Origin of the sequence: Thiohalophilus thiocyanatoxydans (assembly GCF_004366735.1) — a bacterium.
Taxonomy (GTDB): Bacteria; Pseudomonadota; Gammaproteobacteria; order UBA6429; family Thiohalophilaceae; genus Thiohalophilus; species Thiohalophilus thiocyanatoxydans.
In genome coordinates this window covers 115,344-173,014 of sequence record NZ_SOQX01000001.1, presented here as the reverse complement: position 1 = coordinate 173,014, position 57,671 = coordinate 115,344, and the positions used below count along the sequence as shown (strand labels likewise).

Genomic DNA, 57,671 nt, shown 5'->3' with positions numbered 1-57,671 from the left:
ACGGTGCAGGATGCGCGCCATTCCCTGCCCTACTATGAACTGGCGCCGGCGGTACGCTCGAGCTTGCTGGCCAATTCCAGCGATGTGGAAGGCGCGCTGGCCGCGGCGCCCGATACCTTTACCGCCCGTCATCCGCGCACCTGGGTGGTGGGCGGGGATCTGGCCTTTTCGGCGGGCCGTTCAACCTGGCGGCTGGAGGCGGCCTGGCTCAGTGATCAGCCCGCCACCACAGAGGATCTGCGTTACACCACCGTTGAAGCGCTGGACTGGGTCGCCGGGGTGGAATTCTTTCCCGGTGATCGAAACCTGCGCATGACGGCCCAGTTGAGAGGCCTGCATCTGCTCAACGCGAAGGACGAGCTGCTGGATCGGGAGACCATTTACACCCTGTTCGGTGATATTGAAAACAGCTTTGAGCGCGAGCGCTGGCGGGTCCGGTTGCGTTATTCGATCGGGCTGGACGAGCATGATGTGTACCTCAATCCCGAGCTGGCGTTTCAGGGCCGGGAACCGCATGAGCTCTATCTGGGCTTTCATTATTTCGATGGTGCGCCGAACACGCCGGGAGGCTTCCATCGGCACCATGATCTGTTCACGTTAGGCTGGCGGGCCCGTTTCTGATGCGCAGATCCCTCCCCGCTCCCGTGGCGCTGGTGTTACTCCTGGCACTGGCGATCTTGCCCGGCGGGCTGTTGCTGAACATCGAGTTGAATAACGCTCCCGAGGTTTACTTCCCCGACTCCTCACCCGCCGTGGTGTTTGAAGACGAGCTGCGCGAGGAGTTTCCGCTGGACCAGGTGCTGGTCGTCCTGTTTGAAGGTGAAGAGCTGCTCGGCGATGAATTGCTGGGCGATCTGGAGGCGGTGGTGCGCCAGTTGCAGGCCCACCCGCGAGTCGATCGGATTCTGGCCTTGCCGACGCTGGATCATATTCGCGGCACGGCCGATGGCTTCGTGGTGGAACCGCTGCTGGACATGAGCGTGGCGGCACCGCTGGATGAGGCAGCGCGACGCGCCCGGGTTCTCGAGGATCGTTTCGCACCCGGGCTGCTGGTCTCCGAAGATGCGCAGGCGGTGGCCCTGGTGGTGCGCCCGCAAGCGCTCGAAGACAGCCTGCAGCGTCTGGAACTGCAGCAGGCCACCCTGAATGCGATTGCCGGCACCGCGCTGGAGTCGCGTGTGACCGCCGTGGGCGGACAGGTGGCTCTGGATGTAGCACAGCTGCGTGCCATGATTCGCGACAGTCTCATGTTCGTTCCCCTGACCACCGGACTGGGGCTGTTGCTGATTGGCTGGATGTTCCGTCGCTGGATGGCCGTGCTCACGGCCGGTGCGGTGATTGGGGCCGTGGTGAGTATGTGCGTTAGCGCACTGATAGTGGCGGGGCGACCCTACACACTGATTACTGCAATTTTGCCGCCACTTATGGCGGCGCTGTCGGTCGCATTGCTGATTCACTGGTTCAATGCGCTGACCGCGGCCGCCCGGCGGGGGTTGCGCGGCACGGCCCGGGTGAACCGGGCCCTGGACGAGATCGCGCGGCCGGCGGTGTTTACCGCGCTGACCACGGCCGCCGGACTGGCGTCACTGGGTTTGAGCCCGATTCAGCCCATTCAGGCTTTCGGGCTGGCCGCTGCCGGTGGCGCCTTATTGCTGGCGGTCATCGTGCTGGGCTTGCTGCCACCGTTGTTTGCCCGCTGGGATCACGGCAGCTGGGCGGTGCGCGGTGGCGGTATTCACCGGCTGGATCAGATCGTGTCGGCGTTGCGCCACCTGGGCATGCGCAAACCGGTCTGGGTGCTGGTGGGCACGGCAGTGTTGCTGTTGCTGGCAGTGCCGCAAATCGCGCGGGTTCAGGTCGAGACGGATCTGTTCCGCTTTTTTAAACAGGACCATCCGATCAGCGTTTCGAACGAACGGATTCGCGACAAACTGAGTGGGGTGACAACCCTGGAAGTCGTATTCGATGGGCCGGGCAGGGATAGTCTCAAGGACCCGCGAAGATTGGCACGGATTCGCGATTTTCAGCGCTGGCTGGACAGCCTGCCCGAGGTGGATCGCAGCATCTCCGTGGCGGAGCTGATCGAGGAGATGCACTGGGCATTTCATGATGAACAAACGGCCTATCGCACGCTACCTGAGGAGGCGGCACTGATCGCACAGTATCTGTTTATTTACGATGGCATCGAGCTGCATGAACTGGTGAACCGGGAATTCGATCGCACCCGCTTGATGCTGAATCTTCAGGTGAGCGGCGCGCGTGAGATCAATCGGGTCATCGGGCAGATTGAACAGGAGGTCGTGGAACGGGACCTCGGTGATTTGAGCGTGACCGTGGGCGGCTTTGGACGGATGTTCGGCGATCAGGAGAGATTATTAATCCAGGGCCAGATCCGCGGGCTGGCAGGAGCGGTTGTGTTGATCTTTTTACTAATGGCGGCGTTGTGGCGTTCCGCCTCCGCCTCGGCGGTGTGCATGATCCCGAATCTTGCCCCGATCGCCGTGATTTTCAGCCTGATGGGATTGCTGGGGATCTGGCTTGATATGGCAACAGCCATGATCGCCAGCGTGGCGGTAGGGATTGCCGTGGACGATACGATTCATGTGTACGAGGGCTATCGTCGTCGCCGACAGCAAGGCTTGTCTGCATGCTGGGCGCTGGCACGCACCTACCGCCAGGCAGGCCGCGCGGTCACTGCTACCACGCTGGTGTTGTGCGGGCAGTTCCTGCTGTTGGCCAGTTCCCAGTTCGTGCCGACGGTGGAATTCGGGTTGCTGACGGCGGTGGGGTTACTGACCGCCTTGCTGTTCGATTTGTTGTTCCTGCCGGCCTTGCTGATCGTGCTGGCTCGCTGGCGCGAAGGTAAGTCAGATGTTGCTTGACGTGGAGCCAGGCCTGCTTGGAACGTGACATAGATTGCATTCATCGGTGTTTTACCGCGCAGGCTTTTTTTATAGCAGCCTGCGCCAGATGCCGGCTCTGTAGTTGCCCGATTTAATGCTTTGGCAGGCGAGTTGTTAAGTATGTAATTTTGCGCGAATGATGGATTATACAGAACTTGTTCGTATGAACTTGAGACATGGAGGAGCAGCAGTGAGAACGAAACATATGACGCGCCGCCGGGTTGGAACCATAATGCTGATTCTGAGCGCATCGCTGGCACTGACAGGTTGTACTACAACAACAAGCAGTTACCCCGAGCTATCTTCCAAAACGCCTGATCATGACTACATTATCGGACCGGGTGATAACGTCAACATATTCGTCTGGCGGCAACCGGAGTTGAGTTCAACAGTCCCGGTACGTCCTGACGGCAAAATCACTACCCCCCTCATCGAAGATCTGCCAGCCAGTGGCAAGACACCAACCCGGCTGGCACGGGACATGGAAAAGGTCCTCAGGAAATATATTCGCGATCCGGTCGTTACCGTTATTGTCACCGGTTTTGTCGGCCCCTACAGCCAGCAGGTTCGGGTGATTGGCGAGGCGGTCAACCCCCAGGCCATTCCCTACCGGGAGCATATGAGCGTACTGGACGTGATGATCGCCGTCGGCGGCCTCACCGAATTTGCCGCCGGAAACCGTGCCAGCATCGTGCGCAGGGTTAACGGCAAGTCACAACAATTTGGCGTGCGTCTGGGTGATCTGGTGAAAGAAGGTGATATCGAGGCCAACGTGCCGGTAAGGCCCGGGGATACACTGATTATTCCCGAAAGCTGGTTCTAGGAAGTGCGGCTTGACACAACATGGGCCACGAGGCTCTACATTTGAACCGGGAATGAAGCGAGAGATTGTTGTATGCATGATCTATTAGGTCAGTTCTACGCCTATGCGCGGGAAACATGGCGATATCGCTGGCTGGCCCTGGCTGTTGCCTGGGTCATTTGCGTGGCGGGCTGGTTGTTCGTATTTGATATGCCCGACGAATATCGTGCGTCGGCACGAGTCCATGTGGATACCCAGTCGATGCTGCGTCCGCTGCTGCGAGGGCTCGCGGTCGATACCAACCTGACTCAGCGGGTCAATCTCATGACCCGGACCTTGCTGACGCGCCCTAATATGGAAAAAGTTGCGCGCATGACCGATATGCATCTGGAAGCGCAGACCGACGCCCAGATGCACGCATTGGTGGAACGCTTGCGCAACAAGATCAGCATTCAAGGCAATCAGCGGGAAAATCTTTACACTCTCTCCTATAACGATCGTGATCCGCAAAGGGCACACGCAGTTGTGCAGGCTATCCTGACGATCTTCACGGAAAGTGCACTCGGTGATACACGACTGGACAGTGATATGGCGCAAAGTTTCATTGAAAAGCAAATCAAGGAATATGAAAAGCGTCTGACCGAGGCAGAACAGCGCCTGGCGAATTTTCGGCGCAAAAATGTTGGCATGTTGCCCAGTGATCGTGGGGACTATTATCAACGACTTCAGCAGGCCCAGAATAAACTCGAGGAGGCACAGTTACGTCTTCGTGAAGCCAAAAGCCGGCGTGAAGAAGTGCGTAGACAACTGGCTGGCGAGGAACCGTCTTTTGGTATTACTAATTACCAGGAATCTGTGTCCGGCAATTCGAATCTGGATACGCGAATTCAGGATTTTGAGAAACGCCTGGATGAAATGCTGCTTACCTACACAGGACGGCATCCGGATGTGATTGCGTTGAAGCGTACGATTGCGAATCTGGAACAGCAAAAACAGGAGCAGGTTCAGTTAAATGGTGATCGGCCGTCTTCGGGGAATGGTCAGCTGGAGACCAATCCCGTGTACCAGCAGATGCGGATTTCCCTGTCCAACGCTGAAGTGGAAATATCTACGCTGAAGGAACGGGTACAGCGCTATGAGCAAGAGGTTAACGAATTGCGACAGTTGGTGGATACGATTCCCGAAATTGAGGCTGAACTGAAGCGCCTGAACCGTGATTACAACGTAAACCGGACGAATTACGAAAAACTTTTAGAGAGGCGGGAGACGGCAGAAATGTCTCAGGACTTCGAGGAAGGAGGCCAGCAGATGCAATTCCGTGTCATCGAGCCCTCGCGTGTACCGGATTCCCCGGCAGAGCCCAACCGTCCGTTACTGTTAACTGGTGTATTGTTCGTAGGGCTTGGGGTTGGGCTCGCGTTGGGATTTATTGTTTCTCAGTTACGTCCGGTATTTCATGATCGTCGTACGTTGAACTCCGTTACGCAATTTCCGGTATTGGGGACGGTCAGCCTGATGATGGATGAGCATGCCCGGTCGAGACGTCGTACTGAAATGCTGTTTCTCGGTTCAATCACCGCTCTGCTGCTGATTGCTTACGCGGTAGTCGTTGTTGTGGGAGGAAAATGATGCTGATTAAGTGGTGGCAGGAATGAGTAAAGATGATAAGCAGGGTTTGAGTCTTATCGAGAAAGCGGCGGCGCGACTCAACAAGACGCCGGAGGGTAAAGTCGAGGAGATACCGGAGCCTGTGCCAGTACTGGCACAAAAGCCGGCGCCCGAAAAGCAGCGAAATGAAAATGCGGCCCCGGTAAACATCGATATCTCATTACTCAAGGCCAAGGGCTTTGTGACGCCGGATGGTGAGCGCAGCAATCTGGCCGAGGAGTTCCGCTTTATCAAGCGCCCCTTGCTTGCCAACGCTTTTGGTCGAAACTCCGATCTCGTGGATCATGGCAACATGATCATGGTTACAAGCTCCACCGCGGGCGAGGGTAAGACGCTGACCACCATCAATCTGGCGATGAGCATCGCCATGGAAATGGATAAGACGGTGTTGCTGGTGGATGCCGATGTGGGACGCGCACAGATACACAAGATACTCGGTACACCCCTGGGTCCGGGACTGATCGATTTGCTGACCGATGAGAATCTGAATGTGAGCGACGTGATTCTGCGTACCAGTCTTCCCAAGCTGCGGATTATCCCCATGGGACGTTTTCACCCTCATGCTAACGAATTACTGGCCGGTCAGGGTATGTTGCGTCTTATACAGGAACTGGCTACCCGCTACAGTGACCGGGTAGTGATCTTTGATTCCCCTCCCCTGCTCATGACCAATGAGGCGGTGGTGTTGGCCGGGCTCATGGGGCAAATCGTCTTTGTGGTGGAATCGGATAAAACCTCGCAGGGTAGTGTCAAGGAAGCGCTATCTCTGCTCGATACTTCCAAGCCGATTGGGCTGGTGCTAAACAAGGCAAGCCAGCACAGAGAAGTGGGTTATTATGGATATGACTCCTATGCATATAGCGAGAACGATGGAGCATGAAAAGTGGTGTGAGACAGGGATGTCTTGTGGCCGGCGTGATCGTCAGCGGTATGAGTACGTTGCATATGGCAATAGCCGAAGAAGAGATTCCATGGGATTTCACCCCGCATATCGGTGTTACCCAAATCTATACGGATAATGTCGGGCTGAGTCGTGCCGGTGAGGAAGAGAATGAATACATCACACAGACGGACGTGGGTTTTATGCTACAGCGGGAAGGAAGTCGGGCTGCGGCAGAGCTGGCGTATAACCTGCAAAACCTGAGCTATTGGCGTGAAACACGCCGCAACAGTACTTACCATCAGTTTTCCGGCAACGGCAATGTTGAATTGCTGGAGGACCGTTTTTTTATCGATGCGTCGAGCAGCTATAGCCAGCGCTTTCAATCACGCAGGGACAACGTGACACAGGATAATATCAACGATCTGGGAGAACGCCGGGATGTATTGACATTTCATGTCAGTCCAAATTATATCCAGCGCATGGGGGATGTTGCCACCGGCCAGCTGCGTTATACCCATGATCGAGTGGATTATCAGGATGCCAGTACGAGCAGCTTCGACAGTGAAACAAATCAGGTTCTGGCGCGAATCGAAAACGGGAGGATGTTCTCACGTGTTGGCTGGGAATTGAGTTATCGACGCAGCGAAACAGAATACGATGATGGTTCAAGTGTGACTTTTCAGACGGCTGAAGCTTTACTGCGCTGGTTCGTGACCCGACGTCTGAATTTGTTTGTCGCTGGCGGCGAAGAGGATAATGAGTTTGTTCAGGACGCACGGCGTGCCCGACCTGATGATACCTTCTGGCGCGCGGGTGCCGGCTGGCAAAGTACGCGCACGGATATGGATGTATTTTACGGCGAGCGATTTTTTGGTGAAACCTATGGCGCCAGTCTTAACCACCGGTTCCGGAACAGTCAATTGTCCATGGAATATACCGAGGGACTGACTACTGTCAGCCACTTTGAGATAGAACGACGGGTATTTCCGGTGCTTGACAGTGCAGGAAACCCGTTGATTGTTAATGGACAGCCGCTATTTCTTGAACTGGAATACCCGGATCTGCAGAGCGGCGTGTATCTCAGTCGGCGGTTTAGCCTCGGACTCTCCGGAGAGAGACATAAATTAACCTGGAGTGTACGGGGCTTTGATGAGCGGCGTGAGTTCGAGGTGAACGATCAGCGCGAACGGGTTCGTGGTCTGGGTACCAACTTTGCCTTGCGTATCGCAGCTCATACACAGTTTTTGCTCAATGGCAGTGCGCAAAACTCGACCTATCAGGAAGATGATCGGGAAGATGATTATTATGTGCTCGGCACTGGAATCCGGCGTGACCTTGGGCCGCGTACCAGTGCCACACTCAATTATCGTTACGCAGAACGTAATTCCAACCAACCGGAAAACGAATTTCAAGAAAATCGTGTTTCGCTCAGCTTTCGGAAAAGTTTCTGACTGAATTTTATGTATGAAAACTATTTTAAGCTCGATCGTAAACCCTTCCAGTTAAGTCCGGATCCGGGGTTCTTTTTTGGCAGCAGTATACACAAACGGGCACTGGCGTACCTGCGCTACGGCTTAACGCAAGCAGAAGGGTTTATTGCCATTACCGGAGATGTTGGAACGGGTAAGACCACCCTGGCACGTATGTTGTTTCGTGAGCTGCCGCCCAAGGAAGTCATTGCCGCACAAATTGCGACGACTCAACTGGAGGCTGATGATCTGTTGCGCATGGTAGTCCAGGCATTCGGTCTGACGGTAAAAAGTGAGTCTAAATCAGCATTACTGGAACAGCTGGAGATCTTTCTTCACAAACAGGCGCGTGAAGGAAAACGGGCCTTGCTGGTTGTGGATGAGGCCCAGAATCTGTCACACAAGGCGTTGGAAGAGTTACGCATGCTGTCGAATTTCCAGACGGGCGACAAGCCGCTCCTCCAGAGTTTTCTCCTCGGTCAGAATCAGTTCAAACGGACTTTGCAGCATCCTGATCTTGAACAGTTGCGTCAGCGCTTTATCGCGGCCTGCCATTTGACACCACTGGACGAAGCGGAAACCCGGGAGTATATCGAATATCGTCTTGTTACCGCCGGTTGGAAAAATGACCCGTCAATTACTGACGAAGCGTTCACAGATATTTTCCGCCACACAAAGGGTATCCCGAGACGTATCAACAGCCTGGCCGACCGATTGTTGTTATTTGCCTATCTTGAAGAGCGTCATGTTATTGATCCGGACGCTGTTAGTATTGTTGCAAGCGAGCTTGATGAGGAGCTGAATATCACAGACGATAAAAAGGTAATCGATGATGAGAAGATGGCTATAACAGAAGAGCAGCTTGGGTTATCCAATCATTTCGGAACAAGATCACAATATAATACACCGGCCAGGTTTCAGTGGGATTATCTTGAATTGCGTATTACCGCTATAGAAAGCAGATTGCAGATACTGAATTCGTATATACATCGAAGATTTTCCGAAATAAAACGCAAGCCATAACCGCCAGGCGCTGTACTATGCTTCAATCTAGTCATGATAACGTAACCTGTAATGCCATGACGGTAGATGTGGAAGATTACTTCCAGGTTTCCGCCTTCGAGCGTCATATTGACCGTGCCGATTGGGAGTCCCTGGCGTGTCGGATTGAGGGTAATATGCAGCGTATCCTGGCGCTGTTTGACAGGCACAAGATCAAGGCGACGTTTTTTGTGCTGGGCTGGATGGCGGAGCGCTATCCTGCAATGATACGCAGTTTGCATGACAATGGTCATGAGGTCGCAAGTCACGGCTATGAGCATGTGCGTGTGGTTAACCAGACCCCCAGGGAATTCCGTGAAGATGTGGAACGTACGCGTATGTTGTTGGAAGATACGATTGGCGCACCGGTGATCGGTTATCGTGCGGCAAGTTATTCAATCGGTCGCAACAATCTATGGGCGCTGGATGAACTTGAAGAGACAGGCCATCTTTACAGTTCCAGTATCTACCCAATCCGGCATGATTCCTATGGTATGCCCGAAGCCCCGCGTTTTGCTTTCCGGCATCGTGATGGTGCCGGCCTGCTGGAAATTCCCGTGACCACGGTGGAGATTGCGGGAAAAAACTACCCCTGTGGAGGCGGCGGTTATTTTCGGCTTCTTCCCTATGCGGTTTCGCGCTGGGCGATTAATCGGGTCAATCAACATGACGGTCAGTCGGCGATTTTCTATTTCCATCCCTGGGAGATCGATCCCCGGCAGCCACGACAGCAGGGTATCGGTATTAAGACAAGGCTGCGACATTACCTGAATCTGTCTCGTATGGAGCCGCGCCTGGCCCGCCTGTTGAAGGATTTTCATTGGGATCGTGTGGACCGGATTTTTCTGGCCCGGGAAGATCGTCCTCAATGAGTACCGTTATGCAAGCCAGCACCTTTGTCGAAACCCGGGCGAAGCCGATTTCAGTACAACAGCTGAACAATGCCCGCATCGCCGAGTGGGATGCGTTTGTGGACGTGAATCCGGCGGCGACGTTTTTTCATCGTGCCGGCTGGCGACGGGTGTTGGAAGAGTCGCTGGGACATCGTGCCTACTATCTCTATGCTGAACGCGAGGGACGCATCGTCGGGGTGCTTCCGCTGGGCCATATCAAAACCTTGCTGTTTGGCAATGCGCTTGTTTCCGTGCCTTTTTGTGTCTATGGCGGTGTCGCGGCCGAAGACGAGGTTATCGAACAGTTGCTGACCGATGCGGCCCGTGAGCTGGCTGAAGAGTTGCAGGTGGATTATCTGGAGCTTCGCTCGCGGACACGGCGTAATCCAGACTGGCCCTGCAAGGATGAGCTTTATGTCACCTTTCGCAAGCCCATTGATCCGGATGTGGAACAGAACATGCTGGCTATCCCACGCAAACAGCGCCGAATGGTCAGACAAGCCATGAAGCGGGACATACAGGGAGAAATTGATCCGAATCTGGATCGGTTTTTTCCGATATACGCGGATAGTGTCAGGCGGCATGGAACGCCGGTTTTTACGCGTCGCTATTTTGAAGCCTTGCACCGGGTTTTTGGCAGGAATTGCCAGGTGCTGACAGTAACCTGTGAAGGTCGCCCGGTTTCCAGCGTGATGAGTTTTTATTTTCGTGATGAGGTGCTGCCCTACTATGGCGGCGGAACCCGGGAGGCGCGTTCGGTGGCCGGTTTTGATTTTCTATACTGGGATCTGATGCGCCGGGCATGCGAGCAAGGCTACCGTATGTTTGATTACGGGCGCAGCAAGGTGGGCACCGGCTCTTTCAGTTTCAAGAAGAACTGGGGTTTCACCCCCGAGCCGCTGTACTATGAATACCACCTGGTACGCGCCAGCCGGATTCCGGACATCAACCCGCTGAATCCCAAGTACCGACTGTTCATCAATGCATGGAAGCACCTGCCGCTGCCGGTGGCCAACCTGTTGGGCCCGATGATATCGCGGGGACTGGGTTAAGAGCTGTGCCTGTCAAGCCAAAACAATTGTCACACGTGTCGCGGGCAGGGTGGTAACACGCCGCCTATGAAGGACCTTCTGTTTCTCGCCCACCGGATCCCGTATCCCCCGAACAAGGGAGACAAGATCCGCTCGTTCAACATGCTCAAGCATCTGTCCACACAGTTTCGGGTGCATCTGGGGTGCTTTGTCGATGATCCGCGGGACTGGCAATACCAGAAGGATGTCGCGGCCTATTGCGAAAGCCTCTGTTTGCTGCCGCTGCACCCGGGGCGGGCCAGGGTTAAAAGCCTGACAGGCTTGCTCGGGTCGCAGCCGCTCACCCTGCCCTATTACCGTAACCGACGCATGCAACAATGGGTAAATACCACGCTGGCGCGGGGCGTGGATCGGGCGCTGGTGTTCTCGGCGGCGATGACCCAATACCTGCCCGCCAATCTGCAACAGTTGCATACGGTGATCGACTTTTGTGATGTGGATTCCGACAAGTGGCGCCAGTATGCAACAGGTCATCGTTTTCCCATGAACTGGATCTACGCGCGCGAGGCGCGTACCTTGCTGGCTTTTGAACGCCGCCAGGCGGCGGCCAGCGATGCGGCGGTATTTGTCACCGAACAGGAGGCCAGGCTGTTTCGTGAGCTGGCCCCGGAGTCCGCTGCCCGGGTGCATGCGATCGATAACGGCGTGGATACCCGGTACTTTTCCCCTGAACAGGTTTATCCCAACCCGTACCCCGCCACAGGTACACGACTGGTGTTCGTCGGGGCCATGGATTACTGGGCCAATGTCGATGCAGTAGTCTGGTTTGCCAACCAGGTGTTTCCCGCCGTGCGGGCCGCGCAGGCGGATGCCGAGTTTGTCATCGTCGGTGCCCGGCCCACGCCGGAGGTGACCCGGCTTGCCCGTCTGGATGGCGTGGTGGTGACCGGCGCTGTCCCCGATGTGCGTCCCTATCTGGCGCATGCGAATCTTGCGGTGGCGCCACTGCGTATTGCCCGGGGTGTGCAAAATAAGGTCCTGGAAGCGATGGCCATGGGTTGCCCGGTGGTGGCGACCCCGCAAGCACTGGATGGTCTTCGGGACTGCCCGCAACTGAACTGGCGGGTGGCCGAGCAGGCTGATGATTTGTCGAATCTTTGTCTGGCGGTGTTGAAGGGTGAGGACAGGGACGGACAGGGCGCCCGTGGGCGTGATTGCGTGCTGAGTCATTACAGTTGGTCGGAGCATATGGCGCGTCTGATCGGATTGCTGAATGAAAGGGTTCAAAATGAACCCGCCTGAAGCGCGTTCGGGATTTCTTTCGGCGCTGGAATACAGCTGGCGCACGGCACTGGCCTTGCTGGTCATATTCTGGGTATTGAGCCTGTTGTTGCTCTGGCCCTCGGTGCAGAGCATCAGCCATATCTGGTTCAATTCCGAAACCTATGCCCACGGGATGATCATTCTGCCCCTGGCATTGTTTCTGGTCTGGACCCGTCGCGAGGCGCTGGCCCAGGTGATGCCGCAGCCCACCGCCTGGGGCCTGGTGGTGCTGGCGGCGGCGGGAGTGGCCTGGATGCTGGCACGCAGTGTGGATGTCGAGCTGGTACAACACTTTGCCCTGGTCGCCATGTTGCCGGGGCTGGTGATTACCCTGCTGGGCTGGCAGGTCGCCCGCCTGCTGATCTTCCCGCTCGCCTACCTGTTTTTTGCCGTGCCGTTTGGCGATTTCATTGTGCCCGTGCTGCAGGACTTCACCGCCTGGTTTACCGTGCTGCTGCTCAAACTTACGGGGCTGCCGGTTTACAAGGAAGGCTACTACATCAGTATTCCTGCGGGCGATTTTGTCGTCGCGGAAGTGTGCAGCGGAGTCCGTTATCTGATTGCCAGCATCGCCCTGGGACTGATCTATGCCTATATCAGTTACCGCAGCCTGTGGCGGCGTCTGGCGCTGGTGGCACTGGCGATCCTGTTGCCAATTCTTGCCAATGGCATTCGCGCCTACGGCATTATCATGATCGCCCACTGGACCGATATGCAGCATGCGGTCGGCGTGGATCATCTGATCTATGGCTGGGTGTTCTTCGGTTTTGTCATGCTGCTGTTGTTCTGGCTGGGTTCGCTATGGCGCGAGAAAACACCGCTCGAGGCGTCCGGGACAAATCCGTTACCGGTTGCCCGGCAATTCACTCCGCGCTACATGGTCCCCTTGCTGCTGGTGCTGGGGATTGTTCTGGCCGCGCCCCGGGCGGGTGAGCTGTGGTTGCAACAACAGGCGCAGCAGGTGGTGGTGGCACAGGCCCCCGCATTACCGGCAAACATCCACGGCTGGTCCGGTCCGCAGCAGGCTGTGATGCCCTGGCAACCGCAGTATTTCGATGCCGATGCGGAACTGGCCGGTATCTATACTGCGGCCAATACGAGTGTGGAGCTGCACCTGTTGCAGTATCTGAACCACGGCGAGGGCAGCGAGATCGTCTCCTGGCGAAACCGGATCTACGATGGCGAGCGCTGGCGCCGTTCCGCCCAGTTAACCCGGCAGGTGAGGTTGTCACAGGGAGTGAACCTGAACGTGTGGGAGACGATCCTGCGCGGGCCAGGCGATACCCGGCGCGTGGTCTGGCACTGGTACCAGACGGGCGATCACGAAACCATCCGGGGCGTGGAGGTGAAACTGCGCGAAGTGCTGGCGGTACTGGCCGGCGATGGTCGCGGCGCGTTTGTGGTGGCGGTCAGCATGGAAGACAGCGGTTCACTGGAACAGGTGCGTGGTCAGATGGCGCGATTTGTTCGGGCGCTGCCGCGTCCACTGGGATACCGCCTTGATGAGTAAAAGGGAAACCCGGGGTGCGGCGCCGTTGGTGGCGCACGTGATTCATCGCCTGGATGTCGGGGGGATGGAAAACGGGCTGGTGAACCTGATTAACCGGATGCCGGCGGACACCTACCGGCATGCGATTATCTGCATGACGGACTATACCGACTTCAGCCAGCGACTCCGGCGTGACGATGTCACGCTGTATAGCCTGCATAAACGGGAAGGCAAAGATATCGGTGTCCATCTTCGACTGCACCGCTTGCTGCGCAAACTGCAGCCGGACATCGTGCATACCCGCAACCTGGCAACGCTTGAAGCACAGCTTACCGCCATGCTGTCGGGTGTGCGTGCGCGCGTACACGGTGAGCATGGCTGGAACGTGGGTGACCTCGATGGTTCCTCCGGCAAAAACCGCCGGCTGCGACGGCTGGTACGACCGCTGGTCGGCCAGTACATCGCGCTTTCGCAACAGCAGATCGGTTATCTCAACCAGGCCGTGGGCGTCACCCCCGCGCAGCTGAACCACGTTTGCAATGGCGTGGATACCGACTGCTTCCGTCCGCGCAGGGCAGGAGAATTTCAACCATTACCGGATGATTTTGCATCAGCGGACAGCCTGATCATTGGCTCGGTGATGCGCATGCAGGCGGTCAAGGCGCCGCTGGATCTGTTAGCGGCCTTTGGCCAATTGCGTCAGCGCTTGCCGGAACAGTTCGCCCGCCTGCGCCTGGTGATGGTGGGTGACGGCCCCTTGCTGGAGACGGTTGCGCAACAGGTCAGAGAAGCCGGATTGGCGGATCAGGTCTGGTTGCCCGGTGCCCGGGATGACATTCCGGCACTGATGCGCGCCATGGATCTGTTTGTCCTGCCCTCGCTGGCCGAGGGAATTTGCAATACGGTACTCGAGGCCATGGCATCGGGTCTGCCGGTGATTGCCACCCATGTCGGCGGTAACCCGGATCTGGTAACGCCGGGTGAAACCGGCAGCCTGGTCCCGGCCGGCGAGGTGGACGTGCTGGCGGAGACGCTGGCGGCGTATCTGAACGATACCGCGCGACGGGCGTACGAGGGGCGTACCGCGCGCGCCCATGCGGAAGAACAATTCAGCCTGGCGGCTATGGTGCAGGGCTATATGGCTGTCTATGCAAAGGTCCTGGCCAGGCAGCGGGGCTAAAGAAGCGTTTCGAATGCCCGATCACTTTGCTCAAAAGATTGCTTCGCGAAGTTTATGCCCCGCAGGGGTACTCGCAATGACCACAAATAGAGATGTCATTGCGAGGAACAACGTGACGAAGCAATCTCGCTGGACTGGCATTCGAAACACTTATTTTGGCGCACGCGGCTCAGGTAGAATGCCGAGTGGCCTGACACACGATAACCCAATAAAAACAGCAGGACTGCAACTGACATGTGCGGGATTACCGGAATATTCGATCTGAACGGACGGCGTGAGTTTAATCGGGGTCTGTTAGAGGCGATGAACCAGACCCAGTTTCATCGCGGTCCCGATGAAGGGGGCATACATCTGGAACCGGGCGTGGGCCTGGCGCACCGCCGGCTGTCGATTATCGATCTCTCCGGTGGCCGGCAGCCGTTGTTCAATGAAGATGAGACCGTGGTCGTCACCTACAATGGTGAGATTTACAACTTTCCCGAGTTGACCGGGGAACTGAAACAGGCCGGTCATACCTTTCGCACACACTGCGATACCGAAGTGATCGTGCATGCCTGGGAACAATGGGGCGAGGCCTGTGTTGAACGCTTTCGCGGCATGTTTGCCTTTGCGGTCTGGGATCGCAATCGCGAGACATTGTTCCTGGCCCGCGACCGGCTGGGTATCAAGCCGCTTTATTACGGTCAATTGCCCGACGGCCATCTGATCTTTGCTTCGGAACTCAAGGCGCTGATGGCGCATCCGGATCTGCCGCGCAGCATCGATCCCTATGCGGTGGAAGATTACTTTGCCTACGGGTATGTGCCCGAGCCGCGCAGTATTTTCAAGGCCGTACACAAGCTTTCCCCCGGTCACACCCTGACGATCAAACGCGGTCAGGCGGCGCTGCCGTCGCCGCGTCAGTACTGGGATGTACCCTTTGCGTCGGTCGGCAATCCCAGTGAGGCCGATGCCGCGCAGGAGCTGACGGAACGTTTGCGCGAGGCGGTGCGGATTCGACTGGAAGCGGAAGTGCCGCTGGGCTCGTTTCTCTCCGGCGGAGTGGACTCCAGTGCCGTGGTCGCGATGATGGCCGGCCTGTCCGATGATCCGGTGCAGACCTGTTCCATCGGGTTTGAGGACAAGGCCTTTGACGAGTCCGATTACGCCGCGCAGATCGCCCGGCGCTATCACACCGACCACTATATGGAACAGGTCGATCCCGATGACTTCGATTTACTGGACAGGCTGGGGCAGCTCTATGATGAACCCTACGCCGACAGTTCGGCGTTGCCGACCTACCGGGTTTGCGAACTGGCCCGGCGCAAGGTGGTGGTGGCGCTGTCCGGTGATGGCGGCGACGAAAACCTGGCCGGCTATCGCCGCTACCGGCATCACCTGGCCGAAGAACGCCTGCGCGGTATGTTGCCGTCGGGACTGCGCCGTCCCCTGTTCGGCGCGCTTGCACGGCTGTATCCGAAGGCGGACTGGGCGCCGCGCATGTTTCGCGCCAAAGCGACGTTTCAGGCGCTGGCGCGCGACGCGGTGCAGGGTTACTTTCAGGGCGTGTCCATTTTACGCGATGAGTTGCGGGGGCAGCTGTTCTCGCCCGATTTTCGCCGCGAGTTGCAGGGCTACGATGCGGTAGAGGTGTTACGCCGCCATGCGCAAAATGCGCCGACCGATCACCCCCTGTCGCTGGTCCAGTATCTGGATATGAAAACCTACTTGCCCGGCGACATCCTCACCAAGGTGGACCGGGCCAGCATGGCGCACTCCCTGGAAGTGCGCGTCCCCATCCTGGATCATAAACTGGTGGAATGGATCTCCGGTCTTTCCCCGCAACTCAAATTACAGGGCACCGAAGGCAAGTACATTTTCAAAAAAGCCATGGAGCCTTATCTGCCCGAGGATGTGCTGTATCGCAAAAAGCGCGGTTTCGCCGTGCCGGTCGCCCAGTGGTTCCGGGGCCCGTTGCGTGAACGCATGCGTGAACAGGTGCTGGGAGAGACCATGGCCGATACGGGGCTGTTTGATATGGATTACCTGGCCACGCTGGTGGCACAACATGAAAGCGGCGCCCGGGATCACAGTCCGGCCCTGTGGGCGCTGATGATGTTCGATGGGTTCATGCAACGTATGCAGTCGTGACAACAGAGCAATACGCGGATGAGTTTTAACGAACAACTGGCTCGCCAGCTGGTGTTACCGCTCCACGAACGTTTGCGCGGGCGCAGCACCATGGCGCAATGGCGTCGACTGCGGCGCAATGATCGCCTCGATCCGCAGGCGTTTGAATCGCTGCGCCTGGCCAAACTGCAACGCCTGCTGACGCACTGTATGGCATCAGTACCTTATTATCAGACGCGCTTTCGCGAGCTGGGGAACACCCATTTCGATGATCTCGACTTCGCCGATCTCACCCGCCTGCCGGTGCTGGAACGTGAAACACTCAGGACACAGGGCGATGAGCTCATCGCCCGGGGCTGGAAAGATCGCCTGATTCAGTACAGCACCGGCGGTTCGACCGGCCAACCGCTGGTGTTCTACACCGACAAGCATCGCGAAGCCTGTCTCAATGCACAGAAGCTGCGGGCCCGCTCCTGGTTCGGCGTCCATCCCGGCGATCGGCAGGTGGATTTCTGGGGCTCGCCCATCGAGATGTCGCGCCAGACGCGATTGCGCAAGTTCAAGGATCGCTGGCTCTTGAATCAGGTGGTCCTCTCCGCCTCGAATCTGACGGACGAGCGTATCGCCGGCTATGTCGCGTTTTTAAAACAATTCCGGCCGCGGCTGATCTACGGCTATCCCACGGTCATCTATCGGGTCGCGGATTATGTGGTGCAGCACCCCGGCAGTCTCGGCGATTATCGCCCGCGCCTGATCGTCTGCACTTCCGAGATGCTGCTGCCCCACATGCGTGAGTGTATCGTCGAAACGTTTCAGTGCCCCGTGAGTAACGAGTACGGCGCGCGTGATGGGGGCATGATCGCCTATGAATGCCCCGAGGGCCATCTGCATATTCTGGGTGAACAGGTCATTGTCGAAGTGGATCAGCCCGACGCCGACGGGATCGGCGATTTGCTGATCACCAACCTGGACGGTTATGGCATGCCGTTCATCCGTTATCGTATCGGCGATCGGGGCGCACTGGAGCCCGCACCCTGTGCCTGCGGCTTGCCGTTGCCGCGCCTGCGACAGTTGCAGGGGCGGGCCAATGATTTTCTGGTCGGTCGCAATGGTCGTCTGATCCACAGCTCCACGGCCAATTATATTTTGCGCGAGATTCCGGCACTGAAGCAGTACCAGCTTCGTCAGCGCACCGATCACGGTTTTGATCTTTATCTTGTGCCCTCCCGGGAACTGACCGAAGCGGAGCGTGAACGCATTCGACAGGGACTGGCCGGGATGCTGGATGAAGCCATTCAGGTCAGTTTTCATGTCACAGACCGCATTGCAGCGGAGAAATCCGGTAAATACCGCTGGGTGATCAGCGAGGCACGCGCATGAGTGAAGAACAAAACCGCCCCGCGCTGGTTGTCTTCAGCCATGTGTTTCCCAATCCGGCGCAGAAAACCTTCGGGTTGTTCATACGCGAGCGCATGTTCCGGGTCGGTGCCGACAGACCGATTACCGTGGTGGCGCCCGTGCCGTGGTTTCCCGGCCAGGGTCTGTTGCGACGATTACGCCCGGGCTACCGACCGGCGGTGCCCTATCATGAAGTTCAGCAGGGTATCGATGTCTATCATCCGCGTTTTCTGTCCATTCCGCGATTTTTAAAATTTACCGACGGCCTGTTCGAGGCGCTGTTCAGTCTGCCGCTGTTGCTGAAACTCAGGCGCAAGGGACGGCTGGATATTCTCGATGCGCATTTCATTCATCCGGACGGCATCGCTGCCTGGCTGCTCGGCAAGTGGTTGCGCGTACCCTATACCATCACCCTGCGCGGCGCCCTGCCGCGCATCGCCCGAACACGCCTGCGCCGCTGGCTGGCGATCCGCGCCATGCGCTCGGCCGCCCGGGTCTTTGCCGTGTCGGACTCCCTGCGCCAGCTTGCCATTTCACTCGGCATAGGTGCCGATCATGTGCAGGTCGTCTCCAACGGTATCAACCTGGATCTGTTTCAGCCCGAAAACAAATTGCAGTGTCGTCAGGAACTGGGTATCGATCCGCAAGCGAAAGTGCTGTTGACCGTGGGCACGCTGACCGAAAACAAGGGATTCCACCGGGTGATGGAACAGCTCCCCGAGCTCCTCGAACGCTTCCCGAATCTGATCTATCTGATTGTGGGCGGGGAACATCCCAACGGCGATGAGCAACGTCTGCGCCGGATCGCCGGGGAGATCGGGGTGGCGGATCGGGTTAACTTCATGGGCGTTCACCCGCCCGAACGCTTGCGTTATTTTTATTCCGCCGCCGATCTGTACGTGATGCCCTCACGTACCGAAGGCTGGGCCAACGTGTTTCTCGAAGCCGCCGCCTGCGGCCTGCCGGCAGTGGCCACGCGGGTGGGCGGCAATGCCGAGGTGATCAGCGTACCGCAGGTGGGGACGCTGGTCCCGTACGGGGATGGCGAGGCGCTGCGCAACGCGATCGCGGAGGGACTGGAAAAGCAATGGGCCACCGGGACGATCATCGCGCATGCCCGCGACAACGCCTGGGAAAAACGCATCGGCCAACTGTTGCAGGCATTCGATACGATCCATGCCGGTAATCAACCCCGGGAGAGAGGATGATCGACCGCGCACTGCAAACCGGCGTATTACGCCCGCTGGCCGGCATGCTGTCGCCGGCCGGCTCACGCGCGCGGTTGTCGATTTTGATCTATCACCGGGTTCTGCCCCGCCCCGATCCCATGTTGCCCGGCGATCCGGATGCGGCGACCTTTCGCTGGCAAATGCAGACCGTCGCCCGACTTTTTAATGTCTTGCCGTTGTCCGAGGCGGTGGAACGTCTGGCCAGTGGCACACTGCCGCCCAGAGCCGCCTGTATCACCTTCGATGACGGCTATGCGGATAACGTGGAAGTCGCCCTGCCGATTTTGCAATCGCAGGATCTGCATGCCACGTTTTTTATTGCCGCCGGCTTCCTGGACGGGGGAATGATGTTCAACGATCGGGTGATCGAAACCCTGCGACATCTTTCCGCAGAAGCGCTGGACTTCGATAGTACGGGACTGGCACCGGGACTGGGGCGCCGGCCCATCACCACCCCGGCCGAACGCGTTGCGGCGGCAATGGCGTTGATTGGCCGGATCAAACATCTGGACATGCCCCGGCGCGATGAAAAGGTTCAGGCGTTGATGGCGCTGAGTCAGGCGCCGTTACCGGATAACCTGATGCTGAGTACAGCGCAATTGCGAGCACTGGCGGATTCCGGGATGGGGATCGGCGGACACACGCTGAACCATCCGATCCTGAGCCGCACGCCCGATGCACAGGCCCGGGAGGAGATCGGCGGCGGTCGCGAGACCCTGGAAGCGATTTTAAATCAGCCGGTGCGCCTGTTCGCCTACCCCAACGGCAAACCGGATCAGGATTATGACGCGCGCCATACGGCCATGGTGCGCGACGGCGGTTTCAAGGCTGCAGTCTCCACAGCCTGGGGCGTCTCCACCCGCCAGCACGATCCGTTTCAACTGGCCCGCTTCACCCCCTGGGACTCCACCCCGCTACGCTTCGCTGCGCGGCTGGTACGTAATATGACGCAGACCCGACCGAAAACCGCGTAAGCGCTGTCAGCTAGCAGGTAGTGTTCATCGGGGATTAACCTCTCACCACGAAAAGCAAAAGGTAAGACCTGACACTGATTTTTTTACTTTCATTGAATGAAGTCTGTGTTTTGTATAATCAATGAAATGAGCATATTTCCAACGATAAATATTACAACACCAACACCTAGCCACATAATGTTTGGAATTCCGGGGACAGTATACTCATTTATAAAATCTCTTCATCTCAGGTGATGAAATAGGTCGGGTTGAAGCTCTCACCGCGAAAAGGCAAAAGGCAAGACCTGATCCTCTTATCATGCATGACCGGGTGCAATGCCAGGTAGAGTAAATAGATGAAGAGCATGAGAGGGCGTGTTGTTGTTATTGATAGTGATTTGTGGGGAGGGACAGGTGATGTGCGATCTGCAAATAATCGAGATATTTACTCCTGTTCCCAAGGCCGATTCTCCTGACCGGTGACACTACGGCTACCGTGCATAACGGCGAGGATGAGGACCCGCTCGGCTTCCAGTCGATACATGACGCGATAACCTTGTACGATGACTTCCCGTAACGTCGGGTCCTCAGCTTCGGGAATCAGGCGGCCGCTTTCGGGAAAGTCCCGTAGACGTCGAGTGGCCAGCACCACCTTTTCAGCGAAGCGCCGGGCATAATATGCCGAGTCCCGACTGATGTAACGGACGAGATCATCAAGATCGTCGCTCGCAAAATCGGACCATTCAACGCGCATCGTTCAGGTAGCGCTTTTCCATCTCTTCCTGCGAGGTTATCTTGCCTTCTTCCGCGGCCTGGAGCGAGCGCTCGAGTTTCTGACGCAGATAGATAGCATGCATGGCATCTTCAAAGGTAGCCTCCTCGGGGAGGTGGTCGGCGATATCGTGAACAATTTGCTTGATAGTTTGCATGCGGATTTCTCCTGGTGGCCGTGTTGACGCCCTGTCTCCCGCAAGGTGGCCCGGGACCTTACGGCGAGGATAAGTTATTGAATTGATCCAAGATTACCACAATAAGTCGTTGGCAGGAGCCAAAATACCGGTAACAGTATAGCGACTTTTCGACCGGAATTTCGCCCCCTCAAGGAGACATCGTTGCCCGCCACGGCGCACCAATACAGCACCGTCACGGACGCCATCGGCAACCGCAAGCGCAGCTACCGCGACGTGCGCGAGCTGATCGTCGGTGTGGTTGAGGAGGGCGGCATCAACACCGAGTACGACTATGCTTATTACCATCAAGCGTATCCCGGCAGATACCCTCGAAACAGTCCGCCACCGCCTGCGAAGAGAAATGCGCTTCCACGTAGTCCCGCGCCTGACGCGAGAGTCGGTTGCGCAGTGAGTGGTCCTCGAGCAGGCGCACCAGTGCTTTGGCAAAGTCGGCGGCGCTGTCGGCCAGCAGGTAATGTTCCTCGGGGGTGAGTGGCAGGCCTTCCACGCCGAGTCCGGTGGAGACCACGGGCAGTCCCATGGCCATCGCCTCGAAGGCCTTGATGCGGGTGCCGCCGCCGACCCGCAGCGGAATGATGTAGGCGGCGGCGCCCTGCACAGGCTGGCGAATGTCATCCACGAAGCCGGTGAATTCAAACGGCAGGTTCCGGCGACGGGCACGTTCCACCAGCGAGGGCGCCGGGTTGCGCCCGACGATGGTGACCCGGGCATGCGGTCGGCGCGCGACGACCTGCGGCCAGACCTGTTCCATAAAAAACTCGATGCCGTCGATGTTGGCCTGCCAGTCCATGGCGCCGGTAAACACGAGATGCTCCTCGTCGCCGGGGGCGGCGTAGGGAAAGTAATCCAGATCCACGCCGGTGGGAATGGTCCGTACCTGGTGGTTACCCGGGATCGCCGAAAAATTCTCTGCGTCGCGCTCGGAGACTGCGACCACCGTGTCGAAACGGCGCACGCTGGCGGCTTCATAGTGCTGCATCTTGCGAAACTGTTGTTGCCAGATGGCCCGTTTGATCGGGTTGCTGGCCACCTCGGCATGGCGGCGAAAGATCTCCGCCTCCACGTTGTGGGTGAACAGGATTGACGGGCGATCCAGTTTTTCGGGCGCCAGGACCCTGGCATGCAGGAAGTCGAACACCACCACATCCGCCTCGTTGGCGAGAGCCTGTTGTACGGTATGTGCCCCGGCCGGTGAATAATCGCTGATTACCGGGATCGGCAGCAGTGAGAACAGGTGACGAAAACGGGTCAGATCTTTCAGGGGGCCCTGTGCTATCTCGGGCCAGTCGATGAAGCGATCACAAATGCCTGCCAGTTCATCCCGATAGCGGTTCACCGCCTTACTGCTTGCCGGGGAGGCCAGCACGATCTCGAAGCGTCCGCCCTTCATGCCACGCAGGATCTGGGTGGTGCGAATCTTCCCGCCCTGATCCGCGGGAAATAAAAAGCGCGGCGAGACGAACAGCAGGCGAGGTCGGGGTGTCACCAGCAAATGCCCCGATACGCCGCCTTGAGTCGATCCCGCCCGGGCATGCCGACCAGATCCAGCACCACCTGCGCTTCACCGGCTTCGGCGATGACCTGTTCCACCAGATGCGCATCGCTGAGTCCGACCATGACGATGTCGGACTCCCGGATCAGTTCGGCACAGTCGTCGATTAACAGCCGTCCGATATGCGGCAGCTTTTCTTCGATATAACGGCGGTTGGCGCCGATCAGCCGCGACAGTTGCACATTCGGATCGTGGATGCGCAGATCGATGCCTTTGCCGATCAACTGCTCGGCCAGGGTCACCAGCGGACTTTCACGCAGATCGTCGGTGCCGCTCTTGAAACTCAGGCCGATCATTCCCACGCGGCGTTTTTCGCTGCGCAGAATGAACTGCAGCGCATGGTCGATCTGCTGCTGGTTACTGGGAATGACTCCGGTCAGCATCGGCACCTCGGCATCCTGCTCCTTGGCGATATACAGCAGGGCGCGCAGATCCTTGGGCAGGCAGGAGCCGCCGAAGGCAAAGCCGGGGCGCAGATAGGCCGGCGAGATGTTGAGCTGCCGGTCCTGGGTGACCAGGCGCATCACCTCGCGGGAGTCGACGCCGAGGGTCTGGGATACACGGCCGATCTCATTGGCAAACACAATCTTCACTGCATGAAAGGCGTTGCAGGCGTACTTGAGCATCTCGGCGGTACTGATGTCGGTGCCGATAAATTCGCAGGGCAGGTGTTCGAACAGCGGTTTGATGCAGTCCAGCGTGCGGTTGCAATCGCCGCCGACAACGGTGAACGGCGGGTTGTCATAATCCCTGATCGAGGTGCCTTCACGCAGGAACTCGGGCTGAAAAGCCAGTCCAAAGCCTTCACCCAGTTTTTTGCCGGAATGCGCCTCCAGCACCGGGCGTACCCGGCTCATGACCGTGCCGGGGCGCACCGTGGAGCGGATCACCACCACGTGATAGTGATCGTGGCCGGCCAGGGCCGCGCCGATCTGGGCGGCTACATGTTCGATGGCTTTGAGATCCTGACTGCCGTTGGGTTGCGAGGGGGTGCCCACGCAAACAAAGGAGAGTGTGCTGCCGCCGATCGATTCGTCCGCGTTGTCGGTGACCGTCAGGCGTCCCTGTTCCACGACCTCGCGGGTCAGTTCCTGGATGCCCTCTTCCACGATCGGGGACTGGCCCTGACGCAGCAGTTCCAGTTTGGTCGGATCCACATCCACGCCGATCACGTTATGCCCGTCCCGGGCCAGGCAGGCGGCGGAGACGGCGCCCACGTAACCCATGCCAAAAATGGAAATATTCATTCAGCGTCCTTCTGTTTGGATCGTCCTTTATAACGTGTTTTTGGCGTCTCCTATGTTACATAGCGAACATAGCGCGGTGATTAGCGGGGCTTATGTGTTTCCAGCCACAGGTCGAGCATCATCAGCACCCACACCAGTTCCCCGTAATACGCGGCATGGCCTTCGCGGTGCAGGGTGATCAGCCGGTCGATGAACGCCGGTTGCAGGATCCCCCGGGACTTGAAGCGCAGCAGGCCGTCGTAGGCCAGTTCCCGCAGGGGGGTGTGTTCGCGCATCCAGACGCCAAAGGGCAGTCCGAAGCCGTGTTTTTTCTTGTCGAGGATCGCTTCGGGCAAAAAGCCGCTCATGGCGTTTTTGTAAAAATGGCGCAGCCGTCCCTTGTGCAGTTTCATGGCCGAGGGGATGCGGCAGGAAAAGTCCACCAGGGCATCATCCAGCATGGGATAGGCGACATCGACGCCGGCCAGTTCACACATGCGGCTCACCTTGCGCAGATCGTTGTCGGCCAGGGTCTGCTGCCAGTCCAGATACATCATGCGATTGAGCGACGAGGCCGCTTCGGGACGCCGGTAGATATCCCGCATCAGATCCCAGGGGCCTTCGGTGTGTACCTGGGCCAGGAACCCGGGCTCGAACATCGCCGTCAGCGACAGGCGATGGAGATAATTATAGGTTTGCAGGCGATCCGGTAGCGGAATCCGGGCCTGCTCCACATAGCTGCGGGCCTTGCCCAGTAAAGATGCGCGCGGCAGATGGGTGAACAGAGGCTCCAGCAGGCGGCGGGCGAGCGCCGGTTGCCGGGACCAGAGCTCGAACACGCCCTGCTTGGCATAGCGCGCGTTGCCCGCGAACAGCTCGTCCCCGCCGTCGCCGCCCAGCAGGCGGGTGGTCCCGCTGTCGGCGGCGAGGCGGGCACAAAAATAGGCCGGCAGCGCCGAGGAGTTGCCAAACGGCTCATCGTAGCTGGCGGCGATCAGCGGTATCGCGTCGACCACATCGTCGGGCGAAACATAGTACTCGTGCGGACGGGTTTTGAAGTGTTGCGCGGCGATCCGGGCATAGGCGATCTCGTCGTAGCCCGGCGCATCGAAGCCGATGCTGAACGTATCCGCCTCGCCGGGGTGCAACTGTGCCAGCTTGCCGGCCACGGTCGAGCTGTCCAGGCCGCCGCTGAGAAACGCGCCGGTCTTTCCCGGGTCGGTCAGTTTGTCGACCGACGCGTCGAGCAGGCGGTGCAGTTCCTCGCCCAGCGCGCCCATGTCGGCCTGTGCCGGTTCCTCGAAGCGGGGCTGCCAGTAAGGCGCGATGCGCAGGTTTTGCGAATCCAGCCGCAGGCAGTGTGCGCCTTGCAGTTTTTCCACGTCGGCAAACAGACTCACCGGCGCCGGCAGCATATGAAAGAACAGGTAGTGATAGAGACCGTCCGGCGAAGGCGTGCGATCAAGGGTGGCCGCGTTCGGCAGGCGGTCGATGGCGGAACCAAAGGCGACGCCGCCGGGAATGCGGGAAATATACAGCGGGAAGCGGCCCAGGCGGTCAATGCCCACCAGCAGGCGTCGCGCGACCGGGTCCAGAATCGCCAGCGCGAAATCGCCGCTCAGGCGGGCGAACAGCTGCTCGCCGTCACGCCGGTAGCGATCCAGCAGGGTCTGCGCGGGGTCCTGTCCGGCGGGCGGGTCCTGCCATTGCGGGTGGCCGATCAGCGCGGCAATCCGGCCCTCCCCGTCGCGGGCGATCCAGCCGCCCCGAACCTGGCAGGCGCCCCCCTCGCTGGTGAAACGCGATGCTGCGTTGTTGTCGGCCGCGGGCATGTCGGGTCCCGGGGTGCCATCCGTGGTAAACCAGCCGCCTAACTCTCGCATCTGTCTCCCTTTGCCCGTGTTGGTGATACAATCACACGGGTTTAATTATCCTCAGGGATACATCATAGAGCATTTGCTCCAACAGGACATGATTCCTGTGTCTGTGTTAAGGGAAGGAGGTCCCGATGTCGAGTCTCGAACAAGTCAAAACTATCCTGGACAGCACACTGGGGCTCAACGGCCGCGTGCAAAAATTCGATACCGATACGCCCCTGCTCGGCAATATCCATGAGCTGGATTCCATGGCGGTGGTGACCGTGATCACGACCATCGAGGAGCAGTTCGGCATCATGGTGGATGACGACGAGATCAGCGCCGAGACGTTCGAGACCCTGGGCAGCCTGGTCGAGTTTGTCGATTCCAAGCTCGCCGCTTGAAACACTTCGCATGAAAGCCGGGTTTCTGGCAGGCGGGCAAGGCCCGCTCTTTTATATCCTGCATGAACCGGCGGGCAGGCCGGTACGCGGCTGCGTGCTGTATGTTCCCCCCTTCGCCGAAGAACTCAACAAGTCCCGCCGCATGGCGGCGCGCCAGGCCCGCCTGCTGGCCGAACAGGGTTATGCGGTATTCATGCCCGATCTCTATGGCTGCGGTGACAGCGGCGGTGATTTTGCCGATGCCCGCTGGCAGGACTGGCTGGCCGATCTTGGCGACGGCCTGGACTGGCTGCAGGAGCGTTACCCCGGTCCGGTGATCCTCTGGGGGCTGCGCGCGGGCTGCCTGCTGATCAGCGATCTCCTGCAGGTTCGCCAGATCCCGCCGGCGGCGGTCCTCTACTGGCAACCGGTGAGCGATGGCGAACGCTATCTGGCCCAGTTTCTGCGCCTGCGTATGGCCGCGGGGATGATGGGCAGCGGCAAGGAAACCACCGGCCAGTTGCGGGCCCGGCTGAAGGAAGGCGAAACGCTGGAGGTGGCCGGCTATGCTCTGGCCCCGGCGCTGGCCGACGCGCTTGCCGGGGCGCGGCTAGTCGCCTCGCCCGGCACGCCGCTCGCCTGGCTGGAAGTGGCGCACGGCGACCCGCCCGAACTGCCGCCGGTCAGCACCCGCCTGATCGACGCGTGGCGTCAACAGGGAATGACCCTCCACACGGGCGCCGTGCGCGGCGATCCTTTCTGGACCACCCAGGAGATCCACGAAGTACCGGCCTTGCTGGACGCGAGTCTGGCGGGTTTGCAGGCGGTGCTGCGGTGAGCGAGCAGGCGATCATTTTCCCGGTCGGGGATGACGAGCTGCTGGGGATCCTGCATCCGGGAGCGCCGCAGGCGGTTCGGGGGGTGCTGGTGGTCGTGGGCGGTCCGCAGTACCGGGTCGGCAGCCATCGTCAGTTCTTGCTGCTGGCTCGCCATCTGGCCGCGGCCGGTATTCCGGTGTTCCGCTTTGACTATCGCGGGATGGGCGACTCGACGGGGGCGCAGCGTGATTTCGAGCGGGTTGGCGATGACATCCGCGCGGCCATCGACACCTTTCAGGCCCAGCTGCCGGACCTGCGCGAGGTGATCGTCTGGGGGCTGTGTGATGCGGCATCCATCGCCCTGATCACCGCCCCGAAGGAACCGCGTATCCACGGGCTGGTGCTGGCCAACCCCTGGGTGCGCACCGGGGAGAGCCTGGCCCGGGCCTATCTGAAAACCTATTATATAAAGCGTTTGTTCAGCCGTGATTTCTGGGTGAACCTGCTGCGCGGCAGGTTCAACCCCGTCGCCTCGCTGCGTTCTGTCTTCAGCCTGCTGCGCCGGCTGGCCGGGTCATCCGGGCCGGCGGCGCAGGGCGAGTCTGCCGGCAACCCCACCGGGCCGCTGCCGCAACGCATGGCCGAGGGCTGGCGACGCTATCGCGGTCCGATTCTGCTGATACTCAGCGGCGACGATCTGACCGCCGCCGAGTTTCGCGATACGGCCGCCACCGATCCGGCCTGGGCCGGGTTGCTGAAACAGTCGCGGGTCACGCTGCGGGAATTGCCGCAAGCCAACCATACGTTCTCTCGCCAGGCGTGGCGGGATCAGGTGGCACAATGGACGCTGGAGTGGGTTCGATCAGGCGAAGAGTGACCCGCTGAGAACCCGCCCCGGGTAATCAGGTTGTCATTGCGTAAAGTGAGCTACACTGGGGGTTGTCGGACGCAGCCGGTTCTGGCTATCGGTCTGCGCTGAATGGATACATGGCCGGAAAGTAAGGACGTTTCACTAACAAAGGGACTTATGACATGGACTACCTGCTACTGTTCCTGCTGCTGGTCGTACTGGCCTCCCAGGCGCTGTTGTTTTACAAGGTACGCAAGATTCATCTGGCGTCCTACCGGCTGTTGGGAGCGGCGCAAGAATCCGGTGCGCTATATCAGCAACTGCAGGCTTACGATGGCCTGATGCGTCTTATCCGCCCGGTTGCGCCTTTGCCGCTGTTGCGCGGCTGGGCCGCTTCGCCGGATCTGCTGTTTACGCTTGCCAAACACACGATAAAACATAAACCGGTGTCGATTCTGGAGTGCAGTTCCGGCTCTTCCACCATGGTACTGGCGCGTTGTTGTCAATTGAACGGCGTGGGTCACGTCTATAGCCTGGAACATGATGAACACTTCGCCGAGCAGACCCGCGAAGGCCTCGTCGAGCAGGGGCTGGAAGAGTGGGCCAGCGTCATCCATGCCCCGCTGATTCCCACCGGGGATGCCGGTCAACCCTGGTACGATTTGACTCGCCTGCAGGCGCCGGAGGGGGGCTTCGATATGCTGGTTATCGACGGACCCCCGGCGACCACCTCGAAACATGCCCGGTATCCGGCACTGCCACAACTGGATCGATTGCTTAATCCGGGTGCCCGTGTTTTTCTGGACGATGCCGCGCGTGGCGAGGAAAAGCAGATCCTGGCACGCTGGCAGCAAGAGTTGCCCCACTACACCGAGGCACTGCTGCCGTTTGACAAGGGTGCGGCTGTGCTGACCAAAGGTTAACGCTTGTTTTATGTGGTACTTTTTCTCATGATGAGTAACTCGTCGACACCCGAGATTGCGGTGATCATTCCGTTCTATCAGCGGGAAACCGGATTGTTGACCCAGTGCGTGCGGTCCATTCTGGAACAGCCGGGTGGCGTGGACTGTCAGATCATTGTGGTCGATGATGAATCCCCGATCCCGGCGGATCAGGAGCTTGCCCGGTTTCTGCCCGATGCCGGTGATCGCCTGAGAATCATTCACCAGCCAAATGCCGGTCCCGGCGCGGCACGCAATACCGGTCTGGATAACGTGCCACCCGGTACCCCGTATGTCACTTTTCTCGATTCGGATGATCAATGGACCGGCCCCTTTCTGAGCGATGCCGTTGCTGCCCTGGAACAGGGGTACGATCTGTTTATGGGTAACAGCACCCGCGTTGGCAGTGAGACCAGCCGCTTTGAATGGGATAAAAATCCCGTCCTGAACATTCATCCGGCGGATCACAAAACCATTGATCCTGAGCGGGCGCTTTATGAATATCAGGGTGATTTTTTTGATCTGTTGATCCGGCGCAGCAATATTATCGGGCCGACCACCATGGCCTATCGTTTCGATCGCTTCGCGGCGGTGCGTTTTGATCCGACTATCTATAACGGCCAGGATCGGTTGTTTAAACTGACCCTGGGTCAGGATTTTCAACGCGTGGCTTTCTCGCCGAAGCTCTATGCGTATGAAGGGGAAGGCATCAACATCTTCGATAAATCACAATGGGGTACCGCCGGATCGATTCGCCTGTTGTCCAGTTATATCCGCCTGTCCCGGCGGATACTTGCGACGATCCGCCTGAACCCGGAACAACGGGCTTACGTTCGCCATCAACTGGCCGACTCGCGCCGTTCATTTGCACTAAGCATCCCGCATCTTTTAAAAAAGGGTGTCAGCATAGACTGGCGACGTGTCATGGCGACTTTTCGGGAAGATCCGCTCTGCGCCATGTTGTTTCTGCCCAATCTGGCCAGAGGCTTTCTGGCAAAACGGCATTGATGCCTGTCGGGTCCGGGTGTTTGGGTGCGACAGGTGCGCGGTGTATGAATTCAAACTTACCGGGCTGGCCGCACCCGGCTGGATACTGATCTGATGCAACACTCCCCGCTTGATGTTTTATCGTCTTTCGACAGGCCGTTCTTCTCGGCACGGGTGACGCCTGACGGGATCGTGACCGGGGGCACACCGCACTGTTTTTTGGGACACCGGCTGAGCCCGGGAAACAGATCCGTCGCTGATGGGATCTTTGTGCAGTGGCAGTGGGACGGCCAGCGGCTGGTCGTGAGCAATGATCGTTACGGGATCTATCCGCTCTATTACGCCTGCCACGGTAATGCGATTCATATTTCGCCGTCCATTCATCATGTGCTGCAAGGGGATTTTCCGAAGACGCTGGATACGGCCGCACTGGCGGTATTTTACCGGCTGGGGTTTTTCATCGCGGAGGACACCCCGTTCGAACAGATCCGGATCCTGCCACCCGGCAGTCGCCTGATCTGGCAACAGGGTCGGCTGCATCTGGAGCGCGGCAGTATCGAGACCCCCGCGCCGGCCAGTGAAGCCCGCTCTTTTGACGAGGCGGTGGGACAGTATGCTTCCCTGTTCGAACAGGCCATCGCCCGTCGTCCGCCGGCGGCGGACGAGTTCACCTTGCCCATCAGTGGTGGGCGGGACTCCCGGCATATTTTGCTCGCGCTGCTTAAGCAAGGCTACCGGCCCTCGAACACGATCACGGTGAAAATGCGTCCGCCTTCGGCTAACGAGGATCTGCGTATTGCCCGCATGCTGGCGGCGGAGCTGCAACTGCCGCATACGGAAATCGAGAATCCTGACTCCTTTTTCCAGGCCAATCTCAAAGACATTGAATTGACCAATTTCTGTGGCAGTGGGCACACCTGGTTGTTGCCGGTCGCCAGTTATCTCAAGGGGCGTACCTCGACCCTGTATGACGGCCTGGCCGGCAGCGTGATCTCCGGGGGCTTTCAGGTCAATGAGCAGAAACTGGCCTTATTCCGTGCGGGCAAGCTGACCGAACTGGCAACCTTGTTACTCAGGGAGACGGGACTCGGACCGTTTCTGTCCAGTACCCTGCGTTCGCATTTCAGTGGCGAACTGGACGAGTCGCTGGCAGTCCAGAAGTTATCCGAGGAGCTGGCGCGGCATCAGCATGCCAGGCACCCGCTGGTCTCCTATATCTTCTGGAACCGAACGCGACGTGGTGTGGGCCTGATCCCTTTCGCCATTCTGGCGGATATTCCCAACGTGTACTGTCCCTATCTGGACCATGACGTACTGGATTTTCTGATTAACCTGGATGCGTCATATTCCGTGAACAATGCACTGCATGATGAAACCATACGCCGCGCCTATCCCGACTATGCACACCTGCCATTTGAGAAAAAGGATGCCAGGGGAACGTCAGGGCGAATGATGAGTCGCTACTATCGTCGCGCGGTGCGGGAGTTTGCGGGCTATTTCATCAAACATCCCGCCCGCATGGGGTCCGGTCTTATCAAGAGCGAACGGGTGATGTTGATGCTGCTGCGGGATATGAGCAAACGGCAGTGTGACTATTCATGGTATCTGCGGCCCGCGCTTTACACGCTGCAACTGGAGCAGGCGTTAAACCGCTGAAGACACGTATCGTCCGGCTTGCACCTGGAATAAAGTACAACTCAGAAAAGGTTTCAGGCGATCACCATTGCAAGACCAGCCGATGGCGATAACCTTCTTCGCCGATCGTTTGTTCCGCCAGACAATAACCGCTGGCGCCGGGTATCGCCGAATCCAGTGTCGTGTCGTGAAACGCCGCGTCGGTTGTTCGGGTTTTATCGCGGGAGCTGCTTTCCAGTTCTCTTGTCCGGGGCAACGCGTTGGCTATCAGCGCATGGCCGGCGGGATTGAGATAACGAACCCGTCCCGTGGCTATCGGCTCCAGCGTCAACTCATGGATCAATTCGGGCTTATGTCGGCTCAAAGATATGACCAGCCGGGCCTGTACCTGGCGCGCCGGCCTGCGTTGCAACACGGCCCGACGACCAAGCGCACCGTCGAGAAACCGCCAGTCGATGGCCGCTTTCAGGCGTTGCCAGGCGGTTGAATCCGCTGGCCGCAAGAGGGGCAACGGCGAGCCTGCCAGCGTGATCCGGTACGCCGCATCCGTCTCTTCGATCTGAACGTGGGTGTATTCGGTGAGTCCGCACAGTATCCCGTCGATCAGAAACACGGGTGTCCAGCCGGCCAGTGCGGGTTGTGCGAGCAGGCGCGTTGCCTTGATCCGTGTAGAGGCCGGACACAACAGCTGATCACGCCGGGCAACATGAAATGGCACGCCGCCGGCATAGCGCAATTCAACCGCGTCGCGACTGAAGCCCTGGGGGCGTTGTCCCCGGGTGGATAGCAGGGCGACCAGTCCCGCGTCGGTGCCGATGCGCAGCAACCCCGCATCCGCGTCCTGCCTGAATGCCGGTGTCGCCTCAAGCGCCTGCGTGTTGATAACAGGCTGGGCATCGCTCGTCGCGACATGCCGGGCCCAGCCGACAATGGCCGCGGTCCATGCGTTATAGACCGACAGGTACATATAGCTGTCCCAACCCTGTTGGCCCGCCGGGTTGAGTGCCAGCAAGTCGTCGTCACGACACTGCCCTGACCAGCGTTTGAGTATGCCGGTAATCATTTGTGACCCGGTTGACTGCGATGGCTGTTGTTTATCACAGCCCGACAGAATCAGGCTGGCCAGCAGACAGGCATCTCCGAATAGCGAATGGGTGCTGCGACCAAAGCCGCCGACATGGGTTTGGCCGTCCCAGCAGAGTAAAACCCACTCGTGCAGGCGTTGCAGGTGGCCCATCAGTCTGGATGAGCGCGTATAGTGCAGGGCCATGGTCGTGACGAACAGGGCTTTATGGTGGTACGCCATGGGTGTGGCGCTGCCCGGGCTTGCAGCATGACCGGGAAAATCCACAAAACCGCCTGCCGGCATGGTCCAGCGATCCAGCATGCGTCCCAGTTCGCCTGTGGCCTGTGCGCGCTGTTTTTTTGAAGTCGCTTCCATGATGCGGCAAAGCTGTGCCAGCAAGGTCCAGTTATTCGAGGGGTAGCGGCGTGCCAGTGGACAGCGGGAGAGGGACTCGGTGATCAGTGACGCATCGATCGCGCTGCGTGCTTCGTCATGGTTATGCCATGTCTCGCGAAGCAATAACAGCAGAAAACGATTGAAGGGGGCATGGCCGCGTTGATCGGATGTCTGGGCAAGCCAGTGTTCAATCAGCCGCCGAACAAGCGGGTCGGCGGGCTGGCGAAGATACAGGGCAAGTGCCGTGCTGATCTGTGCATAATGATCCACGGGGCTCGATTTACCCTGTTGCGGATCCCAAAGTGTCCCATCCGGTTTGATCTGCTGTTGCAATGCGCCTGTCAGACTTGCGAGCCGCTCGTCAAGCCGGCTGTCGATCCGGGTATCACGCGGCGGGTTCACGCAGACACGCTCATCATTATTTTGATTCGTTTTGATCGGTTGTGCGGGTCGCAACAAAGTCGGGGAATCGGGGGGAGGCGGGTGAGGCCGTATTGTCTTTTGTATTTTGTGTCGCCGCTTCGCCGGGGGATGGCGCCTCTTGCAGTTCACGCCACATGATCACGACCAGCGCAATGAAGGCGTAGTAGAGATCGAAATAGGCCACATCCAGAAATGCGCCGCCTGCTGCGTAGCCAATCAGACTGATTTGCAAGGCCCAGGCATACTCGGCCAGCCAGATTTGTCCGGTATGTTGTATCGCCGTTCGACGGATCTTGTTCAAAGTTAAAAATGTTGCAGCCAGAAGCAGCAGAAAGATTGCCAGACCGCCGAAGCCATGTTGTGCCATTACCCCGAAATATATGCTGTGCGGTGACAGGACATGTCGCCAGGACCCTTCAAAATTGGCGTAGGAGCTCCACCAGTCATAACCCATATTGGTATAACCAAAGCCCATGCCGGTAACCGGGTTCTCTTTGGCCATGTTGAGGCTGATGCCCCAGGACTGGATACGCTGCATGGCGGAGGTGTCTTCTTCATAAGTCTCGATGGTTTGCCAGCGTTCCGTGAGGCGTTCGGGTGCGGTAATCCCGATAACGCCCACAGCCAGTATCGCCAGGGAGGCTATGAGCCATTTATGTTTCATGCGCCAGAGCAAGAAAGGTGTAATGACCAGCAGTGCCAGCAGCGCACCCCGGGAGTAGGTGGCAAGAACGGAAATAACCGTTAACCAGAAGACAGCATACAGTCCCAATCCAAGAGGACGGGAAAAGCGTTTTACGATCGGAATGCCGAAGTCGACCCACTGGCGATAAAACAGGCGGGCGCTGACCAGTATCAGTGGCAGCGCCATGAGCATGGCCAGGCCAATATAGGTATTGCCGGAAAGGTAGGAACCCGGCGGTCCGAGTACCGAGTGATTGCCCCCGGTGGAGATTGCAAACAACCCTCCCTTGAAACCGTAGAACGCCAGGGAGGCGGTGATGACCAGCAGAATCGTGATGATGCGCTTTTCCCCGTAGACCAGCATCGGGGTAATGAAGGTAATTAGCAGAATCTTCATGAACTTGACCCAGAAGTCCCAGGCCCCGGCGGGATTCACGGCAAAGACGCTGGTCAGGGTGACATACCCCACCCAGACAGCCAGCAGGATCATCTCCCGGCTCCAGGGGATGGGGCGCCGGTCACGATTCATGAGCAGCGCAGCCAGGGTAACCAGACCAATGACCATGGCCAGGGGGAAGGTGCGCATAAAGCCCCAGGTGTGACCCTGGGGTACCATCAGACCGATCCAGAACCAGGCCGCGATACCGATCCAGGGCCGTTTGAGTATAAACGGCACAATGCCAATGATGATGGCGAAGAGGAGATAATCACGCACGCTGCTGACCTAATCCGACAGGCTGTAACCGGCTTCTTTGAGCATATTTTTTAATCCCGGTAACGGGTAACCCAGCTCGTAGGCCTTTTTGGCATGAACACGGGCCGCTTCATAGTCTTTGAGCTTGAAAAGAACCAGCCCCAGGTTGTAATGAATCTCCGGATGGTCGGGGGTCATGTCGACAGCCTGTTGCAAGACCGAACGGGCCTCTTTATCTCGATCGGTTCGGGCGTAGTACAAACCCTTGATGACATAGACCATGGCATCATCGGGTGCGATATCGTGTGCCCACTGAAAACGGCATTCAATGTCCACGTGTGAGCGAGTTGGTCGGGTTGTTCCCTCGCGGGCGGCGAGTCGGGTCAGCGCATCCAGTGCCTGATGGTGATTGGGAAACCAGTTCAGTACATATTCAAGGTCGCCCACCAGGTGTGTTGTGGCGCCCTGACGCAGGGTACGCACGTCTTCGGTGAAATGATGTTTCTCGACAACATTAAGGTACTTGTCGGTATGCGCGCGATTGGTGTAATCAAACGGTCCGGTAGGATGTGTGTGTTTGCCACAAACTGTTTCTGCCTGCAAAGAGAACGGCATAACCATCAGGGTTAGTATGATGGTGAGTGTCGGTATCCGGTTTCTGATTCGGGAGAATGCAGACCAGGCAGCGTAAATACCCCCAGATACATTATTGTGGTTGGACATGTAAAAAACCTCGACACTTTTTTGATCGGGTGGGAAGATTGCTGGCCTGATACTTCTGTTCATCATGGCGGTCGATGTCTGGACCGCAGCATGTCTGTTAAGGATAGCGTATCATGTTATCATCGCCATGATAGTTGCGGTATAATTCAATCACGCTACCCATCCCACGATAATATTCATGCCCACTCTCTTGCACGACCCCATCATTATCCGGGCTAATCAGTCGCCTGACGCGCCCGCGCTGGGTTATCGTGGTGAATACCAGAATTATGTTCAGCTGGCCGAGGCCGTGCAGAACGCCGCCGCCGGTTTGCTGCAAGCGGGTTTATTGCGTCAGGAGCGGGTGGCGGTCTACCTGGACAAGCGACCGGAAACCATTCATGCCCTGTTCGGTGCCTCGCTGGCCGGCGGGGTGTTTGTACCGGTGAACCCGTTGCTCAAGGCCGAGCAGGTCGCGTATATCCTGCAGGACTGCAACGTCCGGATCCTGGTGACGTCCCCGGAGCGCCTCGCGGCGTTGCAGGAGAGCCTGGCGCACTGTCCGGATCTGCATACCGTGCTGGTGGTGGGCGAGGCCGAAGCGGGGGAATCCCCCGACCACTATCAGCAAGTCGGCTGGCATGAAATCCAGGACGTCGAGTCTCCGGGTTTGCATCGCACCATCGACACGGATATGGCGGCCATTCTCTATACCTCGGGCAGCACGGGCCGGCCCAAGGGGGTGGTGCTGTCACATCGCAACATGGTGGCCGGCGCCGAAAGCGTGGCCAGCTACCTGGAGAACCGGGCGGCGGATCGCCTGCTTGCGGTACTGCCTCTCAGTTTCGATTATGGCCTGAGCCAGCTGACCACCGCGTTCAGTGTCGGTGCCAGTGTGGCATTGCTGAATTATCTGCTGCCCCGGGATGTGATCAAGGCGGTGGCGAAAGAAGGCATCACCGGGCTGGCCGCGGTCCCGCCGCTGTGGAACCAGCTGGCACAGCTGGAGTGGCCCGGGCAAACGCGCGAAACCCTGCGTTATGTCACCAACTCGGGCGGCGCGATGCCGCGCAAGGTGCTCGATGCCTTGCGCCAGCAATTACCTTCGACCCGCTTTTATCTGATGTACGGGCTCACCGAGGCCTTTCGCTCCACCTATCTGCCGCCCGGGGAGCTGGATCGGCGCCCCGATTCCATGGGCAAGGCGATTCCCAACGCGGAGGTCATGGTGGTGCGTGAAGACGGCACCCCCTGTGCAGCAGGTGAACCGGGTGAGCTGGTTCACCGCGGCGCGCTGGTCTCGCTCGGTTACTGGAATGATCCGGAACGCACCGCCGAGCGTTTTCGTCCGGCCCCCGGGCAGGCGAGTGCTATCCCGGTGCCCGAGCTCGCCGTCTGGTCGGGCGATACGGTGCGCACCGACGAGGACGGTTTTCTCTATTTTATCGGGCGCCGGGATGAGATGATCAAAACCTCCGGTTACCGGGTGAGTCCCAACGAGGTGGAAGAAGTCGCCTATGCCTCGGGACGGGTTGCCGAAGCCGCGGCACTGGGTGTGCCGCACCCGACCCTGGGTCACGGTATTGTACTGGTGGTCTTGCCCAGGGAGGATGGCCTGACAATGGAGGGTTTGCTGGACGCCTTGCGTCCCCACCTGCCTGCCTTCATGCTGCCGGGGCATATCGCAATTCAGCATGAGCCGCTGCCGCGCAATGCCAACGGCAAGATCGATCGCAAGCAGCTGGCCACGCGTTTCACCGACTTCTTTTCCGGAGACTGATACCCCCATGAGTGACAGCCGCCCCAGCCACGCCCCCATCCACGCTCCCAGCAACGTGTTTCCGGTGGTGGATGACTGCCTGCAGATCGGCGGCGTTGCCCTGTCACAGCTGGCGCAGCGCGTCGGCCAGACACCGTTTTATGCCTATGATCGGCAGGCGATGACCGAGCGGGTCGCCGCGCTGCGTACCGCCTTGCCCGAAGGGATCAGCGTCCATTACGCGGTCAAGGCCAACCCGATGCCGGCGGTGGTGCAGCACATGGCCGGGCTGGTGGATGGGCTGGATGTGGCTTCGGGGCGGGAGTTGCGCGTGGCCCTGGACGCCGGGATACCTGCGGGGGAGATCAGCTTCGCCGGTCCGGGCAAGTCACTGAATGAGCTGGCGATGGCCGTGGGCGCCGGTATTACGCTGAATATCGAGTCCGAGACCGAGCTGGAACGGGTCGCGGAAATCTCGGCGCAGACTGGCGAGATGGCCCATGTGGCGGTCAGGGTCAATCCCGATTTTGAACTCAAGACCTCCGGGATGAAAATGAGCGGGGGCCCCAAGGCCTTCGGCGTGGATGCCGAACGGGTCCCCGCCCTGCTCAAACGCATCGGGGAACTGGGACTGCATTTTCGGGGTTTTCATATCTTCTCCGGCTCCCAGAACCTGCGCTCCGAAGCGCTGATCGAGGCCCAGGGGCAGACCTTCGACCTGGCCCTGCGCCTGGCCGAATCGGCGCCCGGGCCGGTGGAGATGCTCAACATGGGGGGCGGTTTCGGCATCCCCTATTTTCCCGGCGAGACACCGCTGGATCTGGCGCCGATTACCGCGCATCTGGAAAGTCGTCTGCCGGCGGTGCGCGAGCAACTGCCCCGGGCGGAGATCATCCTGGAGCTGGGGCGCTACCTGGTCGGTGAGGCGGGCATCTACGTGGCCGAGGTGATCGATCGCAAGGAATCCCGCGGCCAGATCTTTTTGATCACCAACGGCGGACTGCACCATCATCTGGCGGCTTCGGGCAACTTCGGCCAGGTGATTCGCAAGAACTACCCGGTGGTGGTGGGCAACCGGATGCAGGGCGACGAGCGCGAGCTGGTCAACGTGGTGGGACCGCTGTGTACGCCGCTGGATGTCCTGGCGCAACAGATGGAACTGGCCCGCGCCGAGGTTGGGGATCTGATCGTGGTGTTCCAGTCCGGCGCCTACGGTTATACGGCCAGCCCGACGCGGTTTTTGAGCCACCCCGAGCCGGTGGAGATTCTGGTTTAACCTGCCCCGGTCAGACAGGCGCCCGTGAATCCCGGCGACTAATCGGACTGCGACAGGGCGTCATCGTCCGCAGAAGCGGCGACGGGGCCGACCTGTAATACGGGCCGGCTCTGCCGGCTGAATGACAGATGCACAAAAGGCTGGCGACTGGCGAGCATGACCTGCCAGGAACCCACGCAGACAAACAGCGCCCAGCCTGCCTTGCGTGCCCCGAGACGTTCGTGAGAACCCCGCGAGGCGGCATTGAAGGCCGAGATCCGGCTGGCGGAGTGCTGAATGCCCTCGGCATAAAGACGTTCGTTGGCGGCTTGCCACAGTTTCAGGAATACCGGCGAGAGGCGGTGTTTTTTGGCGACATACACATCGTAGTCCCAGACACTTTGCCCTGCGGGCAAGGGGCGGAACAGGCAGCGTACTTCATCTTCGGGATAGTCCCCTTTCACGAACCATAAAAACCCGGCCAGCTCTCCGTTGAGTTCGGCCACCAGACAGCGCGCGCCCTGGGCAAAACGCTCGGCGAACACCCCTTCACGGCGATCCGGCACGGACCGCAGCAGGGGATCATCCGCTCTGGCTTCACGCACCTGGATCGTTTTGCCGCGATGTGCGGGTAACAGGGGGACCGTGGTGATCGGCTGGCTGACCAGTTCGTATTTCACGATGCGCAGTCGTTCGGCGCTGAGCCGCGACAGTGCCGTACCCAGCAGGTACAGCATGCCGTTCCACCACCCCAGTGTCTGAATATTTGTGCGCAGGGTCCGTAGCATCGCCAGGGGATATCAGTGGTCGGCTTTGCGGGCGGCGATCAAAAATGCGTGGCTCAGAGGTGAGGCCAGCCAGGGGAGGTGTGCCAGTAACCCGCGCACGGGCCGGGATTCGAGCCAGGGCTGAAAGCGGCGCAGGGATCCCGGCAGAATCGGCACCCAGTACAACCGGATCTCGGTGGCGCCGGCGGCGCGCAGCAGGCGGATCAGTTGCGCGGGACTGTCGTAGCGCAGTCCCAGCGGGCGGCGGCGCAGACGTGCCCGCAACCGGTTCAGTACGGTGGTCAGGGCGTGCCGGTTCAGGGCATCGATCCAGATTTGTCCGCCGGGCCGGGTCAGGGCCAGCAGCTCATGAACAGCCCGGTCCGGGCCGGACAGGGCCTGCATCACCCCGAAGCACATCACCCCGTCCACGCTGGCCGGGCGCAGAGGCAGCTGGGTGGCATCGCCCACCAGCCAGGGAATCGAGGCATCGCTGCGGCTGCGCGCTTTTTGTAACGAGGGCAGCGAGTAATCGACCCCCAGAGGCGCCACACCCTGGCTGGCGAGATAGCGGGTATAACTGCCCGCGCCACAGCCGACATCCAGCCAGCGAGCGCCCGCCGTATCACCCGGCCAGACCCGCTGAAAATGGCGCAAGCGGACTTCCAGGCCGGACTCGGTCCACCCGGCGATAGCGGCGTCGTCATCGTATACCCGGCCGCGTTCGGTAAAGCGCTTGCGCCAGATTTCTTCAAAAGTAGGTCGAGGCATAGGTGATCCGTCTATCCAGTCCGCAGGTGTTAACCAGAATCCTGACAAAAGTCCCTTCATCGGATTGTAGGATAAAACGTCAGACGCATGTCTGGTACTGACTTGTCCTGTGTGGCGCTTGAGTGAAGAGGTAACAGGGTGCGGCTAAACATTACCAGATATGGGGAGAATCGCTTCGCGATACTGGTGCGCAGTCCTGTGCAATGTAATCAGGCGTCCGATTTGTCTCTGGCTTTGAGTCTAACATCAAAAACCGGCGAATTCTCCTTCCGTACGCACGCAGCAATAACGCAATAGCCCTGTAGAAAGCGTGATCGAACCGGTATAATTGCGGTTATGACTCTCTAACTTTAAAGGCTCAGAGCAAAAGGAGCATTTCCATGACCAAGCCGGACGTTCGCACGGACGAGAAAAAACAGCATTTCGATGATATTTACGTAGCCGAGAATCCGGTGCCGTTCAAGGAGCGGATCCTGGATCAGCTGGAATACGTTTCCGACAATTTTAATCGTCAGACTTTCGATCGATTGATCCTGCCCTGGGCGCAACAAAACGCCAGCGCCGAAAAGCCGTTGAAGTTCGTGGACCTGGCAGGCTGCTTCGGCAATACCACCATGGCGACCCTGTACGGCATGGATTACGAGGCGATTCGCAATAACTGGCGCGACAGTGAGGCCTGCAAACAGATCGACGGCCAGCGGCGTTTCCCCGCGACCACCACTGGCATCGATATTTCCGCCAACGCGCTCGCTTATGGCCACGCGGCCGGCCTGTATGATGAAACCATCGAAGCCGATCTCAATGCCGCGCCGGCCGACGTGCAGGACCAGGTCGAGGCAGCTATGCAAAACGCCGATGTCGTCATATCAACTGCCTCACTCGTCTATCTCGAACCCGAAGCGATCGCACGCCTGCTGGACGCCTTTGACAAAGGAGCGGGTGAAGGTTACATGCTGGTGAACTTTCTCAATCCGTTTGCCCTGGAAAAAGCCGACGAGACCAAGCGCATGCTGCTGGAGCGACTCGAGTTCGTCGGCAGCATGGCCTCGCGGCATCGTCGCCTGTCGCCGCTGGAGCAGGAAAATTACCCCGGTGAGGAGTGGGCACTGCTGGAGATCTGGGTGTTGCGGCGCAAGGGCTAAAATACGTGTTCCGACTACCCGCCCAGAGGGATTGCTTGGTCACGTTGTTTCTCGCAATGACACGACCATTTTCGGTCATTGCGAGTACCCCTGCGGGGTATAAACTTCGCGAAGCACTCTTTTGGACAAAGTGATCGGGTATTCGGAACTTTTATTGGGTCGCGAGCTCCATCGGCAGCATTATATGAATTCAATACACAGAATAAGAACGCCGTTATATAAAAATCTGCTTTAATCTCAGGTACAACGACAATCACTAAAGGTAAAATTGAATACCCGGCCCCGAATCCCTGGTTTTTGGTTCATGCTGAACCGCGAGGCGGGATATCTTGTGGAACGGCATGCTACACGTTCCTGATATAATCCGGGAATTGTATGGCCAGCCTTCTTAGCTTGTATAAGATACGCAAGAAGATGTTTTCTTTTTCGGTTTTCTGGGGTTGTTTCGAGGCGTTGTGACGTGTGCCGAATTCAGCCAGGGCGGCATTCATATCCCCTTCCGCGCCGATTAATTTCCAAAAGGCGATAAAATCCTGCTCTATGCTTTCAAGATTCATGTCCATTTTGTGTGTTTTATCTTTTAAAAATAGATCTATATTGCTGTTTACTGTATCGCAGTAATCCAGAGAGACAGCCATGGGGTCGCTATCTTCCGGCAACCACATCAGTATGCCGTCTCCTCTGTATGCCTTGATGATTCCATACGAGTAACGCTTGGTAAAGCTTTGGGCGGTGTCATTGTTGTTTCTTTTAAGATGGACATAAATGGCATTGTCGCCATAGATTCTGTCAAGTCTGCCCAGCAACCAGGAGAGTCTGTTATCCGCTTCAATATGATTTTTCGGGTAATTCAGCCGCTCTGAACCAAGCGCTGAAATTCTTGATTCGTGTGCAGATGAGAAGTTCGTAATATGATTGCAGGCTTTGATAAACGTGGTAGAGCCACATCTTCCTGTATTTAGAATGAAAACGTTCATATTCCCTGCCGTCCTTTTGAAACATCAATGTTTGCATGAAAATATATAATAAAATAGTGCCGGCAGGTCAAGGTGGATTGCCAGGGATAATGATTAATATAACAAAGTGTATTCAAGAGCCCGCGACAGCAGCTGGATTTGTGGCATACAAATGGTGATATTGCAAAGTAAAATCAAAAAGATTCTGCGCTCAGCTTGAATGAACCCGACTCTGAGCGGTTTGTGTTATTCATGCGCATTGCATCGGCCGGGCCGGTTATGACATCCAAATAGTCCGGGAATTATTCAAGCCTGCTGATATTCCGACAACCATGATTTATACGCATGTGTTCAACACACCAAACGTGAGCGTGGTCAGTTAGCCGGGCATGCTGGAAAATGGTGGAGCCAATCAGGCTCGAAGTCGGGCCGGGGCTGCTATTATGGGACGGCGAAAACGACGCGGTTACGTCCGCGGCTTTTTGCCTGATACATGGCGTTGTCGGCCCGGGCAATGAAATTCTCCGCGCTCTCGTCCGGCTGTAAGGTCGCCAGCCCGGCGGAGAAAGTCTGTCCGTGGGGCATGAGGTTGCGCAGACGCTCTGAAACGATCTGCGCCTGGTTGCTATTGGTGTCCGGGAAGAGGACAAGAAACTCTTCACCGCCGATTCGGGCCACGACATCTGTCGGACGTAGAACCCCGTGCCAGACAGCTACGATCTCTTTCAGCAGGCTATCCCCGGCCTGATGACCATAGGTGTCATTGAACTGCTTGAAGTGATCCAGATCGATAAAGGCGATGCTCAGGTCGGTCTGGCGGCGGACGGCACGGGATAGCTCGCGTTTTAATTCATAATCCAGTTGCCGGCGATTGACGGCACCGGTGAGGGGATCGATCTGCGATAGCCCTTCAAGCACTTCGGCCTGTCGGTGGGTTTCGCGGAGCAGGCCGGCCATGCGGTGCATCACCAGCAAAAACAGCAGAATCGAGGCGATCGCGGCAACCCGGACAATCTCGAACTGGGTGCCCGCGGTGACCAGGATCACCGCCGGCACAAGTACCGAGGCGGCACCGAGAATCAGAAGGCGCCGACCGGATAACTCGGCGCGCGAGGCGCGCGAGTCCGGTTCGACGGCGGCCGAGGGATGCCACGCCGCCGCGATGAACAGTGCGTAGGCGATCAGCCACAAGCCGTCCGTTAAACCGCCGGGGGCATACCAGCCAACCGAATTGCCGTGAGCGTACAGGAGATCGGCGGCAAAGTAGGCAAACCAGCCGACCAGCAGCAGGCGATGGGCGGTCAGCCGCGTACGGTGCAGGAAGACCAGCCGCAGGACCAGCGGCAGCAGGATCAGATCCGCAACAGGATAGGCCGCCGAGATGAGCAGCTGGAGCAAGGTGAGCCCGGGATCATATACATAGGGCGCAATCAGCAGTGCCCAACTAAGTACAGTCGCCGAGATCCCGACAATCAGGGCGTCACTCAGTGCACCGTCGTCCCGCGTGTTTTGGCCGCCGAGTAACCAGAGTGATGCCGCGAACAGCGGATAGGCCGCCAGATAAAAAGCGTCGGCCAGCGACGGAAAAGGCTCCAGGCCGTAAAGATCGAGCCAGTACCAGATAGCATGCCCGATTGCGCACAGCGCAAGTCCGTACGCCAGCAGCAGCCAGGCGGCGGGATAAAACGGCGCGCGGTGTCGCACGGCGAACACCACGGCGGTGGCAGCAAACACACTGGCCGCGACATAGATGGCACTGGCAAATGTTCCGTAGGGTATTGCGACATACACACCGAATAGCAATAACGCTACGCCCAACAGAATCTGCCAGGTCTGTGTGCTTTTCACTGTTGCTCAACTCCCGGGATCGATGTTTCGTCGCATTTTACACCCTGCGCAAATCCGTTGCCGGAATGCGCCGTGTTGCTTTTGTTGAATATCGCATTGTCGTTCTTCGATTCAGGATTGCGAAGAGACAATTCAATCAACGCGAACCCCATGTCGCCTTCTTTGACGCGTGGCTGACCCTATAAAAGATGCGTATTAATCTCGCAAGCCTGATGTTAATGGCGGGATCCGGCACAGCCGGGCCAACTAGTCGTCGCGATAGTCGGGCCAGGCCGCCAGCAGAATGGCCAGGCCGGCGCCCCCGAGCAACCAGGAGTAGAGCGGCAGGTTGCCCAGCATGGTTTTGGCGTAGCCGTCGAGTGCGGCGAGGATGGTGGCGGAGAGGATCAGGCTGGCGCCGACGATCGCGCTCCAGGTGCGGCGGTTGTTGCGGCGCATTTCCTGGCGCAGCTGGCGTATCTGCCTCTCCTGCAGTTCCACATTCAGGTTACCGTTCTTGGCCTGCTCCAGCACATCGTAGACCATGTTGGGCAGTTGCGGGAGGCGTTCGGCCCACATGGGAAAGTTGATGCGCAGATGTTTGATAAACGCCCTGGGGCCGATCTGTTCGCGGATCCAGCGTTCCAGAAACGGCTTGGCGGTTTGCCACAGATCCAGTTCGGGATAGAGCTGGCGGCCGAGGCCTTCGATATTCAACAGGGTTTTTTGCAGCAGTACCAGTTGCGGCTGGACTTCCATATTGAAGCGCCGCGCGGTCTGAAACAGGCGCAACAGCAGATGGCCGAAGGAGATCTGGCTCAGGGGCTTGTTGAAGATCGGCTCGCAGACGGTGCGGATGGCCGACTCGAATTCATCGATGCGGGTATCCCGATCGATCCAGCCCGAGTCGATATGCAATTGCGCTACACGACGGTAGTCGCGGTTGAAAAAGGCGTGAAAGTTTTCCGCCAGATAGCGCTGGTCGCTGGGGTTGAGCGAGCCCATGATGCCGAAGTCCACGGCCAGATACTGCCCCTCGTTGGAGACGAAGATATTGCCGGGGTGCATGTCGGCGTGAAAAAAGCTGTCGCGAAACACCTGGGTGAAAAAGATCTCCACGCCGTGTTCGGCCAGTGCCTTGAGATTGATGTTGGCCTGACGCAACTGCTCGGTATGACCGATGGGGACGCCCGCGATACGTTCCATCACCATCACATTACGCCGGCAGTAATCCCAGTAGACCTCGGGGACATACAGCAGTGGTGAGTCGATAAAGTTGCGGCGTAATTGCGAGGCGTTGGCCGCCTCACGGGTCAGGTCGAGTTCATCGAGAATGGTTTTTTCAAATTCACTGACCACTTCGACGGCATGCAACTGGCGACCGATGGCCCAGTAACGCTCGAAGGCGTTGGCAAACAGGTACATCAGGCCGATGTCCCGCTTGATGACCGGCAGGATATCGGGTCGCAATACCTTGACCACCACATCCTGTCCGCCGTGCAGGGTGGCGCCGTGGACCTGGGCGATGGAGGCGGAGGCAAACGGGGTCGCCTCGAAGTTGGCGAAAACGGCATCGATCGATTCGCCCAGCTCGCGCTCGATAATCGTGCGCGCCAGCTGATCGGAGAATGGCGGAACCTGATCCTGCAGCCGGGTTAGCTCCTCGGCAATGTCATCGGGCAGCAGATCGCGGCGGGTGGAGAGGATCTGCCCGAACTTGATAAAGATGGGCCCCAGATCCTCCAGCGCCAGGCGAATGCGTTCGCCGCGCGGCTGTTTGCGCGACCACCACAACCAGGGCATAAAAATCTTGAGAACCCGAAACGGCCGAAACAACGGCGTATTCAGCACCAGCCCGTCCAGCCCGTGACGCATCAGCACAAAGCTGATGTAAAACAGGCGAAAGAACTGACTAATGGGTTTCATGCGCAGACCGAACAAAAATCAAATCAAGCCGCATTGTACGGCGTGTGCCAGCCCGAAACCAGCAACAAGGATCAACCTCCCTCGTCCCTCGTACCTCGTACCTCGTCCCTATCGTTTTGGCAGGTGGCTTCCAGACCGATCTGCAGGGTCGGATACTGCAATTCGATGCCCAGTTCCTCATGCAGTCGCGAGGTATCCATGCGCCGCGATTCGCCCAGGTAGGAGAGCATGCCCTCGCTCAGGGTCTGTCGGGCTTCATCCATCTCGATTAAAGGCGGGCGTGGCAGGCCGAGAAAGTCGGCGACGCTATTGAAATAGGCGGTCATGTTGCTCTCATCGCCGTCGCTGACATTATAAATAGTATCGGCGCGTCCGCGCCGGGCGGCGGCCACGCAGATGGCAGCCAGATCGGCGGCGTGAATGCGGTTGGTCAGCGGCGCCAGCGCCTCGTGGACCATCGGGACCTGTTTCCGGATCCGCCTGACGGGCAGGCGGCCGGGGCCATAGATACCGCCGACCCGCAGGATGATGACAGGGACATGCCGCTCGCGGCCCCACTGGCGCAGGGTCTGCTCGGCATGATAGCGCCGCCGGGCGCGATCCACCTGGGGATTGGCCGGGGTGGCTTCGCTCACGATACCGCCCTGCTGATCGCCGTAGACCCCGGAGGTGCTGATATAGACCATCCGCTGCGGGCGTGCGCCCTGTTGATCCAGTGCCTGCAGGAAATGCTGCATGCGCGGATCCTGATCCCCGCGCGGGGGTGGCGGCGCAAAGTAACAGATCAGCGCCCCGTCGGCCGGCAGGGCGCTGAGGCTGGCGGGGTCGTCGAGATCGGCCACCCGGGCCGGAATCCCCGCCTCGTCCAGGGGTTCCACATGGCGTGCCAGTCCGGTGACCGGAATGTCCTGCGCCTGCCACAGCCGGGCAACACGCCGACCGATATCGCCACAGCCGACGATCAATACCTGTTCAGGGGGTTTTACTGCCGGGTTCATTAGGAGATAATTCCGCGCTTTGTGATGAGAAGTTGAGCAATTTTATGAGTTTTTCCGTTAAAGTCGAGCCCAGTGGCCACACTTTTCCTGTCGAAGCCGATGAGCCGGTGCTGGATGCCGCCCTGCGCCACGGTTTGACGCTGCCTTACGGTTGCCGTAACGGGGCTTGCGGATCCTGCATGGGCAAGGTGGTCGAGGGCAAGATCGCCTACCCCGACGGTGAATTGCCGCCGGCGTTGACGGAAGAACAGGCGATCGCCGGTATGGCACTGTTTTGTCAGGCCCGGGCCCGCGGGGACCTGATCATTGAAACCCGCGAAGTGGCCGAAGGCCAGGATATCCCGATTAAAAAACTGCCCACCCGCATCGCCGAGATGTCGCGACTCAATCATGATGTCATGCTGCTGAAACTCAAGCTGCCTGCCAGTGAGCGGCTGCAGTTTCTGGCCGGCCAGTATGTGGACTTTGTGCTCAAGGACGGGCGTCGACGCAGCTTTTCCCTGGCCAACGCGCCGCACGACGACGCGTTTCTGGTCTTGCATATCCGCCATGTGGAAGGCGGCCGTTTTACCGGCGAAGTGTTCGACAAGATGCAGGTCAAGGATATCCTGCGTATCGAAGGGCCGTTCGGCGGTTTTTATCTGCGCGAGGAGTCGGATCGGCCGATCATCTTCATGGCCGGGGGCACCGGGTTTGCTCCCATCAAGGGGATGATCGAGCACGCCTTTGCCCTGGGCAGCGAGCGGCCGATGCATCTCTACTGGGGCGCGCGGGCGGCCCGGGATCTCTACATGGCGTCGCTCCCCGAACAGTGGCTCAAGGCGCACGCCAACTTCCGGTATACCCCCGTATTGTCTGAGCCCATGGACGAAGATAACTGGCAGGGTCGCACCGGGTATGTGCATGAGGCGATTGTCCAGGATTATCCCGAACTGGGTGGCTATGATATCTATGCCTCCGGGCCGCCACCGATGGTCTATGCCGGGCAGGCAATGTTTCCCGCTCACGGGCTGGATCTGGACCACTATTACTCCGATGCGTTTGAATACAACAGGGACTGATGCGGTGCTTCGCAAACTCCCGCCGATCTGCTAAGTTTATTCTCAGTACAGCCGCTGGCTGCATGACGGGATAAAACGTAGTGACGGATTCAGTTGGAGAAAAAGGCAGCCGCTTGCTGGATGAGGCGGCCCATCTATGCGATATGTTGCGTATGGCCCATTCCACGGCGCATCGCATGCAAATGGAGCTGCACGGCAAGAGTTACGACAGGATCAGCGAAATCGGCGCCCAGTTACATGATCTGCGGGTGGTATGTAACAGCCTGTTTGATGACGTGGCCAATGAAGTTGAGGAGATGGACTCCGGCGAGCAGGACAGCGGTAATCCCTCAGACACTCAGAAGTAATAATCCCTTGCGGTAACAGTCGGCGGCCTGTTCCCGTTCATTGAGTTTATCCAGTAACTGTCCCAGCTCGCGATAGGTTTCCGCCAGTTCGTGGTTGCCCAGGCTGGCTTCCAGATAACTGCGTGCCTTGCCCCAGAGGTCACAACGTCGTGCGAGGCGTCCCAGCGCCAGCAACAGATTGGCGTTGTTCTCCCGGCCCTTGAGCCAGTGTTCCGCCTGTTGCAGTTGACGCTCCGGCGTGGTGGAGCTTGCCAGTCCGTAGAGGCGCACCAGCTCGTTGTTATAGTCACGTTTGATCGCCTCGCGCAGCACGGTTTCGGCCGCATCGTGTTGCGCCAGATCGATCAGGTCTCGGGCGTACTCCTCGATCAACGCCTGATCCTGGCGCAGATCGCGCGGCAACTGTTGCCAGATCTTGTTGAGCGTTTCGGCCCTGTGCCGGTTCATCTGCAGCAGGTTCAGATAAACCTTTTTGCTGAGCTGATTATGCTCGGTCTCCTCGAGCACCTTGTACTTGTCCAGCTGGGGTAACAGCGCCTGCAGATCACTCCAGCTGTGCAGTTGTTCGTACAGCTGCATGAGCAGATACAACACATGCGGATGGTGCGGCGCCAGCGATTGCAGATGCATCAGGCTGGCCAGCGACTGTTCCAGCTGACCGTGGGCCAGCTGCAGTTCCGCCTGGGTCAGCCCCACAGCCACGTCGGCGCCGGGGGCGCTGTGGTGGGCGAGTGACAAATAGTGATCGCGGCGTTCGTGCGCGTGCTGTTTTTGCGCGGCCCGCGCCGCGGAGAGATAGTTGAGCAGCGGGGTGTCACTCTCTTTGACGTGTTTGATCAGCGCCCGTTCGGCGCGGCGCCAGTTGCCTTCCGCCAGCTCGATCAGGCCGCGGTTGGACGCGTGGCGCGCCTTGCGCCGACGGCGCAGTTTGCGCCAGCGGCGCAGGTTCGCCGGGACATGCCAGCTGCGTACGACCAGCCGGATCAAAAAATAGAGCAGAATAAAACCGAGGACGATGGCGCTGACAAACAGTGACAGGGTCATCTCCACGGTGCTTTGCCCGCGGCTGATCAGGACATAGCCGGGATCCTGATAGGCGAGCAGCCCGAGCAGGACGGCGCCGAGCAGAATCAAAAAAGCGTAGAACAACCCTTTCATGATGACGGGCTGTCCTGTTGATCGCTGTCGTCGTCTGACGCCGGGGCGGGCGCATCGTCGGCCGGGCTGTGTTGTTGCCGAAATGTTTGCAAGGCCCGGTGTGTGTCGCTGATGTCAGGGAGTTCGGGATGGATCTCCTGCTCGGCCAGTTCGGTCAGTTGTTCGATCGCCTGGCGGGTGGGGTTATGCCCGGTATCGAAATAGGTTTCCAGCCACTGACGGGCCTGTTGCAGCCGCTCCTGATAGACCCGGGTCTGGCCGTTGAGCAGCGCCAGACGCGCCTGTTCCAGTTGCAGTTGCAGATTCTGGGTTAAAAAGAAGCGCTGTTCGGGTGCCAGCAGCGGTTGGATCGGATCATCATGCTGGCGAATCACCACCAGTGACTTGATATCGCGCCAGATCGCCGCCGGCAGTTCTTGCCAGTTATCGACCTCGTCGGCCACGGGTTGTTCGCCCTGGCGGTTCTGACTTTGCGGATCGGGCGTGGCCAGGGGTAAACGGGTGACATCCTCGGCCAGGCTGCTCAGATTGAAGGAGAGCCCCGCGAGGTCCGGCTGGTCGACGCTGCGCAGATCATTGATGTCGGCGGCGATGCGCTCGCGGATTGGCAGCAGGCCGGGATCGGCCACGTCACGCAGCCGGGCGTCGGCCGATTGCAGGGCCACCATGGCGGTTTCCACATCCCGCTCCAGTAACAGGCGGTGGTTGGCCAGCTTGAGCAGGTACTCGGCTTCGGTCAGCAGCCAGTCGTTGCGCAGATGGCTGCGGCTGGCGAGTAGTTTTTCCAGGGCGTTGTCCAGATTGCGCTGGCGTTCACGCAAGCTGTCGAGTTGTTCTCCCTGCTGTTCGCTTTTGGTGCGCTGTTCTTGCTGGAGATTGGCCAGGTTATCCCGCAGCGTGCTGAGCTGTTGCGCCTGCTCGGCGCTCAGCTGTTGCTGGTTTTGCCACAGGTAATAGCCGCCGCCGGCCAGGGCGATCACGCCGAGCAGACCGAGCAGGGCGAAAAACAGGGCGATCCCGCCGACGCGGGAGCGCTTTTTCGGCGCTGTCGGGGGAGTCTCCGCTTCCGCGGAGCCGGCGTCCTGCTCTGTCGCCTCGTCCGGGGTATCGGGCGGGGCGTTATCGTTTTCGGTCTCTTTGTCGTTCATCGCGTTGTTACTCACCATGGCGCCAGCGGCGCAGCGTCTCGATCAGTCCGTCGTCGCCGGGTTGGTCACAGACCCGCAGCGGGCCGTGAAATCCGCGCCGTCGGGCGGCGTCGGCAATTCGTTGATGAAACACCACCAGCGGGGTACGTTGCAATCTCTCCAGCTCGGGCGCGCCGAATTCGATCAGGTTGTCCAGCGCTTCACTGCTGGTAACACTGATAATATCGATCGCGTCCTGGCGCAACAGGTCCGGTAACTGTTCGGGATCATTGTCCGGCCTGATCCGTCGATAGACCTCAGCATACTCCACCTGCGCGCCTCTGGCACGCAGGGTCTCGGCCAGCTGTTCGCGTCCCCCCTGGCCGCGAAAGATCACCACCCGTTGACCGTCGACCTGTTGCAGGGCCGGCAGGGCCAGCAGCGCCTCGCTGTCGTAGCCGCCGGCGGGGAGCAGATCGGGGGGCCGCCCGGCCCGTTGTTCCAGGGCCCGGGCGGTCCCCAGGCCGACGCAGGCGAGACGGCTGCCCGCCGGGAGGCCGCCGTAAGCGGCCAGCTGCTCGAGGCCGTAACGCACGGCGTTGGGACTGACAAAGATCAGCAGATCCGTGTCGGAGAGGCCGGCCAGGAGGGGGCGGAGGCGCGCCGGATCGGCTGGGCCGGCGATGGCCAGCAGGGGAAACAGCAGCGCCCGGCCGCCGGCCTGTGTGATGCGTTCTTGCAGGGCGGTGGCCTGCTCTGCCGGGCGGGTGACGACCACCCGCAGACCGGCCAGATCACACCCCATACAGCTCCTCCAGGATCACGTCGGCGCCGCGCGCCAGCAGATCCTCGGCCAGCACCACGCCAAGCTCGGCGGCATCCTCCGGGGGGCCGGCGATCTCGCCGCGGACCATTTCCGTGCCGTCGATGCGCCCCACCAGGCCGCGGATCAGGATCACGCCGTGGGAGACTTCGGCGTAGCCGGCGATCGGCACCTGGCAGCCGCCGTTGAGCCGGTGGTTCATGGCCCGTTCGCCACGCACCCGGGTAGCGGTGGTGGCATGGTTGAGAGGCGCGATCAGGCGGTTGATCCGTTCATCGTCGCGACGACACTCGATCCCGACGGCCCCCTGGCCGATGGCCGGCAGGCTGATCTCCGGGCCGAGGAACTGGGTGATGCGATCCTCGAAGCCGAGCCGCTTGAGCCCGGCGGCGGCGAGGATAATAGCGTCATACTGGCCGTCATCGAGTTTTTGCAGACGGGTATTGACGTTGCCGCGCAGATCGAGAATCTGCAGATCCGGGCGCAGCTCGGCGATCTGGCACTGGCGGCGCAGGCTCGAGGTGCCCAGCCGGGCGCCCTCGGGCAGCTGTTCCAGGGCGGTATAGGTATTGGAGACGAAGGCATCGCGCGGATCCTCGCGCGGGCAGATGACCGGCAGATGCAGGCCCTCGGGCAGCTCCACCGGCACATCCTTCATCGAGTGGACGGCGATATCGGCGTCCCCGCTAAGCAGGCCGCTTTCCAGCTCCTTGACGAACAGCCCCTTGCCGCCCACCTTGGCCAGCGGGGTGTCGAGGATCTTGTCCCCCTGGGTGGTCATTTTGACCAGCTCGACCCGCAGATCGGGATGGAGCGCTTCCAGCGCGGTTTTGACATAGTCGGCCTGCCACAGCGCCAGCTGACTTTTGCGTGTTGCTATACGGAGGGTTTCGCTCATGCCTTGCTCTTGATTAAGGATTTATGGGGGTATAAAAAGAGATTATAAAACTTTTGCGAAGAAATTCGTACAAATGTCTATAATACACCAAATCCATGCCGTACCGATGCCTCTGATGTTACGCCGATTTCCCGCCATATCGCTGCTCTGCCTGTCCCTGGCGTTGCCCTTGAGTACAACCAGTCATGCCGCGCCGGCGTACGAGGTGCCCCGTACCACGGATCTGCGTGCCGACGGGCGCCTGGCCCGGGAGAGGAACCTGCCGCTGCTGATCATGTTTTCGCAGGATGGCTGCGGTTATTGTGATCAGGTTCGGGAGAAGTTTCTGGAACCCATGCGCAAAAGCGGTGAGTACACCGACAAGGTGATAATGCGCATTATCAAGGTCGATCGGTTTGCGGATATTCGGGATTTCGACGGCCGGATGCGTGAACCCGATGAGATCGCCGCGCGTTACCAGGCCAGTGTCACGCCGACGGTAGTGTTTGTCGATTATCGCGGTCACCAACTGGCCGAGCGGGTGCTGGGGATCACCACCCCGGCGTTTTATGGCGGCGAACTGGATGATGCCATTGATGTCGCGTTGCAGCATCTGCGGCCGCTGAACGTTTCCCTGCAGTAACGCCGTTTTCAGCCCCCGGCGATCGCCATCGTCCGGATCAATTGCCGGATCGCCGGCAGGTGCCGGCGACTGACTTCCAGATTTTTTTCCCCATGCTGCAAATAGAGCCGCATCCGCCCCTGGGGATCCTTGCGCAGTTCCTTGATATAGCGCCGTGCCACCAGGGCGTTGCGATGCACGCGAATGAACTGATCGGCAAACTTGTGTTCCAGGGACTTGAGCGACTCCTCGATCAACACCTCCCCGCCCCGGTAGCTGACCGTGACATACTTGTCTTCGGCCAGAAAACAGAGTACCTCGTTGACCGGAATCAGGCGCACGCCGCCCTGAACGCGGGCGCTGATATTTTGGGGCGCGTCGGCATGTTCTTCCTGCAGCTGTGCCAGGGATTGCAGCTGGGCGCGGGTCAGCTGGGTCGCGGCCTGCAGGGCGCGTTGCAGTTGTTGTTGCTTGATCGGTTTGAGCAGGTAATCGACCGCATGATTTTTCAAGGCCGCCAGGGCGTATTGATCGTAAGCGGTGGTAAATATGATCGCCGGCGGATTGGCCAGTTTATTCAGATGCGTGGCGGCTTCCATGCCGTCCATACCGGGCATGCGAATGTCCAGCAACACAATATCCGGCTGATGTTGTTCTACCAGCTCCAGCGCCTGCCGGCCGTTACGGGCTCCGCCGACGATGCGGATATCGGGCAGTGCCTCCAGCAGACTTTGCAGACGGCTGCGGGCCAGCGGCTCGTCGTCAACGATCAGAATTTTCATGCCAGGGCTCATAGGGAAAATTCAAGCAGACTTTATAATGTCGATCATCCTCGTCAAGCGTCAGTTGTGTCGGGCCGTCAAAACCGGCGGCCAGCCGATCGCGGGTGTTCTGCAGAGCCAGCTGATTCCCCGGGCGAAATGGCCGGGATGAGGGCGTTTCGGGTAACGGATTGCGAATCGTCATCCGCAGTTGTTGCCCGTCGGCAACGCCCTCTACCTCGATCGTGCCGCCCTCGGTGCGCGGTTCGATGCCGTGATAGATGGCGTTTTCGATCAGCGGTTGCAGCAGCAGGGCCGGGACTTGCGCATCATCCGGCAGGTCACCGACCTGCCAGTGTACTTTCAGTCGTTCGCCCAGACGCAGTTGTTCAATCTGTAAATAACGTTCGCACAGCTCCAGTTCTTCGGTCAGGGTCACGCGTTGGCGGGCGTCGCTGATCGAGGCGCGAAACAGATCGGCGAGATTCTCCACCGCCTGTTCGGCCTGTTCCGGTTTTTGGCGGATCAGACTGACGATAGTGTTCATGCTGTTGAACAGAAAGTGCGGCCGAATGCGGGATTGCAGCGCCTGCAGGCGGGATTCCGATTCGGCGCGGACCTGGCGTCGCCATTGCTGCTGAACATAGAAGTAGCGCAGCAGCGGGCCGGTGATGATCAGGCCGATGAGCAGATTGCGTGCCAGAAACTGGCTGTGCCAGAGGCCACCCAGACCGCCGGGATAATGAACCAGCCAGTAGGCACCCTCACTGACCAGCACAATGATCAGCAGAATCAGCAGATAACTGTAAAGACTGGCCTTCCAGACAGGCAGCCGGCTCAGACGACGGCGCAACAGGCACAATACCGCGCAACTGGTCAGTGCGCACCACTGTATAAACAGGGAGATCAGACCCAGGCGTGTCCAGCGCTCGGTCAGTGAAACCTCCAGCGGTGCCAGTGCGATAACGATCGCGGCAAGCTCGGCGATGATCACCACCAGGAACACCATGCGGATGCCGCAAAAGTCCGGCAAAAAGAGGTTATCCGATTCCGGGCTGGTTGAAGGGGATTTGTCCGCAGTGACCGGCATCGTTGCTCCGGAGTTGGCGTGTTTTCCCATCTTAGCTGAATTAAAGCCCGAATTGTGCGATCTCATGCGCAACCAGGGTGAAACCGTTATAATCGAAGCAGTTGAATGAATGGATGAGCCGTCATGAGTGATGCCAGTCAGACCGATAAACCCTGGGCGGGGCGTTTTACCGCGCCGACCGACGCCTTTGTCGAGGTGTTTACCGCATCGGTCGGTTTTGACAAGCGCCTGTACAAACACGATATCGCCGGCTCCATCGCGCATGCCCGGATGCTGGCGCATGTGGGTGTGTTGAGTGAAGCGGAGCGGGATACGATTGTCGATGGCTTGCGGGCGATCGAGCAGGATATCGAGCGGGGTGAGTTTGCCTGGTCGACGAGCCTGGAAGATGTGCATATGAACATCGAGGCGCGCCTCACCGATCGGATCGGCGACATCGGCAAGAAACTGCACACCGGCCGTTCGCGCAACGATCAGGTGGCGACCGATATCCGTTTGTATCTCCGTGACGAGATGCAGGTGATGCAGGCCGAAGTGACGCGTCTGATCGAGGGGTTGCTGGGCCTGGCCGAAGAAGAGGCCGGGACCATCATGCCCGGCTTTACCCACTTGCAGACCGCGCAGCCGGTTACCTTCGGTCACCATATGCTGGCCTGGGTGGAGATGTTGCTGCGGGATCTGGCGCGGCTCAGGGACGCCTATCAACGGGTCAATGTGCTGCCGCTGGGTGCCGCGGCGCTGGCCGGGACCACCTATCCGATCGACCGGCTCTTTACCGCCCGGGAGCTGGGTTTTGCTGGCGTGGCGGAAAACTCCCTGGATGCGGTCAGCGATCGGGACTTTGCCATCGAGCTGGTCTCGGACGCCTCGGTATTGATGATGCATTTGTCGCGCTTTTCCGAGGAGTTGATTCTCTGGTCCTCGGCGCAGTTTGATTTTGTCGATCTCGGCGACAGCTTCTGTACCGGTTCGAGTATTATGCCGCAGAAGAAAAACCCCGACGTGCCCGAACTGGTGCGCGGCAAGACCGGGCGTATCTACGGCCATCTGATGTCGTTACTGACCCTGATGAAGGCCCAGCCGCTGGCCTATAACAAGGACAATCAGGAAGACAAGGAACCGCTGTTTGACACCATCGATAATGTCAAAGGGTGTCTGAAGCTGTATGCCGATATGATGCCGCAGATCCAGGTCAAGCGGGATAACATGTATGAGGCCGCCCGGCGCGGCTTTTCCACCGCCACCGATCTGGCCGATTATCTGGTCCGCAAGGGCGTGGCGTTTCGCGACGCGCACGAGATCGTCGGCAAGGCGGTGCGTTACGGGGTGGACAATGACAAGGATCTCTCCGAGATGAGTCTCGACGAGCTGCAGCAGTTTTCCAATGTGATCGAGCCGGATGTATTCGAGGTATTGACCCTGGAAGGCTCGGTCGCCGCGCGCAACCATATCGGCGGCACCGCCCCGGAACAGGTCCGCGCCGCCATCATCCGGGTGCGCACACGACTGGAACAGCTGACCCTCTAAAAAACAGGGACGAGTTACGAGGGACGAGTGACGAGGAAAATATTCACCACGAAGACACCAAGACACGAAGAATAAATCTTATATTCCGTGGGTTCTGGTGAGGAGGTAGGCCGGACATAGCAAAGCGGTGTCCGGCAAACCCGGGGAAATGCCCGATACCGCGTTGCTATATCGGGCCTACCTGATTTCCTGAACAGGGGGTAGGCCGGACATAGCAAAGCGGTGTCCGGCAACCCGGGGAAATGCCCGATATCGCGTTGCTATATCGGGCCTACCTGATTCCCTGATCAAGGGGTAGGCCGGACATAGCAAAGCGGTGTCCGGCAACCCGGGGAAATGCCCGATACCGCGTTACTATATCGGGCCTACCTGATTACCTGATCAAGGGGTAGGCCGGACATAGCAAAGCGGTGTCCGGCAAACCCGGGGAAATGCCCGATACCGCGTTGCTATATCGGGCCTACCTGATTTCCTGAACAGGGGGGGTAGGCCGGACATAGCAAAGCGGTGTCCGGCAAACCCGGGGAAATGCCCGATACCGCGTTGCTATATCGGGCCTACCTGATTTCCTGAACAGGGGGTAGGCCGGACATAGCAAAGCGGTGTCCGGCAACCCGGAAAAATGCCCGATATCGCGTTGCTATATCGGGCCTACCTGATTTACTGAACAGGGGTAGGCCGGACATAGCAAAGCGGTGTCCGGCAACCCGGGGAAATGCCCGATACCGCGTTGCTATATCGGGCCTACCTGATTCCCTGATCAGGTTCTAGCCCCTATTCTCGGGTTGGGGTTCGGCGTCGTCATTGAGCATCTTGCGGGCACGCATCAGCAACAACCCCATGTCATCCCCCTTGCGCCATTCGGCAACTCCGAACTGCGCGGTGATCATAAAATCGGCGGACACCGGATCGGGGAGGGTCAGCTCGGTGATCTGCCGGCGCAGGTTGTCCGCCACCTTGTTGGCATCGTCGAGGCGGGTTTCCGGCAGTACCAGCAAAAAATCGTTTTCCGAGAGGCGACCGGCCAGATCCGCCCAGCGCAATTGATCGCTGAGCAGTCGACTGACAGCGAGCACTATCGGCAACGCATCGTCCCGTTGATAGTCTTGTGTGAAGCGTTCCAGGCAGTTGAGCCGCAGGATGATAATGGAGAGAGGACGGTCGTAACGGCGGCTGCGCGATAGTTGCGGCTCGAGACTGTAATAGAGCCCCTTGCGGTTGCGCATACCGGTTTCGCTGTCGACCATAATAATATCGTTGAGATCATCCTTGAGTTGGTCGCGCTCCTGCATCAGCCGTTGTAACGGCGTGATGTCGATAAA

Annotated in this window: 50 protein-coding genes (2 of these 50 cut by a window edge); 29 read left to right on the top strand and 21 right to left on the bottom strand. The window is 58.9% G+C overall.

Annotated elements, in window-relative coordinates:
* The 16 genes from EDC23_RS00760 to EDC23_RS00685 all read left to right on the top strand — a co-directional run.
* On the top strand, positions 1–621 hold the end of the coding sequence (locus EDC23_RS00760) for a DUF1302 family protein (RefSeq protein WP_208321235.1). 1,308 nt of this gene lie to the left of the window's left edge; only the last 621 of its 1,929 coding nucleotides appear in the window; its start codon lies beyond the left edge, outside the window; it ends in the stop codon at positions 619–621.
* Positions 621–2,882 (top strand): efflux RND transporter permease subunit, encoded by a 2,262-nt coding sequence (locus EDC23_RS00755; RefSeq protein ID WP_134080364.1) that lies wholly within the window; start codon positions 621–623, stop codon positions 2,880–2,882. Before EDC23_RS00760 ends, EDC23_RS00755 begins: the two co-directional genes overlap by 1 nt.
* 253 nt (positions 2,883–3,135) lie before the next feature.
* Positions 3,136–3,726 (top strand): XrtA/PEP-CTERM system exopolysaccharide export protein, encoded by a 591-nt coding sequence (locus EDC23_RS00750; RefSeq protein WP_243830673.1) that lies wholly within the window; start codon positions 3,136–3,138, stop codon positions 3,724–3,726.
* Between the two features lie 72 nt (positions 3,727–3,798).
* The gene (locus tag EDC23_RS00745; RefSeq protein WP_134080363.1) at positions 3,799–5,334 is read left to right on the top strand and encodes an XrtA system polysaccharide chain length determinant; all 1,536 of its coding nucleotides are present in this window, start codon (positions 3,799–3,801) and stop codon (positions 5,332–5,334) included.
* 22 nt (positions 5,335–5,356) lie between these two features.
* The gene (locus tag EDC23_RS00740; protein ID WP_134080362.1) at positions 5,357–6,253 is read left to right on the top strand and encodes an XrtA-associated tyrosine autokinase; all 897 of its coding nucleotides are present in this window, start codon (positions 5,357–5,359) and stop codon (positions 6,251–6,253) included.
* Positions 6,250–7,707: a TIGR03016 family PEP-CTERM system-associated outer membrane protein gene (locus tag EDC23_RS00735; RefSeq protein WP_134080361.1), complete on the top strand. Its 1,458-nt coding sequence runs from the start codon at positions 6,250–6,252 to the stop codon at positions 7,705–7,707. The genes EDC23_RS00740 and EDC23_RS00735 overlap by 4 nt, the downstream gene beginning before the upstream one ends.
* 9 nt (positions 7,708–7,716) lie before the next feature.
* Positions 7,717–8,748 carry an XrtA/PEP-CTERM system-associated ATPase gene (locus EDC23_RS00730; RefSeq protein ID WP_134080360.1) on the top strand — a complete coding sequence of 344 codons (1,032 nt, stop codon included), beginning with the start codon at positions 7,717–7,719 and terminating at the stop codon, positions 8,746–8,748.
* A gap of 17 nt (positions 8,749–8,765) precedes the next feature.
* A complete protein-coding gene (locus tag EDC23_RS00725) occupies positions 8,766–9,638 on the top strand; it encodes an XrtA system polysaccharide deacetylase (protein WP_243830672.1) in 873 nt (290 codons plus the stop codon).
* Positions 9,635–10,711 (top strand): FemAB family XrtA/PEP-CTERM system-associated protein, encoded by a 1,077-nt coding sequence (locus tag EDC23_RS00720; RefSeq protein ID WP_243830671.1) that lies wholly within the window; start codon positions 9,635–9,637, stop codon positions 10,709–10,711. The genes EDC23_RS00725 and EDC23_RS00720 overlap by 4 nt, the downstream gene beginning before the upstream one ends.
* A 66-nt stretch (positions 10,712–10,777) precedes the next feature.
* Positions 10,778–11,992 carry a TIGR03087 family PEP-CTERM/XrtA system glycosyltransferase gene (locus EDC23_RS00715; RefSeq protein ID WP_134080359.1) on the top strand — a complete coding sequence of 405 codons (1,215 nt, stop codon included), beginning with the start codon at positions 10,778–10,780 and terminating at the stop codon, positions 11,990–11,992.
* Positions 11,964–13,523, top strand: coding sequence for an exosortase A (xrtA, locus tag EDC23_RS00710; protein WP_134080358.1), 1,560 nt, complete (start codon positions 11,964–11,966; stop codon positions 13,521–13,523). The genes EDC23_RS00715 and xrtA overlap by 29 nt, the downstream gene beginning before the upstream one ends.
* A gap of 28 nt (positions 13,524–13,551) precedes the next feature.
* A complete protein-coding gene (locus tag EDC23_RS00705) occupies positions 13,552–14,682 on the top strand; it encodes a TIGR03088 family PEP-CTERM/XrtA system glycosyltransferase (RefSeq protein WP_134081230.1) in 1,131 nt (376 codons plus the stop codon).
* A gap of 234 nt (positions 14,683–14,916) precedes the next feature.
* Complete coding sequence (locus tag EDC23_RS00700) at positions 14,917–16,812, top strand: XrtA/PEP-CTERM system amidotransferase (protein WP_134080357.1); 1,896 nt, start codon at positions 14,917–14,919, stop codon at positions 16,810–16,812.
* A gap of 18 nt (positions 16,813–16,830) precedes the next feature.
* Positions 16,831–18,171 (top strand): phenylacetate--CoA ligase family protein, encoded by a 1,341-nt coding sequence (locus tag EDC23_RS00695; RefSeq protein WP_134080356.1) that lies wholly within the window; start codon positions 16,831–16,833, stop codon positions 18,169–18,171.
* Positions 18,168–19,397, top strand: coding sequence for a glycosyltransferase (locus EDC23_RS00690; RefSeq protein WP_134080355.1), 1,230 nt, complete (start codon positions 18,168–18,170; stop codon positions 19,395–19,397). The genes EDC23_RS00695 and EDC23_RS00690 overlap by 4 nt, the downstream gene beginning before the upstream one ends.
* A complete protein-coding gene (locus EDC23_RS00685; protein ID WP_134080354.1) occupies positions 19,394–20,392 on the top strand; it encodes a polysaccharide deacetylase family protein in 999 nt (332 codons plus the stop codon). The genes EDC23_RS00690 and EDC23_RS00685 overlap by 4 nt, the downstream gene beginning before the upstream one ends.
* Positions 20,393–20,816: 424 nt before the next feature.
* On the opposite strand, the gene EDC23_RS00680 is transcribed toward EDC23_RS00685, so the two are convergent.
* The 5 genes from EDC23_RS00680 to EDC23_RS00660 all read right to left on the bottom strand — a co-directional run bounded on the left by EDC23_RS00680 (position 20,817) and on the right by EDC23_RS00660 (position 26,003).
* Positions 20,817–21,125, bottom strand: a complete 309-nt coding sequence (locus tag EDC23_RS00680; protein ID WP_134080353.1) for a type II toxin-antitoxin system RelE/ParE family toxin — start codon at positions 21,123–21,125, stop codon at positions 20,817–20,819.
* Positions 21,115–21,300 (bottom strand): hypothetical protein, encoded by a 186-nt coding sequence (locus tag EDC23_RS00675; protein ID WP_134080352.1) that lies wholly within the window; start codon positions 21,298–21,300, stop codon positions 21,115–21,117. The genes EDC23_RS00680 and EDC23_RS00675 overlap by 11 nt, the downstream gene beginning before the upstream one ends.
* A gap of 295 nt (positions 21,301–21,595) precedes the next feature.
* On the bottom strand, positions 21,596–22,828 hold the full coding sequence (locus EDC23_RS00670; RefSeq protein ID WP_134080351.1) for a glycosyltransferase: 1,233 nt from the start codon (positions 22,826–22,828) through the stop codon (positions 21,596–21,598).
* Positions 22,825–24,141, bottom strand: a complete 1,317-nt coding sequence (locus EDC23_RS00665) for a nucleotide sugar dehydrogenase (RefSeq protein ID WP_134080350.1) — start codon at positions 24,139–24,141, stop codon at positions 22,825–22,827. The genes EDC23_RS00670 and EDC23_RS00665 overlap by 4 nt, the downstream gene beginning before the upstream one ends.
* A gap of 80 nt (positions 24,142–24,221) precedes the next feature.
* The gene (locus EDC23_RS00660) at positions 24,222–26,003 is read right to left on the bottom strand and encodes an asparagine synthetase B family protein (RefSeq protein WP_134080349.1); all 1,782 of its coding nucleotides are present in this window, start codon (positions 26,001–26,003) and stop codon (positions 24,222–24,224) included.
* A 125-nt stretch (positions 26,004–26,128) separates the two neighbouring features.
* Between EDC23_RS00660 and EDC23_RS00655 the strand changes: the two genes are divergently transcribed.
* From EDC23_RS00655 to EDC23_RS00630, 6 genes are all read left to right on the top strand, one after another.
* Positions 26,129–26,380: an acyl carrier protein gene (locus EDC23_RS00655; protein WP_134080348.1), complete on the top strand. Its 252-nt coding sequence runs from the start codon at positions 26,129–26,131 to the stop codon at positions 26,378–26,380.
* Between the two features lie 10 nt (positions 26,381–26,390).
* A complete protein-coding gene (locus EDC23_RS00650; protein ID WP_134080347.1) occupies positions 26,391–27,197 on the top strand; it encodes a hydrolase 2, exosortase A system-associated in 807 nt (268 codons plus the stop codon).
* Positions 27,194–28,054, top strand: coding sequence for a hydrolase 1, exosortase A system-associated (locus EDC23_RS00645; RefSeq protein ID WP_134080346.1), 861 nt, complete (start codon positions 27,194–27,196; stop codon positions 28,052–28,054). Before EDC23_RS00650 ends, EDC23_RS00645 begins: the two co-directional genes overlap by 4 nt.
* A 155-nt stretch (positions 28,055–28,209) precedes the next feature.
* The gene (locus EDC23_RS00640; RefSeq protein ID WP_134080345.1) at positions 28,210–28,950 is read left to right on the top strand and encodes an O-methyltransferase; all 741 of its coding nucleotides are present in this window, start codon (positions 28,210–28,212) and stop codon (positions 28,948–28,950) included.
* 30 nt (positions 28,951–28,980) lie between these two features.
* Complete coding sequence (locus EDC23_RS00635; protein WP_134081228.1) at positions 28,981–29,976, top strand: glycosyltransferase family 2 protein; 996 nt, start codon at positions 28,981–28,983, stop codon at positions 29,974–29,976.
* Positions 29,977–30,069: 93 nt separating this feature from the next.
* Positions 30,070–31,611, top strand: coding sequence for an asparagine synthase-related protein (locus EDC23_RS00630; RefSeq protein ID WP_134080344.1), 1,542 nt, complete (start codon positions 30,070–30,072; stop codon positions 31,609–31,611).
* Between the two features lie 61 nt (positions 31,612–31,672).
* Here the strand turns inward: EDC23_RS00630 and EDC23_RS00625 are convergent, their stop codons facing one another.
* From EDC23_RS00625 to EDC23_RS00615, 3 genes are read right to left on the bottom strand one after another with little or no spacing between them, the layout of a single operon-like run.
* Positions 31,673–33,454, bottom strand: a complete 1,782-nt coding sequence (locus EDC23_RS00625) for a hypothetical protein (RefSeq protein WP_134080343.1) — start codon at positions 33,452–33,454, stop codon at positions 31,673–31,675.
* A gap of 16 nt (positions 33,455–33,470) precedes the next feature.
* Positions 33,471–34,874 carry a putative O-glycosylation ligase, exosortase A system-associated gene (locus tag EDC23_RS00620; protein WP_134080342.1) on the bottom strand — a complete coding sequence of 468 codons (1,404 nt, stop codon included), beginning with the start codon at positions 34,872–34,874 and terminating at the stop codon, positions 33,471–33,473.
* A gap of 9 nt (positions 34,875–34,883) precedes the next feature.
* Positions 34,884–35,468: a tetratricopeptide repeat protein gene (locus EDC23_RS00615; RefSeq protein WP_166668730.1), complete on the bottom strand. Its 585-nt coding sequence runs from the start codon at positions 35,466–35,468 to the stop codon at positions 34,884–34,886.
* A gap of 286 nt (positions 35,469–35,754) precedes the next feature.
* On the opposite strand from EDC23_RS00615, the gene EDC23_RS00610 reads away from it, so the two are divergent.
* Both EDC23_RS00610 and EDC23_RS00605 read left to right on the top strand, forming a co-directional pair.
* Positions 35,755–37,335, top strand: coding sequence for an acyl-CoA ligase (AMP-forming), exosortase A system-associated (locus EDC23_RS00610; RefSeq protein WP_134080340.1), 1,581 nt, complete (start codon positions 35,755–35,757; stop codon positions 37,333–37,335).
* A gap of 7 nt (positions 37,336–37,342) precedes the next feature.
* On the top strand, positions 37,343–38,590 hold the full coding sequence (locus EDC23_RS00605; RefSeq protein WP_134080339.1) for a pyridoxal-dependent decarboxylase, exosortase A system-associated: 1,248 nt from the start codon (positions 37,343–37,345) through the stop codon (positions 38,588–38,590).
* Positions 38,591–38,628: 38 nt separating this feature from the next.
* Here EDC23_RS00605 and EDC23_RS00600 read toward each other — a convergent pair whose 3' ends face one another.
* Positions 38,629–39,357, bottom strand: coding sequence for a GNAT family N-acetyltransferase (locus tag EDC23_RS00600; RefSeq protein ID WP_134080338.1), 729 nt, complete (start codon positions 39,355–39,357; stop codon positions 38,629–38,631).
* 12 nt (positions 39,358–39,369) lie between these two features.
* Positions 39,370–40,107 (bottom strand): class I SAM-dependent methyltransferase, encoded by a 738-nt coding sequence (locus EDC23_RS00595; RefSeq protein WP_134080337.1) that lies wholly within the window; start codon positions 40,105–40,107, stop codon positions 39,370–39,372.
* Positions 40,108–40,487: 380 nt separating this feature from the next.
* On the opposite strand from EDC23_RS00595, the gene EDC23_RS00590 reads away from it, so the two are divergent.
* Entirely contained in the window at positions 40,488–41,249 is a 762-nt protein-coding gene (locus tag EDC23_RS00590) for a class I SAM-dependent methyltransferase (protein WP_134080336.1), read from the top strand.
* Between the two features lie 344 nt (positions 41,250–41,593).
* Here EDC23_RS00590 and EDC23_RS00585 read toward each other — a convergent pair whose 3' ends face one another.
* The 4 genes from EDC23_RS00585 to EDC23_RS00570 all read right to left on the bottom strand — a co-directional run bounded on the left by EDC23_RS00585 (position 41,594) and on the right by EDC23_RS00570 (position 46,956).
* A complete protein-coding gene (locus tag EDC23_RS00585) occupies positions 41,594–42,226 on the bottom strand; it encodes a hypothetical protein (RefSeq protein ID WP_134080335.1) in 633 nt (210 codons plus the stop codon).
* Between the two features lie 420 nt (positions 42,227–42,646).
* Positions 42,647–44,053 carry a GGDEF domain-containing protein gene (locus EDC23_RS00580; protein WP_134080334.1) on the bottom strand — a complete coding sequence of 469 codons (1,407 nt, stop codon included), beginning with the start codon at positions 44,051–44,053 and terminating at the stop codon, positions 42,647–42,649.
* A 246-nt stretch (positions 44,054–44,299) separates the two neighbouring features.
* On the bottom strand, positions 44,300–45,958 hold the full coding sequence (gene ubiB, locus EDC23_RS00575) for a ubiquinone biosynthesis regulatory protein kinase UbiB (RefSeq protein ID WP_134080333.1): 1,659 nt from the start codon (positions 45,956–45,958) through the stop codon (positions 44,300–44,302).
* Between the two features lie 71 nt (positions 45,959–46,029).
* Complete coding sequence (locus tag EDC23_RS00570) at positions 46,030–46,956, bottom strand: SDR family oxidoreductase (RefSeq protein ID WP_134080332.1); 927 nt, start codon at positions 46,954–46,956, stop codon at positions 46,030–46,032.
* A gap of 44 nt (positions 46,957–47,000) precedes the next feature.
* Between EDC23_RS00570 and EDC23_RS00565 the strand changes: the two genes are divergently transcribed.
* Positions 47,001–48,017 (top strand): CDP-6-deoxy-delta-3,4-glucoseen reductase, encoded by a 1,017-nt coding sequence (locus tag EDC23_RS00565; RefSeq protein ID WP_134080331.1) that lies wholly within the window; start codon positions 47,001–47,003, stop codon positions 48,015–48,017.
* An 80-nt stretch (positions 48,018–48,097) separates the two neighbouring features.
* The gene (locus tag EDC23_RS00560; RefSeq protein ID WP_134080330.1) at positions 48,098–48,364 is read left to right on the top strand and encodes a hypothetical protein; all 267 of its coding nucleotides are present in this window, start codon (positions 48,098–48,100) and stop codon (positions 48,362–48,364) included.
* On the opposite strand, the gene EDC23_RS00555 is transcribed toward EDC23_RS00560, so the two are convergent.
* From EDC23_RS00555 to hemC, 4 genes are read right to left on the bottom strand one after another with little or no spacing between them, the layout of a single operon-like run.
* Positions 48,347–49,522 carry a heme biosynthesis HemY N-terminal domain-containing protein gene (locus EDC23_RS00555; RefSeq protein ID WP_134080329.1) on the bottom strand — a complete coding sequence of 392 codons (1,176 nt, stop codon included), beginning with the start codon at positions 49,520–49,522 and terminating at the stop codon, positions 48,347–48,349. The two genes, EDC23_RS00560 and EDC23_RS00555, sit on opposite strands and share 18 nt — an antisense overlap.
* Positions 49,519–50,688, bottom strand: coding sequence for a uroporphyrinogen-III C-methyltransferase (locus tag EDC23_RS00550; protein WP_134080328.1), 1,170 nt, complete (start codon positions 50,686–50,688; stop codon positions 49,519–49,521). The genes EDC23_RS00555 and EDC23_RS00550 overlap by 4 nt, the downstream gene beginning before the upstream one ends.
* A complete protein-coding gene (locus tag EDC23_RS00545) occupies positions 50,678–51,454 on the bottom strand; it encodes a uroporphyrinogen-III synthase (protein ID WP_134080327.1) in 777 nt (258 codons plus the stop codon). Before EDC23_RS00545 ends, EDC23_RS00550 begins: the two co-directional genes overlap by 11 nt.
* Positions 51,444–52,370: a hydroxymethylbilane synthase gene (gene hemC / locus EDC23_RS00540; protein ID WP_134080326.1), complete on the bottom strand. Its 927-nt coding sequence runs from the start codon at positions 52,368–52,370 to the stop codon at positions 51,444–51,446. Before hemC ends, EDC23_RS00545 begins: the two co-directional genes overlap by 11 nt.
* 73 nt (positions 52,371–52,443) lie before the next feature.
* Here hemC and EDC23_RS00535 point away from each other — a divergent pair, with 73 nt between their 5' ends.
* Positions 52,444–52,992: a thioredoxin family protein gene (locus EDC23_RS00535; protein ID WP_134080325.1), complete on the top strand. Its 549-nt coding sequence runs from the start codon at positions 52,444–52,446 to the stop codon at positions 52,990–52,992.
* An 8-nt stretch (positions 52,993–53,000) separates the two neighbouring features.
* Here the strand turns inward: EDC23_RS00535 and EDC23_RS00530 are convergent, their stop codons facing one another.
* A complete protein-coding gene (locus EDC23_RS00530) occupies positions 53,001–53,753 on the bottom strand; it encodes a LytR/AlgR family response regulator transcription factor (protein WP_134080324.1) in 753 nt (250 codons plus the stop codon).
* Complete coding sequence (locus EDC23_RS00525; protein WP_134080323.1) at positions 53,734–54,822, bottom strand: sensor histidine kinase; 1,089 nt, start codon at positions 54,820–54,822, stop codon at positions 53,734–53,736. Before EDC23_RS00525 ends, EDC23_RS00530 begins: the two co-directional genes overlap by 20 nt.
* A gap of 123 nt (positions 54,823–54,945) precedes the next feature.
* Here EDC23_RS00525 and argH point away from each other — a divergent pair, with 123 nt between their 5' ends.
* The gene (gene argH / locus EDC23_RS00520) at positions 54,946–56,349 is read left to right on the top strand and encodes an argininosuccinate lyase (protein WP_134080322.1); all 1,404 of its coding nucleotides are present in this window, start codon (positions 54,946–54,948) and stop codon (positions 56,347–56,349) included.
* A gap of 767 nt (positions 56,350–57,116) precedes the next feature.
* Here the strand turns inward: argH and EDC23_RS00515 are convergent.
* Positions 57,117–57,671, bottom strand: partial view of a sensor domain-containing diguanylate cyclase gene (locus EDC23_RS00515; protein ID WP_134080321.1) — the 3' portion only. It continues 300 nt past the right edge of the window; 555 of the gene's 855 nt are visible here — the last part of the coding sequence; its start codon lies off the right edge, out of view — the gene reads right to left on this strand; its stop codon occupies positions 57,117–57,119.

Coding starts and splice junctions, on each gene's coding strand:
- EDC23_RS00685 (WP_134080354.1), top strand. CDS start 19,394: ATGATCGACCGCGCACTGCAAACCGGCGTATTACGCCCGCTGGCCGGC.
- EDC23_RS00665 (WP_134080350.1), bottom strand. CDS start 24,141: ATGAATATTTCCATTTTTGGCATGGGTTACGTGGGCGCCGTCTCCGCC.
- EDC23_RS00750 (WP_243830673.1), top strand. CDS start 3,136: ATGCTGATTCTGAGCGCATCGCTGGCACTGACAGGTTGTACTACAACA.
- EDC23_RS00595 (WP_134080337.1), bottom strand. CDS start 40,107: ATGCCTCGACCTACTTTTGAAGAAATCTGGCGCAAGCGCTTTACCGAA.
- EDC23_RS00615 (WP_166668730.1), bottom strand. CDS start 35,468: ATGCCGTTCTCTTTGCAGGCAGAAACAGTTTGTGGCAAACACACACAT.
- EDC23_RS00680 (WP_134080353.1), bottom strand. CDS start 21,125: ATGCGCGTTGAATGGTCCGATTTTGCGAGCGACGATCTTGATGATCTC.
- EDC23_RS00635 (WP_134081228.1), top strand. CDS start 28,981: ATGAGTAACTCGTCGACACCCGAGATTGCGGTGATCATTCCGTTCTAT.
- EDC23_RS00690 (WP_134080355.1), top strand. CDS start 18,168: ATGAGTGAAGAACAAAACCGCCCCGCGCTGGTTGTCTTCAGCCATGTG.
- EDC23_RS00640 (WP_134080345.1), top strand. CDS start 28,210: ATGGACTACCTGCTACTGTTCCTGCTGCTGGTCGTACTGGCCTCCCAG.
- EDC23_RS00700 (WP_134080357.1), top strand. CDS start 14,917: ATGTGCGGGATTACCGGAATATTCGATCTGAACGGACGGCGTGAGTTT.
- EDC23_RS00585 (WP_134080335.1), bottom strand. CDS start 42,226: ATGAACGTTTTCATTCTAAATACAGGAAGATGTGGCTCTACCACGTTT.
- EDC23_RS00570 (WP_134080332.1), bottom strand. CDS start 46,956: ATGAACCCGGCAGTAAAACCCCCTGAACAGGTATTGATCGTCGGCTGT.
- EDC23_RS00745 (WP_134080363.1), top strand. CDS start 3,799: ATGCATGATCTATTAGGTCAGTTCTACGCCTATGCGCGGGAAACATGG.
- EDC23_RS00675 (WP_134080352.1), bottom strand. CDS start 21,300: ATGCAAACTATCAAGCAAATTGTTCACGATATCGCCGACCACCTCCCC.
- EDC23_RS00730 (WP_134080360.1), top strand. CDS start 7,717: ATGTATGAAAACTATTTTAAGCTCGATCGTAAACCCTTCCAGTTAAGT.
- EDC23_RS00535 (WP_134080325.1), top strand. CDS start 52,444: ATGTCTATAATACACCAAATCCATGCCGTACCGATGCCTCTGATGTTA.
- EDC23_RS00755 (WP_134080364.1), top strand. CDS start 621: ATGCGCAGATCCCTCCCCGCTCCCGTGGCGCTGGTGTTACTCCTGGCA.
- xrtA (WP_134080358.1), top strand. CDS start 11,964: ATGAAAGGGTTCAAAATGAACCCGCCTGAAGCGCGTTCGGGATTTCTT.
- EDC23_RS00655 (WP_134080348.1), top strand. CDS start 26,129: ATGTCGAGTCTCGAACAAGTCAAAACTATCCTGGACAGCACACTGGGG.
- EDC23_RS00630 (WP_134080344.1), top strand. CDS start 30,070: ATGCAACACTCCCCGCTTGATGTTTTATCGTCTTTCGACAGGCCGTTC.
- argH (WP_134080322.1), top strand. CDS start 54,946: ATGAGTGATGCCAGTCAGACCGATAAACCCTGGGCGGGGCGTTTTACC.
- EDC23_RS00720 (WP_243830671.1), top strand. CDS start 9,635: ATGAGTACCGTTATGCAAGCCAGCACCTTTGTCGAAACCCGGGCGAAG.
- EDC23_RS00735 (WP_134080361.1), top strand. CDS start 6,250: ATGAAAAGTGGTGTGAGACAGGGATGTCTTGTGGCCGGCGTGATCGTC.
- EDC23_RS00740 (WP_134080362.1), top strand. CDS start 5,357: ATGAGTAAAGATGATAAGCAGGGTTTGAGTCTTATCGAGAAAGCGGCG.
- EDC23_RS00610 (WP_134080340.1), top strand. CDS start 35,755: ATGCCCACTCTCTTGCACGACCCCATCATTATCCGGGCTAATCAGTCG.
- EDC23_RS00555 (WP_134080329.1), bottom strand. CDS start 49,522: ATGAAAGGGTTGTTCTACGCTTTTTTGATTCTGCTCGGCGCCGTCCTG.
- EDC23_RS00525 (WP_134080323.1), bottom strand. CDS start 54,822: ATGCCGGTCACTGCGGACAAATCCCCTTCAACCAGCCCGGAATCGGAT.
- EDC23_RS00650 (WP_134080347.1), top strand. CDS start 26,391: ATGAAAGCCGGGTTTCTGGCAGGCGGGCAAGGCCCGCTCTTTTATATC.
- EDC23_RS00725 (WP_243830672.1), top strand. CDS start 8,766: ATGCTTCAATCTAGTCATGATAACGTAACCTGTAATGCCATGACGGTA.
- EDC23_RS00550 (WP_134080328.1), bottom strand. CDS start 50,688: ATGGTGAGTAACAACGCGATGAACGACAAAGAGACCGAAAACGATAAC.
- EDC23_RS00545 (WP_134080327.1), bottom strand. CDS start 51,454: ATGGGGTGTGATCTGGCCGGTCTGCGGGTGGTCGTCACCCGCCCGGCA.
- EDC23_RS00660 (WP_134080349.1), bottom strand. CDS start 26,003: ATGCGAGAGTTAGGCGGCTGGTTTACCACGGATGGCACCCCGGGACCC.
- EDC23_RS00565 (WP_134080331.1), top strand. CDS start 47,001: ATGAGTTTTTCCGTTAAAGTCGAGCCCAGTGGCCACACTTTTCCTGTC.
- EDC23_RS00605 (WP_134080339.1), top strand. CDS start 37,343: ATGAGTGACAGCCGCCCCAGCCACGCCCCCATCCACGCTCCCAGCAAC.
- EDC23_RS00590 (WP_134080336.1), top strand. CDS start 40,488: ATGACCAAGCCGGACGTTCGCACGGACGAGAAAAAACAGCATTTCGAT.
- EDC23_RS00530 (WP_134080324.1), bottom strand. CDS start 53,753: ATGAAAATTCTGATCGTTGACGACGAGCCGCTGGCCCGCAGCCGTCTG.
- EDC23_RS00715 (WP_134080359.1), top strand. CDS start 10,778: ATGAAGGACCTTCTGTTTCTCGCCCACCGGATCCCGTATCCCCCGAAC.
- ubiB (WP_134080333.1), bottom strand. CDS start 45,958: ATGAAACCCATTAGTCAGTTCTTTCGCCTGTTTTACATCAGCTTTGTG.
- hemC (WP_134080326.1), bottom strand. CDS start 52,370: ATGAGCGAAACCCTCCGTATAGCAACACGCAAAAGTCAGCTGGCGCTG.
- EDC23_RS00600 (WP_134080338.1), bottom strand. CDS start 39,357: ATGCTACGGACCCTGCGCACAAATATTCAGACACTGGGGTGGTGGAAC.
- EDC23_RS00695 (WP_134080356.1), top strand. CDS start 16,831: ATGAGTTTTAACGAACAACTGGCTCGCCAGCTGGTGTTACCGCTCCAC.